General features: G+C 66.3%; 55 protein-coding genes and 2 tRNA genes (2 of these 57 running past the window's edge). 25 read left to right on the top strand and 32 right to left on the bottom strand.

Going from position 1 to position 55951, the window contains the following annotated elements; translation table 11 throughout:
• Positions 1–213: the beginning of an ABC transporter substrate-binding protein gene (locus J2848_RS22940; RefSeq protein WP_149232522.1), read on the bottom strand. Its footprint begins 1050 nt before the window's first position; only the first 213 of its 1263 coding nucleotides appear in the window; it begins with the start codon at positions 211–213; its stop codon lies off the left edge, out of view.
• A gap of 300 nt (positions 214–513) precedes the next feature.
• Between J2848_RS22940 and J2848_RS22935 the strand changes: the two genes are divergently transcribed.
• Together J2848_RS22935 and J2848_RS22930 are read left to right on the top strand one after the other, a co-directional pair.
• Positions 514–1266 carry a metallophosphoesterase family protein gene (locus J2848_RS22935; protein ID WP_376992964.1) on the top strand — a complete coding sequence of 251 codons (753 nt, stop codon included), beginning with the start codon at positions 514–516 and terminating at the stop codon, positions 1264–1266.
• Positions 1267–1676: 410 nt separating this feature from the next.
• Positions 1677–2402: a substrate-binding periplasmic protein gene (locus J2848_RS22930; RefSeq protein WP_149232524.1), complete on the top strand. Its 726-nt coding sequence runs from the start codon at positions 1677–1679 to the stop codon at positions 2400–2402.
• A gap of 63 nt (positions 2403–2465) precedes the next feature.
• On the opposite strand, the gene J2848_RS22925 is transcribed toward J2848_RS22930, so the two are convergent.
• The 3 genes from J2848_RS22925 to J2848_RS22915 all read right to left on the bottom strand — a co-directional run bounded on the left by J2848_RS22925 (position 2466) and on the right by J2848_RS22915 (position 3964).
• A tRNA-Pro gene (locus J2848_RS22925) sits at positions 2466–2542 on the bottom strand.
• A 194-nt stretch (positions 2543–2736) separates the two neighbouring features.
• Positions 2737–2813: transfer RNA gene (locus J2848_RS22920), tRNA-Pro, on the bottom strand.
• A 134-nt stretch (positions 2814–2947) separates the two neighbouring features.
• A complete protein-coding gene (locus J2848_RS22915) occupies positions 2948–3964 on the bottom strand; it encodes a polyprenyl synthetase family protein (RefSeq protein ID WP_149232525.1) in 1017 nt (338 codons plus the stop codon).
• Positions 3965–4064: 100 nt separating this feature from the next.
• Between J2848_RS22915 and J2848_RS22910 the strand changes: the two genes are divergently transcribed.
• From J2848_RS22910 to J2848_RS22900, 3 genes are all read left to right on the top strand, one after another.
• Positions 4065–4271 (top strand): putative signal transducing protein, encoded by a 207-nt coding sequence (locus tag J2848_RS22910; protein ID WP_149232526.1) that lies wholly within the window; start codon positions 4065–4067, stop codon positions 4269–4271.
• Positions 4272–4315: 44 nt separating this feature from the next.
• Positions 4316–5038, top strand: coding sequence for a tRNA1(Val) (adenine(37)-N6)-methyltransferase (locus J2848_RS22905; protein ID WP_246193976.1), 723 nt, complete (start codon positions 4316–4318; stop codon positions 5036–5038).
• 61 nt (positions 5039–5099) lie between these two features.
• Positions 5100–5990, top strand: coding sequence for a S49 family peptidase (locus J2848_RS22900; protein WP_149232528.1), 891 nt, complete (start codon positions 5100–5102; stop codon positions 5988–5990).
• Positions 5991–6002: 12 nt separating this feature from the next.
• Here J2848_RS22900 and oxlT (J2848_RS22895) read toward each other — a convergent pair whose 3' ends face one another.
• Positions 6003–7298 carry an oxalate/formate MFS antiporter gene (gene oxlT / locus J2848_RS22895; protein WP_149232529.1) on the bottom strand — a complete coding sequence of 432 codons (1296 nt, stop codon included), beginning with the start codon at positions 7296–7298 and terminating at the stop codon, positions 6003–6005.
• Positions 7299–7655: 357 nt separating this feature from the next.
• On the opposite strand from oxlT (J2848_RS22895), the gene J2848_RS22890 reads away from it, so the two are divergent.
• A complete protein-coding gene (locus J2848_RS22890) occupies positions 7656–7871 on the top strand; it encodes a hypothetical protein (protein ID WP_149232530.1) in 216 nt (71 codons plus the stop codon).
• A 24-nt stretch (positions 7872–7895) separates the two neighbouring features.
• Here the strand turns inward: J2848_RS22890 and J2848_RS22885 are convergent, their stop codons facing one another.
• The 8 genes from J2848_RS22885 to J2848_RS22850 all read right to left on the bottom strand — a co-directional run bounded on the left by J2848_RS22885 (position 7896) and on the right by J2848_RS22850 (position 15939).
• Positions 7896–8303: a hypothetical protein gene (locus tag J2848_RS22885; protein WP_149232531.1), complete on the bottom strand. Its 408-nt coding sequence runs from the start codon at positions 8301–8303 to the stop codon at positions 7896–7898.
• Between the two features lie 183 nt (positions 8304–8486).
• Positions 8487–8975 carry a YajQ family cyclic di-GMP-binding protein gene (locus J2848_RS22880; RefSeq protein WP_149232532.1) on the bottom strand — a complete coding sequence of 163 codons (489 nt, stop codon included), beginning with the start codon at positions 8973–8975 and terminating at the stop codon, positions 8487–8489.
• 111 nt (positions 8976–9086) lie between these two features.
• A complete protein-coding gene (locus J2848_RS22875) occupies positions 9087–10040 on the bottom strand; it encodes a lysozyme inhibitor LprI family protein (RefSeq protein ID WP_149232533.1) in 954 nt (317 codons plus the stop codon).
• Between the two features lie 103 nt (positions 10041–10143).
• Complete coding sequence (locus J2848_RS22870; RefSeq protein WP_149232534.1) at positions 10144–11169, bottom strand: peptide ABC transporter ATP-binding protein; 1026 nt, start codon at positions 11167–11169, stop codon at positions 10144–10146.
• A complete protein-coding gene (locus J2848_RS22865; protein WP_149232535.1) occupies positions 11169–12158 on the bottom strand; it encodes an ABC transporter ATP-binding protein in 990 nt (329 codons plus the stop codon). The genes J2848_RS22870 and J2848_RS22865 overlap by 1 nt, the downstream gene beginning before the upstream one ends.
• Before the next feature lie 4 nt (positions 12159–12162).
• Entirely contained in the window at positions 12163–13086 is a 924-nt protein-coding gene (locus J2848_RS22860; RefSeq protein ID WP_211103199.1) for an ABC transporter permease subunit, read from the bottom strand.
• A gap of 9 nt (positions 13087–13095) precedes the next feature.
• Entirely contained in the window at positions 13096–14106 is a 1011-nt protein-coding gene (locus J2848_RS22855; RefSeq protein ID WP_149232536.1) for an ABC transporter permease subunit, read from the bottom strand.
• Between the two features lie 234 nt (positions 14107–14340).
• Positions 14341–15939 carry an ABC transporter substrate-binding protein gene (locus J2848_RS22850; protein WP_149232537.1) on the bottom strand — a complete coding sequence of 533 codons (1599 nt, stop codon included), beginning with the start codon at positions 15937–15939 and terminating at the stop codon, positions 14341–14343.
• Between the two features lie 401 nt (positions 15940–16340).
• Here J2848_RS22850 and J2848_RS22845 point away from each other — a divergent pair, with 401 nt between their 5' ends.
• Both J2848_RS22845 and J2848_RS22840 read left to right on the top strand, forming a co-directional pair.
• On the top strand, positions 16341–17288 hold the full coding sequence (locus J2848_RS22845; RefSeq protein ID WP_149232538.1) for a DMT family transporter: 948 nt from the start codon (positions 16341–16343) through the stop codon (positions 17286–17288).
• A gap of 72 nt (positions 17289–17360) precedes the next feature.
• Positions 17361–18224, top strand: coding sequence for a ChbG/HpnK family deacetylase (locus J2848_RS22840; protein ID WP_149232539.1), 864 nt, complete (start codon positions 17361–17363; stop codon positions 18222–18224).
• Positions 18225–18230: 6 nt separating this feature from the next.
• Here the strand turns inward: J2848_RS22840 and J2848_RS22835 are convergent, their stop codons facing one another.
• Both J2848_RS22835 and J2848_RS22830 read right to left on the bottom strand, forming a co-directional pair.
• The gene (locus J2848_RS22835; protein ID WP_149232540.1) at positions 18231–19865 is read right to left on the bottom strand and encodes an AMP-binding protein; all 1635 of its coding nucleotides are present in this window, start codon (positions 19863–19865) and stop codon (positions 18231–18233) included.
• Positions 19866–20220: 355 nt separating this feature from the next.
• Positions 20221–20724, bottom strand: a complete 504-nt coding sequence (locus tag J2848_RS22830; RefSeq protein ID WP_149232761.1) for a hypothetical protein — start codon at positions 20722–20724, stop codon at positions 20221–20223.
• A gap of 963 nt (positions 20725–21687) precedes the next feature.
• Between J2848_RS22830 and J2848_RS22825 the strand changes: the two genes are divergently transcribed.
• Entirely contained in the window at positions 21688–22491 is an 804-nt protein-coding gene (locus J2848_RS22825; protein WP_149232541.1) for a response regulator, read from the top strand.
• Between the two features lie 38 nt (positions 22492–22529).
• Here J2848_RS22825 and purU read toward each other — a convergent pair whose 3' ends face one another.
• A complete protein-coding gene (gene purU, locus J2848_RS22820) occupies positions 22530–23396 on the bottom strand; it encodes a formyltetrahydrofolate deformylase (RefSeq protein ID WP_149232542.1) in 867 nt (288 codons plus the stop codon).
• A 219-nt stretch (positions 23397–23615) separates the two neighbouring features.
• Here purU and J2848_RS22815 point away from each other — a divergent pair, with 219 nt between their 5' ends.
• A complete protein-coding gene (locus tag J2848_RS22815; protein WP_149232543.1) occupies positions 23616–24002 on the top strand; it encodes a hypothetical protein in 387 nt (128 codons plus the stop codon).
• Positions 24003–24169: 167 nt separating this feature from the next.
• Here J2848_RS22815 and J2848_RS22810 read toward each other — a convergent pair whose 3' ends face one another.
• Positions 24170–24337, bottom strand: coding sequence for a hypothetical protein (locus J2848_RS22810; protein WP_170307100.1), 168 nt, complete (start codon positions 24335–24337; stop codon positions 24170–24172).
• 257 nt (positions 24338–24594) lie between these two features.
• Here J2848_RS22810 and J2848_RS22805 point away from each other — a divergent pair, with 257 nt between their 5' ends.
• The 3 genes from J2848_RS22805 to J2848_RS22795 all read left to right on the top strand — a co-directional run bounded on the left by J2848_RS22805 (position 24595) and on the right by J2848_RS22795 (position 27727).
• The gene (locus J2848_RS22805) at positions 24595–25437 is read left to right on the top strand and encodes an N-acetylmuramoyl-L-alanine amidase family protein (protein WP_149232544.1); all 843 of its coding nucleotides are present in this window, start codon (positions 24595–24597) and stop codon (positions 25435–25437) included.
• Positions 25438–25531: 94 nt separating this feature from the next.
• A complete protein-coding gene (locus J2848_RS22800) occupies positions 25532–26251 on the top strand; it encodes a BON domain-containing protein (protein ID WP_246193977.1) in 720 nt (239 codons plus the stop codon).
• Between the two features lie 12 nt (positions 26252–26263).
• The gene (locus J2848_RS22795) at positions 26264–27727 is read left to right on the top strand and encodes a hypothetical protein (protein ID WP_149232545.1); all 1464 of its coding nucleotides are present in this window, start codon (positions 26264–26266) and stop codon (positions 27725–27727) included.
• Between the two features lie 15 nt (positions 27728–27742).
• Here J2848_RS22795 and J2848_RS22790 read toward each other — a convergent pair whose 3' ends face one another.
• From J2848_RS22790 to J2848_RS22760, 7 genes are all read right to left on the bottom strand, one after another.
• Positions 27743–28741 carry an NAD(P)H-quinone oxidoreductase gene (locus J2848_RS22790; RefSeq protein WP_149232546.1) on the bottom strand — a complete coding sequence of 333 codons (999 nt, stop codon included), beginning with the start codon at positions 28739–28741 and terminating at the stop codon, positions 27743–27745.
• Between the two features lie 405 nt (positions 28742–29146).
• Positions 29147–30064: an IclR family transcriptional regulator gene (locus J2848_RS22785; RefSeq protein ID WP_149232547.1), complete on the bottom strand. Its 918-nt coding sequence runs from the start codon at positions 30062–30064 to the stop codon at positions 29147–29149.
• A 122-nt stretch (positions 30065–30186) separates the two neighbouring features.
• Positions 30187–31077, bottom strand: a complete 891-nt coding sequence (gene sucD / locus J2848_RS22780) for a succinate--CoA ligase subunit alpha (RefSeq protein WP_149232548.1) — start codon at positions 31075–31077, stop codon at positions 30187–30189.
• Position 31078: 1 nt separating this feature from the next.
• Positions 31079–32278 carry an ADP-forming succinate--CoA ligase subunit beta gene (sucC, locus tag J2848_RS22775; RefSeq protein ID WP_149232549.1) on the bottom strand — a complete coding sequence of 400 codons (1200 nt, stop codon included), beginning with the start codon at positions 32276–32278 and terminating at the stop codon, positions 31079–31081.
• A 250-nt stretch (positions 32279–32528) separates the two neighbouring features.
• The gene (gene frc / locus J2848_RS22770; protein WP_149232550.1) at positions 32529–33803 is read right to left on the bottom strand and encodes a formyl-CoA transferase; all 1275 of its coding nucleotides are present in this window, start codon (positions 33801–33803) and stop codon (positions 32529–32531) included.
• Positions 33804–33848: 45 nt separating this feature from the next.
• Positions 33849–35612: an oxalyl-CoA decarboxylase gene (oxc, locus tag J2848_RS22765; RefSeq protein WP_211103200.1), complete on the bottom strand. Its 1764-nt coding sequence runs from the start codon at positions 35610–35612 to the stop codon at positions 33849–33851.
• A 43-nt stretch (positions 35613–35655) separates the two neighbouring features.
• Positions 35656–36345, bottom strand: a complete 690-nt coding sequence (locus J2848_RS22760; protein ID WP_149232764.1) for a GntR family transcriptional regulator — start codon at positions 36343–36345, stop codon at positions 35656–35658.
• 295 nt (positions 36346–36640) lie between these two features.
• Between J2848_RS22760 and J2848_RS22755 the strand changes: the two genes are divergently transcribed.
• The gene (locus J2848_RS22755; protein WP_149232551.1) at positions 36641–37474 is read left to right on the top strand and encodes an IclR family transcriptional regulator; all 834 of its coding nucleotides are present in this window, start codon (positions 36641–36643) and stop codon (positions 37472–37474) included.
• Positions 37475–37496: 22 nt separating this feature from the next.
• Here the strand turns inward: J2848_RS22755 and J2848_RS22750 are convergent, their stop codons facing one another.
• Positions 37497–38417: a LysR family transcriptional regulator gene (locus tag J2848_RS22750; RefSeq protein ID WP_149232552.1), complete on the bottom strand. Its 921-nt coding sequence runs from the start codon at positions 38415–38417 to the stop codon at positions 37497–37499.
• Between the two features lie 262 nt (positions 38418–38679).
• Between J2848_RS22750 and J2848_RS22745 the strand changes: the two genes are divergently transcribed.
• The gene (locus tag J2848_RS22745; RefSeq protein WP_149232553.1) at positions 38680–39483 is read left to right on the top strand and encodes a hypothetical protein; all 804 of its coding nucleotides are present in this window, start codon (positions 38680–38682) and stop codon (positions 39481–39483) included.
• 69 nt (positions 39484–39552) lie between these two features.
• Here the strand turns inward: J2848_RS22745 and gcl are convergent, their stop codons facing one another.
• The gene (gene gcl, locus J2848_RS22740; protein WP_149232554.1) at positions 39553–41322 is read right to left on the bottom strand and encodes a glyoxylate carboligase; all 1770 of its coding nucleotides are present in this window, start codon (positions 41320–41322) and stop codon (positions 39553–39555) included.
• Positions 41323–41447: 125 nt separating this feature from the next.
• Entirely contained in the window at positions 41448–41798 is a 351-nt protein-coding gene (gene uraH / locus J2848_RS22735; RefSeq protein ID WP_149232555.1) for a hydroxyisourate hydrolase, read from the bottom strand.
• Between the two features lie 188 nt (positions 41799–41986).
• On the opposite strand from uraH, the gene puuE reads away from it, so the two are divergent.
• Complete coding sequence (gene puuE / locus J2848_RS22730; protein WP_149232556.1) at positions 41987–42904, top strand: allantoinase PuuE; 918 nt, start codon at positions 41987–41989, stop codon at positions 42902–42904.
• A gap of 8 nt (positions 42905–42912) precedes the next feature.
• Positions 42913–43425, top strand: coding sequence for a 2-oxo-4-hydroxy-4-carboxy-5-ureidoimidazoline decarboxylase (uraD, locus tag J2848_RS22725; RefSeq protein ID WP_149232557.1), 513 nt, complete (start codon positions 42913–42915; stop codon positions 43423–43425).
• A gap of 44 nt (positions 43426–43469) precedes the next feature.
• Here uraD and J2848_RS22720 read toward each other — a convergent pair whose 3' ends face one another.
• Both J2848_RS22720 and J2848_RS22715 read right to left on the bottom strand, forming a co-directional pair.
• Positions 43470–44399, bottom strand: coding sequence for a histone deacetylase family protein (locus J2848_RS22720; protein WP_149232558.1), 930 nt, complete (start codon positions 44397–44399; stop codon positions 43470–43472).
• A gap of 71 nt (positions 44400–44470) precedes the next feature.
• Positions 44471–44926, bottom strand: coding sequence for a CBS domain-containing protein (locus tag J2848_RS22715; protein WP_149232559.1), 456 nt, complete (start codon positions 44924–44926; stop codon positions 44471–44473).
• 411 nt (positions 44927–45337) lie between these two features.
• On the opposite strand from J2848_RS22715, the gene J2848_RS22710 reads away from it, so the two are divergent.
• Complete coding sequence (locus J2848_RS22710; RefSeq protein WP_098737466.1) at positions 45338–45559, top strand: hypothetical protein; 222 nt, start codon at positions 45338–45340, stop codon at positions 45557–45559.
• A 66-nt stretch (positions 45560–45625) separates the two neighbouring features.
• Here J2848_RS22710 and J2848_RS22705 read toward each other — a convergent pair whose 3' ends face one another.
• Entirely contained in the window at positions 45626–46069 is a 444-nt protein-coding gene (locus J2848_RS22705; RefSeq protein ID WP_109086298.1) for a GNAT family N-acetyltransferase, read from the bottom strand.
• Between the two features lie 476 nt (positions 46070–46545).
• Between J2848_RS22705 and oxlT (J2848_RS22700) the strand changes: the two genes are divergently transcribed.
• From oxlT (J2848_RS22700) to J2848_RS22670, 7 genes are all read left to right on the top strand, one after another.
• Positions 46546–47850: an oxalate/formate MFS antiporter gene (gene oxlT / locus J2848_RS22700; RefSeq protein ID WP_149232560.1), complete on the top strand. Its 1305-nt coding sequence runs from the start codon at positions 46546–46548 to the stop codon at positions 47848–47850.
• A gap of 291 nt (positions 47851–48141) precedes the next feature.
• Positions 48142–48885, top strand: coding sequence for a sulfite exporter TauE/SafE family protein (locus tag J2848_RS22695; protein ID WP_149232561.1), 744 nt, complete (start codon positions 48142–48144; stop codon positions 48883–48885).
• 226 nt (positions 48886–49111) lie between these two features.
• Complete coding sequence (locus tag J2848_RS22690) at positions 49112–50143, top strand: 2-dehydropantoate 2-reductase (protein ID WP_149232562.1); 1032 nt, start codon at positions 49112–49114, stop codon at positions 50141–50143.
• Positions 50144–50221: 78 nt separating this feature from the next.
• Complete coding sequence (locus J2848_RS22685) at positions 50222–50710, top strand: CBS domain-containing protein (protein WP_149232563.1); 489 nt, start codon at positions 50222–50224, stop codon at positions 50708–50710.
• Positions 50711–50849: 139 nt separating this feature from the next.
• On the top strand, positions 50850–52019 hold the full coding sequence (locus J2848_RS22680; protein ID WP_149232564.1) for a Re/Si-specific NAD(P)(+) transhydrogenase subunit alpha: 1170 nt from the start codon (positions 50850–50852) through the stop codon (positions 52017–52019).
• 13 nt (positions 52020–52032) lie between these two features.
• The gene (locus tag J2848_RS22675; RefSeq protein WP_149232565.1) at positions 52033–52452 is read left to right on the top strand and encodes an NAD(P) transhydrogenase subunit alpha part 2; all 420 of its coding nucleotides are present in this window, start codon (positions 52033–52035) and stop codon (positions 52450–52452) included.
• Positions 52453–52456: 4 nt separating this feature from the next.
• Positions 52457–53851, top strand: a complete 1395-nt coding sequence (locus J2848_RS22670) for an NAD(P)(+) transhydrogenase (Re/Si-specific) subunit beta (RefSeq protein WP_149232566.1) — start codon at positions 52457–52459, stop codon at positions 53849–53851.
• Positions 53852–54092: 241 nt separating this feature from the next.
• On the opposite strand, the gene J2848_RS22665 is transcribed toward J2848_RS22670, so the two are convergent.
• The gene (locus J2848_RS22665) at positions 54093–55796 is read right to left on the bottom strand and encodes a pyruvate, phosphate dikinase (RefSeq protein ID WP_149232567.1); all 1704 of its coding nucleotides are present in this window, start codon (positions 55794–55796) and stop codon (positions 54093–54095) included.
• Positions 55793–55951, bottom strand: partial view of an NAD(P)-binding domain-containing protein gene (locus J2848_RS22660; protein WP_246193978.1) — the 3' portion only. 333 nt of this gene lie beyond the right edge of the window; only the last 159 of its 492 coding nucleotides appear in the window; its start codon lies off the right edge, out of view; the stop codon is at positions 55793–55795. The genes J2848_RS22665 and J2848_RS22660 overlap by 4 nt, the downstream gene beginning before the upstream one ends.

Genomic DNA, 55951 nt, shown 5'->3' with positions numbered 1-55951 from the left:
CGCGATCTCGGCGCCGCGCTGGCAGGCCTGACCCGCCTGGGCCAGCAGCCCGGAGCGCGGCAGAAGCACGCCGACCTTCAGCGTGGTGTCCTGCGCGAAGACCGGCGCGCGGCCGAAGCCGGCCAGCACGCCACCGGCAATGGCGGCCTGACCCAGCGTACGGCGGGAAAGGGCGAATCCTCCGGTGGAGCGGTTCTTATGGTCGTTGGTCATGATCCTGCGGGGGCCTTTTGGCTGGTCGCACTGCGGTTCTTGTCGGCCGAAGATTTCACCCTGCACCCCCTCCCTGTCAAAGTGGAATCGTCGAAGTTTTTCATTCGGCAATGGCATTGCGCAATGGTTTGACCGCCATGCCTGACGGCATCACCGTCCGGTCGAAGACGACGCAAATGCGGTGCAACAGGCGGAGCCCCTTGAAGGCGCGCCGGCCCGGACACAGGTGACAGGGCGGGATGTGACGAAGTCGAGAACGATCGCGTGTTGAGCTTGGCACGGAAACTGTGGACGGAGGCCGTGTCTGGCGCTCCCTCGGCCGGCCGGGCGGGACCGGCATCGGTGCCGCGCGGCATGCGCATCTATGCGGTCGGCGACATCCACGGCCGGCTCGACCTGCTCGACCAGATGCTGGGCCAGATCGTCCGCGATGCCGACCAGGCCCCGAACCTGATGAAATACCTCGTCTTCCTGGGCGACTATGTCGACCGCGGGCCGGACTCGCGGCTGGTGATCGAGCGGCTGGCCTGCGGGCTGCCGCCGGCCTTCGGTGCCGTGTGCCTGCGCGGCAACCACGAGGACACGATGCTGGGCTTCCTGTCGGACCTGCGCGTCGCCCCCGGCTGGCTGACCTATGGCGGCGACGCGACCCTGGAAAGCTACGGCATTCCCGCCCCTGATCCCGACGCGCCGGTGGAGCATCTGCAACAGGCGCAGTTGATGCTGAACAGCCTGCTGCCGGCCCATCACCGCGCCTTCCTGGGGTCTTTGCGCAACCATCTGACCATCGGCGATTATCATTTCGTCCATGCCGGCGTCCGTCCCGGCGTGCCGCTCGACCAGCAGGAGGACCAGGACCGGCTGTGGATCCGCGAGGCCTTCCTGGCGTCGCGTGCCGACCATGGCAAGCTGGTGGTCCACGGCCATACCATCGCGCCGGAGCCGGAACTGCTGCCCAACCGCATCGGCATCGACACCGGCGCCTACGCCACCAACCGCCTGACAGCCCTGGTGCTGGAGGGGACGGAGCAGCGGTTCCTGTGCACGATCTAGCCTGTCCAATATCCCGCGTTTCATACCTTCGAGGTGAAACGCGATCCCGGCCTGTCAGAACCAAGGGGTTCGGCGGTATGCACCGCCACCCCGACCCAGGCGGGAATCACAGGCGCACTTAACGGAAAATATTAAAAAGAACTTAACCGACCAGCAGGTCCAATCACCTATTGATCGGAAAAGAACGACAAATAATCATTGAAGCCGTTTGGGTTGGCGCGGCTTGAAGAATCAACGCAACCACACAATTCGCGCATAATCCATATCCGGCATGCAGTCCCGGCTCTGGATATGTATGCAATATACCAGTACATTAGCATAAAGGCACCTGACTTTTTCTCGATTCCCAGTCCGCCCGGCACCCAGATCCGGTTCAGACCCAGATCCGGTTCAGACAAGGAGGAACCCCAGTGCGAACCGGCATTCTGATCGCAACGGCGGCGGTTGCTTCGGCTGCGGCAACCCCGGCACTGTCCGAGACGCTGAAGATTTACAGCGTCGACGCGCCACCCATGACGATGGATCAGGCGGATCAGCGCGGCTTCGTCGCCGACATCACGCTGGAAGCGCTCAAGCGCGCAGGATATCAGGGCGAAATGATCTTTGATCCGTGGAAGCGCGGGCAACAGGAGGTGGCCGACGGCGAAAATCTGCTGATCATTCCCTTCGCCCGTTCCCCGGCGCGCGAACCGAACTATACCTGGATTGCGAAAATCTTCACGACGGAGCGGACTTTCGCAACGGTCGGCAAGTCGATCGACAGCTTCGAACAGGCGAAGGCCGAACTGACCAGCATCATCGTCGGCCAAGGCACCGCCCAGGAAGAACTGCTGAAGGCCAAGGGCTTCACGCAAACCCAGCTTCGTACCCTCAGGGTCGGACAGAAGGAAACGGAGGTTCTCAGCCCGAACGGCGACGAGGCATGGTTCAACGGAACGCCGGAAACCCTGTGGAAATGGAAGCGGTCCAGCCGCCCGGAAAAGATCGTGATCGGCAAGGCCGTCTCGTCGGATGACGTCTATCTCGCCTGCTCTCTGAAATGCTCTCCGCAAATCGTCGAGACGCTGAAGACAGCCGTCGACTCCGTCATCGCCGACGGCACCGCCCAACGCATCAGCGACCGGTATCTGAAATAGGATAGTCGCGACCGCCTGAAACGACGAAGGGCTCCCGGATTTCTCCGGAAGCCCCTGTCATGATGGTCGGAGAGAGAGGATTCGAACCTCCGGCCCCTGCCTCCCGAAAGCAGTGCTCTACCAGGCTGAGCTACTCTCCGGTCCTGTCACCGGCGGCCTGTCACTTCGCAGTGCGCCGTCCGTCGGTGGAGCGGGTGTATAAACGGTTCCGGCCGGCAGCGCAATGCAAAGTCACAGCCTGTCTGCTGCATTCTTGCCATGTCGTTTTGACGTACCAAAGCGAACCCCGAAACGACGAAGGGCTCCCGGATTTCTCCGGAAGCCCCTGTCATGATGGTCGGAGAGAGAGGATTCGAACCTCCGGCCCCTGCCTCCCGAAAGCAGTGCTCTACCAGGCTGAGCTACTCTCCGGTCCTGTCACCGGCGGGGGCAGTGCCGTCCGCCGGTGGAGGGGGTGTATAAACGCTCCGGTCCTGGTGCGCAACGCCAAAAATGCGTCATCGGCCAAAAAGATCCGGACCGTCGATCCGCCCCCCGCTGGTGCGTCAGAAATCTCGATCGATCACGAAATCAATGACTTCCAGCAGAGCCTGCTTGATCGGTCCGTCGGCGAACAGGCCCAGGCTGTCGCGGGCGATGGAGCCGTAATGGCGCGCCCGCTCCACCGTGTCCTTCAGGGCGTTGTGGCGGGCCATCAGCGCCTGGGCATGTTCCAGATCGCCGTCCTTCTGGTCCAGCTCTTCCATCACCCGGCGCCAGAAGGCGCGTTCCTCGTCGTTGCCGCGGCGGAAGGCCAGCACGACCGGCAGGGTGATCTTGCCTTCGCGGAAATCGTCGCCGACCGTCTTGCCCAGCTTCGCCTGCAAGGCCGAGTAATCCAGAACGTCGTCGACCAGCTGGAAGGCGATGCCGAGATTCATGCCGTAGTCGTACAGCGCCATCTCCTCCGCCTGCGGGCGGTTGGCGACGACGGCGCCGACGCGACAGGCGGCGGCGAACAGCTCGGCCGTCTTGCCCTTGATGACCTCGAGGTAAGCCTGCTCGCTCGTCTCGGTGTCGTTGGTGGTGCGCAGCTGCAGCACCTCGCCCTCGGCGATGATGGCCGAGGCACCGGACAGGATGCGCAGCACGTCGAGCGACTGCACCTCCACCATCATCTCGAAGGCGCGGGAGAACAGGAAATCGCCGACCAGCACGCTGGCCTTGTTGCCGAACACCGCGTTGGCCGAGGCCATGCCGCGCCGCAGGTCGCTTTCGTCGACCACGTCGTCGTGCAGCAGGGTCGCGCTGTGGATGAACTCCACCACCGCGGCCAGCAGCCGGTGATGCTCCCCCTGATAGCCGCACAGGTTGGCGGCGGCCAGCGTCAGCACCGGGCGCAGGCGCTTGCCGCCGGCGGCGATCAGATAGCCGGCCAGCTGCGGAATCATCTCCACCGACGACTGCATGCGGTCGAGGATGATCTGATTGACGGCGCTGAGGTCCTCGGCCACCAAAGCGGTCAGGTCGTCGAGCGGGGTAGACTTGCGCCGTTTCGGCTCGAAGTTGGTCACGACCGCCAAGGTCGACTCCACGGATGATTGACGCCAGAATTTGCGCTAGGGAGCATAACGGCCTAGCCTCTTCGGTCAAGTCCGCAGGGGACCGTTCTTTCGAGACACCATGACCGAACTGCTGCGCACCACCGATCCCGTCCGCCTGTCCTGGCTGGTCGCCCTACTGGCCGATGCCGGAATCGAGGCCATCGTGCTGGACAACCACACCAGCATTCTGGAGGGCTCCATCGGTGCCATTCCCCGGCGGCTGATGGTCGATACGGAGGACGCCGCACAGGCCATCCGCATCCTGCGCGAGGCTGGCGAAGCGTGACCGGGCCAATCGTTCCGGTTCCGCAATCAGACACCGAGCCCCCCGTGGATTTCCTGCTGAACGGCCGGGTGAGGCTGCTTCAGCCGGAAGGGGGGTATCGCGCCGCCATCGATCCGGTCTTCCTCGCCGCCATCACCGCCGCCGCCGCCGGCGAGCGGGTGCTGGATGTCGGGACCGGCACCGGGGCTGCGGCACTGTGCCTCGCCGTCCGGGTGCCGGGGGTGATGGTGGTCGGGCTGGAACAGCGGGCCGACGCCTGCGCCTTCGCCCGCCGCAATGCCGACCTCAGCGGCGTCGCGGACCGGGTCACGGTGGTGGAGGGCGACCTGCTGGCCCCGCCGGATGCGCTCGGCAGCGCCGGATTCGACCGGGTGATGATGAACCCGCCCTATCTGAAGGCGGGGGCCGCCAGCATGCCGCCCGATGACTGGAAGGCCGCGGCGAATGTGGAGGGGGCGGCGGGGCTGGCCGACTGGGTGCGCTTCGCCGGCCGCATGCTGAAGCCGCGCGGCACCCTGACCATGGTCCACCGCGCCGACCGGATCGATGACATCCTGCACGCGCTGCGCGGCCGGTTCGGCAGCCTGATCCTGGTGCCGCTGTGGCCGAAGCCGGGCGTGGAGGCGAAGCGTCTGCTGCTGGCGGCCCGCAAGGGCGGCAGGGCGCCGGCCCGGCTGACCGCCGGCCTGACCGTGCATAAGGCCGAGGGCGGCTACAGCCCGGCGGCGGAGCGGGTGTTGCGCGACGCCGAGGCGCTCGTGATTTAGGGGGCGATTTAGCGGGGGCGCAGCCTTTCAATCGGAAGGCGACACTCCCATCTCTGCCGGCATGAGCCTGCAATCTCTCCTCGCCAAACTTCCCTTCGGCCCCTGGCGCAAGGCCGGGCCGCTGGTGTCCGTCGTCCGCCTGTCCGGTGTCATCGGCCAGGGCGGCCCGTTCCGATCCGGCCTGTCGCTGGCCGGCGTCGCCCCGCTGCTGGAGCGCGCCTTCGCGCCCAAGGACCAGAAGGCGGTGGCGCTGATCGTCAACTCCCCAGGCGGGTCGCCGGTGCAGTCGGCGCTGATCGCCAAGCGGATCCGCGATCTGGCCGAGGAGAAGAAGCTGCCGGTCTTCGCCTTCTGCGAGGATGCGGCGGCCTCGGGCGGCTATTGGCTGGCCTGCGCGGCGGACGAGATCTGGGCCGACGAAAGCTCCATCGTCGGGTCGATCGGCGTGGTGTCGTCCGGCTTCGGGCTGCATGCGCTGATCGAGCGCCATGGCATCGAACGGCGCCTCTACACCGCCGGCGACAAGAAGGTACTGCTCGACCCCTTCTCGCCGGAGCGGGAGGACGGGGTCGCCCATCTGAAGGCGCTTCAGGCCGACGTGCACGAGGCGTTCAAGGCGATGGTGCGGACCCGCCGCGGCAGCCGGCTGACCGGGTCGGAGGAGGAGCTGTTCTCCGGCGCCTTCTGGGCGGGGCGGAAGGCGCTGGCCCTCGGGCTGATCGACGGGCTGGGCGACATCCGCTCGGTCATGCGCGGACGCTTCGGCGAGAAGGTGCGGCTGCGCGTGGTGCAGCAGGAACGCGGCATGCTGCGGCGGCTGGGGCTTCGGACTGGATACGGCAACGCCCCGGCCATGGAAGCCGGGGCGCCGGAGGCCTTCGCCGATGCCCTGGTGGCGGCCGCCCGCACCTCTCTCGACGATTGGGCGGCCTGGGCGAAGCTGGGGCTTTGAGGGGAACCGCCGTCAGCGCTCGGCGGTGACCGGTGCCGCCTGAAGTCCGTAATCGTCAGCCTGGATGAAGGCGGCGCGCAGCGGTTTCAGGACGAACAGCGCCAGCACCGCCGCCACCAGATTGAAGCTGGCGGCGATGTAGAACACGGCGTGCCAGCCGAAATGGCTGGCGATGAGGCTGCTGAGCGGCACCAGCAGCGCCGCCGTGCCCTTGGCGGTATAGAGCATGCCGGCGTTGGTCGCCGCGAACTTCGACCCGAAGGTGTCGCCGGCGGTGGCCGGGAACAGGCTGTAGATCTCGCCGAAGACGCAGAAGAACATCGCGGTGAAGATGACGAACATCACCGGGTTGCGGCCGAGCTGCGTCACCAGGATGATGGCGAGTGCCGCGATGCCGAAGGCGATGAACATGGTGTTCTCGCGGCCGATGCGGTCGGACACCCAGCCGAAGAAGGGCCGGCCGGCGCCGTCGAGGATCCGGTCGATGGAGATCGCCAGCGTCAGCGCCGGCAGGATCAGGCCGAACATGTTGATCGGCGAATCGGCGACGTGGAAGTCGTGGGCGATCGGCGCGATCTGGGCCGCCGCCATCAGGCCGCCGGAGGCCACCATCACGAACATGACGTAGAGCAGCCAGAAGACCGGCGTGCGGATGACACGGGACGGCGGATGGTCCACCTTGGTCTGGGCAAGCCCGCTCCGACGCACCGGACCGGCTGACTTCGGCGCCTTGCGCAGGAAGAAGGACAGCACGAAGATCACCACGCCCTGCCCGATGCCGAAGACCAGGAAGGCCTGCTCGTAGCCTTGGGCGGCGATCATGTTGGCGATCGGAATGACCGTGGCGCCGGCACCGGCACCGAAGCCGGCGGCGGTGACGCCCGCGGCCAGACCGCGCTGCTGCGGGAACCATTTCAGCGCGTTGCCGACGCAGGTGCCATAGACGCAGCCGGCGCCGATGCCGGAGATCACCGCCGCGGTATAGAGCATCGGCAGCGATGAGGCCTGGCTGTCGATCACCCAGGAGCCGCCGACCAGGAGGCTGCCGACCAGCACCACCACCTGCGGGCCGTAGCGGTCGACGAACCAGCCCTCGACCGGGACCAGCCAAGTTTCGGTGAAGACGAAGATGGAAAAGGCGATCTGGATGGCAGCACGTCCCCAGCCATGCTTGGCATCGATGGGATCGACGAACAGCGTCCAGCCATATTGCAGGTTGGCGATCATCGCCATGCACAGCAGGCCGACGCTGAGCTGGAACCATTTGTTGTTCAGAAGACCGCGGTCTTCGGTCGTCTCTGTGGTCATGCCCCAAAGTCCCGTTGAGCGTGGGGGCGCAGGATCGGGCAGCGATCGCACCGCATCATGCGCCGTTCAGGGATGACTGTGCTCCTCGACAATCCGTATTCCAAATACCATATACGGAACACGTTATTCTTTTCCACATCGTGGAATGCGTTGAAAAGGCTTGTTTTTTTACCCTATCAGTCATGCATCGCTTGCTGGCCTAACGAACAAAACTGCCAAGGCGCAGCCATGCAGCGCACACATATTTGAAATACAGTATCTGGTATACAGAATATCTTGCTGCGGTGCGATGAGGAGTGCATGATCCGGCCATGTCCAACGGCGCTGAAGAGCAACGCCGCAGCCAGAGGAAATCACATGATGTCCAGCATCCTGACCCGCCTGTTCGCCGGTTCCGCCGCTCTGGCTCCGGCCGGCCTCGCCCCGGCGGGGATCGCCCTTTCCGAAGGTTTCCCCCACATCGCGCTGCCGGATCTGTTCGCCGGGCTCCGCACCCGTCATGGCGGTGGCAAGCGCAAGCCGGAATCGCCGGACGTCACGCTGTCCTGGGCCGAGTTCGGCCGGGGATTCTGAGGGGGTTCGCGAAAGCGGTCTCGATCAGGCCGCGGAATTCTGTGTCAGCAGGGTGGTCAGCCAGCGGAAATTGGAGCCGTCACCAGTCTGGATGGCGCTGTCCACCACCTGCATCGCCGTCGCGGGATCCTGCGGGTCGGGCACCAGGGACGCGGGGCCCATGCCGGCCTCACCCTGCCCGTCCTCCTGCGCGAACAAGGTGACGGCGCCGACGCCGAGGCGCACCGAGGGCTGGGCGTTCGGCACCACTCCCGAGCCGTCGGCACCAGAGGTGCCACCCTCCCCCACCCCGTTCAGGGTTTCCAGCATCGCCGCGAACTGACCGGCCAGCGCACCCGCCTGCCGGGACGCGGACGTCCCTTTGCGCTCCAGGACGTCTTCCGCCCGGATGCGCATCGCTTGCGTGGCCTCGCTGTTGGCCATCATCGACATGGGACGATCCCCTGCGGTTTGTGGCGAACCGCAGGGGATCACGCAAAAATCACGCCATCAACACAACCGGCGATTCACAAGGGTCGGAGCATCCCCTGCGACGATTTGACCGGCAAAAATTACCCAGCCGCCCGGCAGAAGTTTCCCAACGGCCGGCAAACCTTGCCCAGCGATCGCGGCCAATCAGTCGCGAAAGTTCTGGTATTGCAGCGGCTGCTCGATGCCCATCCGCTTGACCAGGGCGATGGCGTCCTGGAGGTCGTCGCGCTTCTTGCCCGTCACCCGCAGTTCGTCGCCCTGGATCGAGACCTGGACCTTCATCTTGCTGTCCTTGATCCCTTTGACGATGGTCTTCGCCAAATCCTGCGCGATTCCCTGCTTGATCGTCACAGCATGGCGCAGCGCGTCGCCGGCCGCCCGCTCCGGCTTGGCGGAGAAGTCGAGGGCGGCGGCATCCAGCTTGCGGCGGGTCACATAAACGCGCAGCAGTTCCTGCATCTGCTCCAGCTTGGTGGCGTCGTCGGCCAGCAGAACGATCTCGTTCTCGGTCCGCTCGACCGTGCATTTGGAGCCCTTGAAGTCGAACCGGGTCTCGATCTCGCGACGGACGCCGGCAATGGCGTTGTCGACCTCGTGGACGTCCGTCTCGGACACGATGTCAAAGGACGGCATGGCGGCTCTCTCCCTGATTAGGACTTCTCATGAACGAATCGTGGGCACCGTAAAGAAGACGGCCGCCGCACTCAACAGCCGCTTTGCCCGCAAGCTGCCTCAACAGGCGTCTCAGCGGGCGGGCGGATGGAACGGCATGGCGATTTCCCGCAGTTCCTTGCCCGGCAGCAGCAAGGTCGCCACCGCCCGCTCCGGCTCGAAGCGCCAGCTGCGCGGGTCCTTCAGCTCGGGACCGCCGCACTCCGCCGCCATCTCGGGTTCCAGCGCCGTCCGACAGGCGGCGGTGGCGGCCGCCAGCCAGGACCCTGTGCCGAACATCTGTGCCAGGGTGGGCACCCGTCCCCGCCCGAGATCGACCGTCAGCCCCGCCGCATAGCGGAAGCCGTTGCCCTGCACCCCTTCCCCCCGGAACTGAACCGACAGCAGGCCGGGGGCGGTGACGTGAACATCGGCGGTCAGGACCAGTTCCGCCTCCATCCCCTCGGGCAGATCGGTCGAGTTCTTGCGGAACTCCTTGATTTCACCCTCGACGAAGCGGCGCGCCGTCTCGTTGAAGAAGGCGGCGCCATAAATGGCCGGGTCGGCGATCTCCGGCCGCTCGGCCCGGATGGAAAGGCGGGTGCGGGGTTTCCCTTCGGTCAGCAGGACCGTGCGCAGCCGGGCACCCAGCCCCGGATCGGCCCGCAAGGCGGCAAGCTGCGCCGTCCGCCGCTCCGTTTCCACTTGTAGGCAGGCCGCCGGATCGTCGAAGCCGCTGTCGGCTTCCGTGCCGGCGGGAAGACCGAAGCCACAGGCGCGGTTGCGCCGCCCGGCCCAGGCCCGCTGTTCGGCACGGGCGAAGCCGCGCCCCGCTTCGTCGCCCCCCAGCCTGTCGAGCAGAGCCTTGTAGGCCGCCCCCATCGCCGCATCGGCGGCGTTCAGCGCCGGCGTCGAGCAGATCAGCTTTTCCTCCGCCCCCCCGGCTCCGGCGCGCGCCCGGGCACAGTCGAAACTGGCCGCAGCGGCCGGGGCGGCGATGGCCAGCAGGACCGGCAGGCAGAGAGCGGTGGCGAGGCGGAGGGTCATGCTGCGGAGTCCATCGCAAGGAAGCCGCAACAGTGGATCAAAGATAGCCCGGCCGCCGCAAGAGCGGCCGGGGTCATCGTCATGTCAATCGCCCGGACGCCGCTCAGTCCATCTGTTCGGCGTAGTGACAGGCCACCAGCCGTTCGTCCACGGTGCGCAGCGGCGGAACTTCCGCGGCGCAGCGCTCGGTGGCGAAGGGGCAGCGCTTGTGGAAGGCACAGCCCGGCGGCGGGTTCAGCGGCGACGGCAGCTCGCCCTTCGGCACCACGCGGTCGACGCGCAGGTCCGGGTTCACCCGCGGCGTCGCCGCCAGCAGGATGCGGGTGTAGGGATGGCGCGGCCGGGTGAAGACCACGTCCTTGGCGCCATGCTCCACCGGCTTGCCGAGATACATCACCATCAGCGAATCGGCGATGTGGCGCACCACGCTGAGATCGTGGGAGATGAACAGGTAGGCGAGGTTCAGCTCTTCCTGCAAATCCATCATCAGGTTCAGCACCTGCGCCTGGATCGACACGTCGAGCGCCGACACCGGCTCGTCCGCCACGACGACGCGCGGGTTCAGCATCAGGGCGCGGGCGATGGCGATGCGCTGGCGCTGGCCGCCGGAGAACATGTGCGGGTAGCGGTCGACCTGATCGGGGCGCAGGCCCACCTTCCCCATCATCGCCACCGCGCGTTCGCGCCGCTCGTGCTTGTCCATGGCGGTGTTGATGACCAGCGGCTCGGTCAGGATCGATCCCACCGTCTTGCGCGGGTTCAGCGAACCATAGGGATTCTGGAAGACCATCTGCACCGTGCGGCGCAGTTCCTTCATCTCGGCCGCACTGCGTCCGACGACCTCGCGGCCGTCATAGAGCAGTTCGCCCGAACTCGGCGGCTCGATCATGGTGACGGAGCGGGCCAGCGTCGACTTGCCGCAGCCCGACTCGCCGACCACCGCCAGCGTCTTGCCGGCCTGGAGGCGGAAGGACACGCCGTCCAGCGCCTTCACCGTCGCCAGCGGCTTGAAGGCGCCGCGCTTGACCGCATAGTGCTTCCGCAGGTTGCGCGCCTCCAGCACGACCGACGGGTCGGCCGCAGCCTCGAAGACATGGGGGCCGATATTGGACTCGGTCTGGGTGCTCATCACAGCGCCTCCCCGGCGGCGAGATGGCCGTCCGGCAGCGGGTAGAAACAGCGCGCCCGCCCGTCGTCCACGTCGAACAGCGCCGGGCGTTCGGCACGGCAGCGGGCGTCGGCGAAGCGGCAGCGCGGGCTGAACAGGCAGCCGGCCGGCCGGTCGGCGATACCCGGCACCATGCCGGGAATGGTCGGCAGCCGGCGCTTGCCCAGCGCCCGTTCCGGCAGGGCGTCGAGCAGGGCGCCGGTGTAGGGGTGGCGCGGCCGCTCGAACAGCGAATGGACCGGACGCGTCTCCGCCACCTGGCCGGCATACATGACGACGACGCGCTGGGCCGTCTCCGCCACCACGCCCATGTCGTGGGTGATCAGGATCAGGGCCATGCCGCGTTCGCGCTGCAACTGGACCAGCAGGTCGAGGATCTGCTTCTGGATGGTGACGTCCAGCGCCGTCGTCGGCTCGTCCGCCACCAGCAGGCGCGGATTGCAGGCGATGGCGATGGCGATCATCACGCGCTGGTTCATGCCGCCCGACAGCTGGTGCGGGAAGGCGGACAGGCGGGTTTCCGGCGCCGGAATGCCGACCTGCTCCAGGAGCGCGATGGCGCGGTTGCGCAGCGCCTTGCCGGACAGCCCCTCATGCACCCGCAGCGTCTCCATGATCTGGAAACCGACGGTGAAGCAGGGGTTCAGGCTGGTCATCGGCTCCTGGAAGACCATGGCGACGTCCTTGCCGGTGATCTTCCGGCGCTGGGCGGCGGGCATGGTCAGCAGGTCCCGGCCGCCGAACATCATCCGGTCGGCGACCACCCGGCCGTTGGAGCCGAGAAGCCCCATGACGGCGAGCGAGGTGACGGACTTGCCGGAGCCGGATTCGCCGACGATGCCGACGACCTCGCCTTCGTCCACGGTCAGGTCGATGCCGTCCACCGCGCGGAAGGTGCCGGCGCGGGTGGTGAACTCGACCGACAGGTTCTTGATGTCGAGAAGAGGCATGAGGTCAACGTTTCAGCTTGGGGTCGAGCGCGTCGCGAAGACCGTCGCCCAACAGATTGAAGGCCAGCACGGTCACCAGGATGGCGATGCCGGGCCAGGTCACGACCCAGGGGGCGCGCTGGAGGAACTGCAGCGAGGAGGCCAGCATGGTGCCCCATTCCGGCGTCGGCGGCTGCGCGCCGAGACCGAGGAATCCCAGGGCCGCCGCGTCCAGGATGGCGGTGGAGAAGCCCAGCGTCGCCTGCACGATCAGCGGGGCGACGCAGTTCGGCAGCACCACGATCAGCATCAGGCGCATCGGCCCGGCACCGGCAACGCGCGAGGCGACGACATAGTCCTTGTTCACCTCCGCCAGCACGGCGGCGCGGGTCAGGCGGGCATAGTGCGGGATCACCACCACCGACACCGCCAGCATGGCGTTCACCAGCCCCGGCCCGAGGATGGCGGCCACCACCACGGCCAGCAGCAGCGACGGCAACGCCAGCAGGATGTCCATGGCGCGCATGATCAGCACGTCGGCCATGCCGCCGAAGAAGCCGGCGACGAGGCCGAGGCCGAGCCCGACGGCCAGCGACAGGGTGACGACGATCAGGCCGATCATCATCGACAGGCGGGCGCCGTACATCAGGCGGGACATCATGTCGCGGCCGATGTCGTCGGTGCCCAGGATGTAGCTCCAGCTTCCGCCCGCCTGCCAGACCGGCGGGGTCAGGATGGCGTCGCGGTACTGGATGTCGGGATCGTGCGGGGCGATGACCCCGGCGAAGATGGCGATCAGCGCGATCAGCGCGATCACCACCAGACCGCCCAGCGCGCCCTTGTTCTGGCGGAAGTGATACCAGAACTCGGTCAGCGGGTGCGGCGGGCGTGACACGGCGACCGGTTCCGGGGTGGCGGGTTCTGCCTTGGTCGAGAATTCAGCGGACATGGATTGGCCTCACCGCGCGTGACGGATGCGGGGGTTGAGGACGCCGTAGAGCACGTCCACCAGCAGGTTGACCAGGATCACCGAGGTGGCGATCAGCAGGACTCCACCCTGCAGGGCCGGATAGTCGCGGCGGTTGATCGATTCGATCAGCCATTTGCCGACGCCCGGCCAGGAGAAGATGGTCTCGGTCAGGATGGCGCCGCCCAGCAGCGTGCCGACCTGCAGGCCGATGACGGTCACCACCGGGATCAGCGCGTTGCGCAACGCGTGCATGCCGATGACCCGGCCGCTGGCCAGCCCCTTGGCGCGGGCGGTGCGGATGTAATCCTCGCCCAGCACCTCCAGCATGGCCGAGCGCGTCATGCGCGCGACCACGGCCAGCGGCACGGTGCCCAGCACGATGGTCGGCAGCACCAGATGGCCGAGAGCGGAACGGAACGCCTCGTAGTCGCCGGCCTTCAGCGTGTCGATCAGCATGAAGCCGGTGTCCGGCTCCACGTAATAGACCAGATCCAGTCGGCCCGACACCGGGGTCCAGCCCAGCCCAACCGAGAAGAACAGGATCAGCAGCAGGCCCCACCAGAAGATCGGCATCGAATATCCGGTCAGGCTGGCGCCCATCACGCCGTGGTCGAACAGCGACCCCCGCTTCACCGCCGCCAGGATGCCGGCCGGCAGCCCCACCAGCGTCGCGAACAGCATGGCGCACAGCGCCAGTTCGAGCGTCGCCGGGAACAGCGTCAGGAATTCGCTGAGGACCGAATTGTGGGTGATCAGCGACAGGCCGAAATCACCGTGCAGCACGTTGCCGACGTAATCGAGGAACTGCTGCCAGAGCGCCCGGTCCAGGCCCATCTCGTGGCGCAGTTCGGCCAGCCGTTCAGGCGCGATGCCTCTCTCGCCCGTGCGCACCTCGATAGGGTCGCCGGGAACCAGCCGGATCAGGATGAAGGTCAGAAAGGTGATGCCGAGGAAAGTCGGAATCACCAAGCTCACCCGCGTCAGGATGAAGCGAAGCATCGACGGGCACTCGTTTTTTAAAACTGCGGTGAAAACTGGAACGGAGCGCTGGCCCGGCAGAAAAACCGCTTGGCAACGCTCCGTTCCATCAGGGGCACCTGCCCCAACTCCGACCCTCCCCCGCTTGCGCGGAGAAGGGCATGTCACTTACTTCAGGGTGGGAGCATGGCACCCCATACCCCACCTTTTCAACACTCCATCGCGCCCGCACTTTCGGCGAAGGCACGTCTCATATCACTTCAGGTCGACGCCTTCGAAGCGATGGATGCCGAACGGGTCCATCTTGTAGCCGACGACGTTCTTGGCGAGGCCCATGTAAACCACCGAGTGGGCGATGGTGTACCATGGGGCCTCTTCCTTGAAGATGACCTGGGACTGTTCGTACAGCTTGGTGCGCGCGGCGATGTCGGTGGTGCGCTTGGCCTGGACGACGAGGTCGTCGAACTCCTTGTTGCACCACTTCGACAGGTTGTTGCCGCCCGGACGCGCCGCCTCGCAGCCCAGCAGGGTGTAGAGGAAGTTGTCCGGATCGCCGTTGTCGCCGGTCCAACCGAGCATGCCCATCTGGTGCTCGCCCTGCTGCATGCGCTTGCGGTACTCGCCCCACTCGTACTGCACGATCTTCGCCTTGACGCCGACCTTGGCCAGATCAGCCTGCATCATCTCGGCGATGCGCTTGGCGTTGGGGTTGTAGGGGCGCTGCACCGGCATCGCCCACAGGTCGGTCTCGAAGCCGTTCGGGTAGCCGGCATCGGCCAGCAGCTTCTTCGCCCGCTCGACGTCGTAGGGATAATCCTCGATCGAGTCGTTGTACGACCACATGGTCGGCGGGATCGGGTTCTTGGCCGGGACGCCGGCGGCCTGATAGACCGCGGCGACCATCGCCTTCTTGTCCATCGCCATGCTGACGGCGCGGCGGACGCGAACGTCGTCGAACGGCTTCTTGGTCACGTTGAAGGAGACGTAACCGACGTTCAGGCCTTCCTGCTCCTGGACGACGATCGAGCTGTCCTTCTTCATGCCGTCGATGTCGGCCGGGTTCGGATAGGGCATCACCTGGCATTCGTTGGCCTTCAGCTTGGCCAGACGAACCGCCGCATCGGGCGTGATCGCGAAGACGAGGTTGTCGAGCGGCTGCTTGCCGCCCCAATACTGCTCGAACGCCTTGTAACGGATGACGGCGTCCTTCTGGTAGGCGACGAACTGGAAGGGACCGGTGCCGACCGGAACCTGGTCCAGCTTCTCCGGCGTGCCCTTCTTCAGCAGCATGGCGGCGTATTCGGCCGACATGATCGGGGCGAACGGCATGGCGAGGTTGGCCAGGAACGGCGCCTCGACCGCGTTCAGCGTGAACTTGACCGTCAGGTCGTCGACCTTCTCGATCGACTTCAACAGCTTGGGCATCGCCATGTCGTTGAAGTAGTCGTAGGCGCCGCCGGAGATCTTGTGGAAGGGATGGTCCGGCTTCCACTGGCGCTCGAACGAGAAGATCACGTCGTCGGCGTTGGCATCGCGGGTCGGCTTGAAATCGCCGACGCTGTGCCACTTGGCACCGGCCCGCAGCTTGAAGGTATAGACCAGCCCGTCGTCGGAAATGGTCCAGGATTCCGCCAGGCCGGGAACGACCTTGGTGCCGCCATGCTCGAACTGGACGAGATTGTTGTAGACCGGGAGGGCAACGTCGAAGCTGGTGCCGGTCGTGTTCAACATGGGGTTGAAGTTTTCGGGACTACCCTCGGAGCAATAAACAAGGGTTTTCGCCGCCTGGGCCGGCGCCGACAGCGCCAGCGCCGCGGCCATACCAAGCCCGGCACCCAGCAGGATGCGCTTCATTCGTCTTGCCTCCCGATTCCGGTTGGAGCGTATGGAAATTTGCCAGAACGCTTTTGGAAATAGCGTCGCCATTTGGCGCGTGCGAAAGCCGCCTGTCAACGCCTACATGCATACGTGGCTATACCGTGGCGCAGAGCACAATTCGTGGCGCCAATACGTCCGTATGGATACATTTTTGGCCCCGAAAACGAAACAGTTGCAAAGCCAACCATCCGGTTGACCGAATCGACAGGTCCCTGCCCCTGCGACTCAGGTTATCCGGGTGGACAGGTCCCGACTTGCGCGCAGGCGGCGGACGGTGGACGGCTGCCATGCACACCCGCCGTGAAGGCCGGTGCCGGTCCCCATGCTAGGCTGGGTTGCATCTGTGATGGAACCCCTTTTCGGAATCTGGTCCGGCGATGTCCTTTCCGCTCCTGCCGTCCGTCCTGCGGTCTGGCCCGCTGGCCGCCTATGGCCTCTACATCGTTGGATCCGCGCTGCTCGCCTCGAACCCCGTGGTTGGCCGGGCGGCGGCGCATGTGGTGCCGCCGATCGGACTGGCTTTCTGGCGCTGGCTGATCGCCTTTCTGATCGTGCTGCCCTTTGCCCTGCCCGGCCTGCTGACCCACCGCAGCCGGCTGAAGGCGCAATGGCGGCATTACCTTTTGCTGGGCGTGCTGGGGCAGGGAATTTCCGGCGCCATCGTCTATTATGGGCTGGAGCGGACCAGCGCCACCAATGCCAGCCTGATCTATGCGACGAGCCCGGCGATGATCCTGGCGCTTGCCGCCGTCTGGCTGGGCGACGCGATCCGGCCGCGGCAGATTCTCGGCATCCTGCTGGCGATGGCCGGCGTGCTGGTGATCCTGACCCGCGGCGATCCGGAGGCGCTGCTGCACCTGTCCTTCAATGGCGGCGACCTGCTGGTGCTGACCGGGGCGGTGTCCTGGTCGGTCTATACCATCCTGCTGCGGCAATCGGGCACCCCCCTGCCGGTGGTCACCGCCTTCGCCGCCAATGCGCTGTCCGGCGTGCTGGTGCTGGCACCCTTCTATGCGTGGGAGACGGTGGCGGTGCGGCCGGTTCCCTTTTCCGTTTCCACCATCCTGTCGATCGTCGCGGTGGCGCTGTTCGCCTCCGTTCTGGCGCTGCTGGCCTATCAGAAGACGATCGCGATGATGGGGGCGGCGCGCGCCTCCACCGCGCTGTACGTGTCGCCGCTGTGGGCGGCGCTGGCCTCCTGGGTGTTGCTGGGCGAACCGTTGCAGGGCTTTCATCTGATGGGCGTGATGCTGGTGCTGCCCGGCGTGATGCTGGCCACCCTGCAAGCCCGCAAGCCGGCGGCGGCGGCGACCGAAGCGGCCTGACCGGAGTGGCTTGATCGACGACGCCAACCCTCCCATTTTGGCCGGACATTCCCCACCCGCTCCCGTCGGTCCATGCCCCAATCCGCTCCCACCCCGCTGCTCCTCTGTGCCGACGATTACGGACTGGCGCCCGGCGTCAACACCGCCATTCGTGATCTGATCGCCCGGGGACGACTGACCGCGACCTCGGTCATGAGCCTCTGCCCGCATTGGCGCAGCGGAGCCGACGCACTGCGTGAACTGAAGGACAAGGCCGATGTCGGGCTGCATTTCACCCTGACCGACCAGCCGCCGCTGGGTGCCATGCCGATTCTGGCGCCGGACGGGCGGCTGCCGCCGTTGGGGCGGCTGATGGGCTGGGCCTATCGCGGGACACTGAACGGCCCGGTGGCGCGCGCGGAAATCCGGGACGAACTGTCGCGCCAGATCGACGCCTTCACCGACGCCTGGGGCGGACCGCCCGACTATATCGACGGCCACCAGCACATCCACCAGCTGCCCGGCGTGCGTGAGGCGGTGGTGGACGCGCTAACCGCCTTGCCGGGCGCTTATGTCCGCCTGTGCGGCGAACCGGTGACGGCGGTGCTGCGCCGGGGCGTCGCGGTGCCGAAGACCCTGCTGATCGGCGGGCTGGGCGGCGGACTGAGGCGCATGGTGCGGGCGCGCGGCATCCCCGCCAACGACCGCTTCGCCGGAGTCTACGACTTCGCCGGCAACCGTCCTTTCGCCGAACTGATGGCGCGCTTCCTGGACGGTATCGGCGGCCGCACGCTGGTTATGGTCCACCCCGGCCTGCCGGACGAGGACCTGCGCCGCGTCGACACGCTGGTCGAGCCGCGGCGCGCCGAATACGACTATCTCCGCGGGCCGGAGTTCGCCGCCCTGTTGGAGGCGCGCAACATCCGGCTGACCCCCTTCGCCGACTTTCCCCGGTAGGAGCGGTTATTCCGCCTCGTCCGGCTGCCACGCACGGCGGCGCAGCTTGAAACGCTGGACCTTGCCGGTCTCCGTCCGCGGCAGCGCATCGAGGAACTCCACCGCGCGCGGGTACTTGTAGGGCGCGATGTGTTCCTTGACGAAGCTTTGCAGCTCCTCCGCCAGACGCTCGTCGGGACGGACATCGTCGCGCAGCACGACGAAGGCCTTGGGGATGGTGCCGCGCACCGGATCGGGGGCGGCGATCACCGCGCATTCCTGCACCGCCTCGTGGCTCAGCAGGATGTTCTCGACCTCCAGGCCGGAGATCTTGTAGCCGGCCGAGACGATCAGGTCGTCGGTGCGGGCGTGATACCAGAAGAAACCGTCCTCATCAACGTGGAAGGCGTCGCCGGTCAGGTTCCAGCCCTGCTGGACATAGCTTTCCTGGCGCGGATCGTCGAGATAGAGGCAGCCGGTCGCCCCGCGCACCGCCAGCCGGCCGACCTGCCCGGGGGGCAGCTGGCGGAACTGGTCGTCGACCACCATCGCCTCGTACCCCGGCACCGGCTTGCCGGTGGAGCCCGGCCGGACATCGCCCGGCACCGCATGCAGGACGGCGTTCAGCAGTTCGGTCGTGCCCAGGCTGTCGAGGATTTCCAGCCCGGTGGCGTCGCACCAGCCCTCGAAGGTCTGCTGCGGCAGCGGCTCCCCGGCGGAGATGCAGAGCCGGAGCGAGGCAAGCCCCTTGGCCAGCGCCGGGTCGGCGGCCATGCGGCCGATCATGCCGCGATAAACGGTGGGCACGGTGAACATCACCGTCGCCCGGTGGCGGCTGGCGGCCTCCAGCAGCCGGTCGGCGGTGCCGCGCTCCAGCAGGATGACTGACGCGCCGATACGCAGAGGAAACAGCAGCAGCCCGCCCAGCCCATAGGCGAAGGCCAGCGTCGGCGAGCCGCAGAACACGTCGTCGGCCGTCGTGCCCAGCACCGAGCGCGGCGACAGATCGGAAATCGCCAGCAGATGACGATGCAGATGAGCCGCCGCCTTCGGCGTGCCGGTGGTGCCGGAGGTGAAGGCGATCAGCGCGACGTCATCCTGCGCCGTGTCGGCGGCCTGGAACCCGGCCGGCTTGGTGGCGATGCGATGTTCCAGCTCGCCGTCGCGGAAACCAACGATGCGCAGCGACGGCAATGCCGCCTCTTCCAGATCGTCGAGGAAATGGGTGTCGCACAGCGCCATGTCGATGGCGGCGCGATTCAGCACGTCGGCCAGTTCGGGCGCGCGCAGCAGCGGCATGGTCGGCACCAGCACGCCGCCGGCCTTGATCACCGCCAGCCAGCAGGCGGCCAGCATCGGCGTGTTGGGACCACGCAGCAGCACGCGGTTGCCGGTGACCAGCCCGTAATCCTCGGTCAGGACGCGGGCGATGCGGTCGACGGTGTCGCGCATCCGGCCATAGCTCCACACCTCGCCGTCGCCGCCGATCAGGCAGGGGCGCCCGTCCCAGCCACGCTCGCGCCAGCCGTCGATCAGGACGGAGACGGCGTTGAGCCGCTGGGGGTATTGGAGTTCGGGGCGTTCCAGAATCAGATCGGGGCGCTGCGACGGGGCCGGCAGCCGGTCACGGGTGAAGCTGTCCAAATGTCCGGATGGCGTCATGCGCGCTGCTGCCTCCCCCCGTTGCAGGACGGGAAGGACGGGGCCGGCGTGGTCGGTGGGCGGACCCGGCCGCCACACGCGCGGTTCAGACACGGCCATACCGTCGGCCGGCGCGAATGCGCATCCCTTCATGGGCAATGCTCCATCTCCCCCCGCAGAGGACGCATGAACACGCCTCCGTCTTGTCTTTTATGCTCCGACTATAGTGCCAGGGGACGCAAGTGAGCCATGCAACGAACGAATGGTGGGTGCACCATCAATCGCCATTCCTGCCGGGACAAGTGCCTGAAAACGCCGGTTTTTCGTTGGTAAGACGCATGATTTGGAACGAAAGTACGGGTCGGCGTACCGATTTTCAGCCGTTCTGCAGATAAAGATCGATCTCACCCTGCTCCATCACGTGGGCGGTGCCGTGGATGATGCCGTTGGCGACCTGGATGATGCGGTGAATCATCGCGACGGAGGTCTGGCAGTCCATCCGCAGCTTGTCGGGATCGCCGCTGTCGATGTCGGTGCCGATCCGCTCCAGCGTGTGGGCGATCACCTGATGGGCCTGGGCGATGGTGTCCTCGAACGGGCGGAGGAACTTGGACGGCACATGGCCGTAGGCCTCGATCGCCAGATCCTTGTCGGAGAAGCCGCTGTCGCGGAAATGCTCGGCATAGCTCTTGGGCTGCCAGATGCGGCATTCCTCCAGCATGTCCGGCATGTCAGGGATCATCTCGATCAGCATCACGATTTCGTTGAAGTGATTGAGATAGTCGGTCGCCAGCAGCGTCTTCTCGGAAATGTTCGTGCCGCGCACGCGCTCCCGCCACTGGGCGAAGTCAGCCAGTTCATCCGGTGGAATGCCCTCCATCAGGGACCGATCCAACTCTTGGTCTTCCATGCACAAACCCGGACCCGATGCGGCAGCCTACGCGATACCCCGGCCGGCACCGTTCCGCCGGCCTTCAGAACGGATGGCGCGCCCGAAGACGCCGAACTCCAACCGTGTGCCGATGTCCTTAACGTTGGATTAAACGCGTTGCAAGCACGGGCTTGTGAAAGTCCCCAATTGACGGAAAGGAGGCAGCGACAGGGCCATTATCTTGACGGATATCTGTGCGGATGAAAGTTCGCCGCCGGCACCGGCCGCATGATGTGGCGGCGGTGCTTCGGCGGCGATCAGGATTGGCGGTTCAGGGAGGAATCACACCATGCCCGTTCCAACACAGCCCCTGGCGGTTGGTTCCTGTGCTGCACGGTTGGTTTTTCATGCGGCGCATGGCCGGAAAAGAAAAACGCGCCGGCCTGGGGGATGGCCGGCGCGTACGAGGATCGGGAACACTCGCCTCGCCCTCACACGGTACACACCGGAGGGCAAAGACAGAGTAAGCTTATAAGTCTTTCAGAACAGTTAAGCCTACCCCTCCGGCACCCCCTATATCTTGCAGGTCATAGGCTGGCCGCACAGCCCGCTGAACCATATCCGGCCGTGTTTCATATTATGCATACTGAGTAATCCTTTACTGGTATCTCGAATAAATCTTTCGGGCTCACTCCCGTTAGGCCGTGGACTGCGCCATATGAATTCGACCGTTGCAGCCCGGGATGCGTCAGTCTGTCGATCGAAGCAGCGTCGACGGCGCCGCGATCTTCGGCGGGAACGCCCGGCCGGTTCCGCCGCCGGATTTCGCTGCCAAGTTTCGCTGACGGACAGGCGGACCGGGCAGAGGCGGCCCGGAAAGGATCGAGTTGCACCGGCCTGATCCGGGATCCCGGATCAGGCACATCGGGTGGATGCCAGGAACACGCGCCGCAGAAAGGCACGGGGAGAGAGATGGAGCAGTACACCGGTCACTTCATGCAGCATTTGCCCTACCTGCGCCGCTATGCCCGCGCGCTGACCGGGACGAACGGGCGGGGGGACGCCTTGGTGACCCGCACCCTGGAATGGTATCTGGAGGCGGACGAGGCGGAGACCGGCCGCGGCGGCGACCTGTCGCGCGGCACGCTCTATCGCCATCTGAACGAGTTGCAGGACGAGGAGGGCTCGCCGCCGGTGGTGGCGCCCTACCATCCGGTCGAATCGGCGCTGATGACGCTGGAGGAAACCGACCGCCGGCTCTACCTGCTGGTCAATCTGGAGGATCTGCCGGTCGGCGACGCCGCCGTCGTCCTGGGCCTCGCCCCGGAAGATGCGGTGGAGCGACTGACCCACGCCCGCGAGCGCGTCCGCGCCCGGCTGACCGCCACCATCCTGATCGTCGAGGACGATGCCATCATCGCCTATGATCTGGCGGAGACGGTGCGCGGCATGGGCCACATCGTCTGCGGCAACGCGGCGACGATGGACGAGGCGCTGTCGCTGGCGGCGGAACACCGGCCGACGCTGGCGCTGATGGACATCCGGCTGGCCGATGGCGACAACGGGCTGGAGGTGGCGCGCGAACTGCGGGCTCGCCGGTTCCTGCCGGTGATCTTCGTCACCGCCTTCCCCGACGATCTGGCCAAGCATGGGCTGGAGCATCTGGGTCCGGTGATCCCGAAGCCCTTCACCCGCGACCAGATCGAACAGGCGATCACCCGCGCGGTGTTCATGCCGCAGCCGGAGGACGTCCGCGAGACGGCGCAGCCCCACTGAGGGGCTGCGCTGCTTCACCCGGCGTTCACCCGGGGGGGTTAGCGGAAGACCACCGTCTTGTTGCCGTTCAGCAGCACGCGATGCTCCACGTGGTAGCGGACGGCACGGGCGAGAACGATGTTCTCGATGTCACGCCCGATGGCCACCAGGTCGTCGGGCGTCATCGTATGGTCGACGCGCTCGGCCTCCTGCTCGATGATCGGGCCTTCGTCGAGGTTGGAGGTGACATAGTGCGCGGTGGCGCCGATCAGCTTAACGCCGCGGGCATGGGCCTGGTGGTAGGGCTTGGCGCCCTTGAAGCTGGGCAGGAAGCTGTGGTGGATGTTGATGACCCGGCCGGCCATCCGCTCGCACAGCGCACCCGACAGCACCTGCATGTAGCGGGCGAGCACGACGAGGTCGACCTTCTCCTCGTCCACGATCTCCAGCAGGCGGGCTTCCTGCTGCGCCTTGTTGTCGACGCCGACCGGCAGATGGTGGAACGGAATATTGTGCCACGCCGCCAGCTGGTAGAAGTCGCGGTGGTTGGAAACGATGGCCGGGATTTCGATCGGCAGATAGCCGGTGCGGTAGCGGTACAACAGGTCGTTCAGGCAGTGGCCGAACTTCGACACCATGATCAGCACGCGCGGGCGGCGGCGGGCGTCATGGATCTTCCAGGTCATGCCGAAGCGGTCCGCCACCTGCGCGGCGAAATCGGCCTCCAGTTGCGCCTTCGTCGGCCCGGCAGGGTTGCCGTTGAAGCTGACGCGCATGAAGAACAGGCCGGAGACGCGGTCGCCGAACTGGGCGCTGTCGATGATGTTGCAGCTCCGCTCCGCCAGGAAGCCTGACACCGCGAAGACGATGCCGACGGTGTCGGGGCAGGAAACGGTGAGGATATAGTCGGAGCCGGTCTCAGACATCGCGCGTCCACCATGACGTACAGCAAGAAAAGGGGGAGGCTTCCCTAGCACGAACGCCGCCATGTTGCACCCGCTTCATGAGCGGATGCGCACATGGCTGTATCGTCAGGCGGAATTGTCGCCGGCAGCGGGCGGTCCACGCCGCTCTGGCATCGGCGGGCCGGCGGTGCGAAACTGGTGCGCGGCCGAACCGGCCGGCGTATGGAAACGGGATCATCCATGGCATCCGGCGGCAAGATCATCGGCGAATACGCCAAGGGCAAGGTCGACAAGCTGATGACGGCGGATGCCGCCGACAGCAGCCGGAGCCAGCGCATCCGCCATTTCCTGGAAAACATGGATGCCGCGATCCTGGAGGCCAACTGCGAGGTCATCGGACGCGAGCTGCCCAACCTGAACCGCGACTCCTTCCTGCGCATGGCGGTGCGGGTGGCGGAACTGCGGGCCGACTACATCCGCGCCGGCCTGAAGATGTCGGAATCACGGCACCCGGATTCCGCCGCCGTCAGCGACCTCGCCCGCCTGCGCGCGGCCTACGAGGAGATGCTGGCGGTCTATGAGGCGGCCGAACGGGTGATCGAGCGCGGGTACGCCAAGCTGGGGTAAAGCTCCGGGGTGCCGCCCTCCCCGGAAACAAAAATCCCCTTCCCCGCGATCCTGCGGAGAAGGGGGCGCGACCGATCGGTCACGGAATTCAGTGTCAATTCAGTGGCGACCGACCCGAAAGACGCCGGCCCAAAAAAATACCGGCAGGCCAAAGCCGATGGCCGGGGTCAAACGTCGTGGAAATGTTCCAACTCCCGACGCAGGCTGGTGGCCTCCTGTCGCAGGCCGACGATCCGGCGGACGTCGGGACTCTGCTGTTGTTCCTCGCGTTCGAGCTTGTCCTCGATCTCGCGCTGCTCTTGCCGGATGATGTTGAACAAGGCTTTCCTCAACATCGACACCTCCCGAGCTGATCGCTAAAATTTTAGCGCTTTTCCAAGCCGCCATCAAGCAACCAATGACCTCTGTCGAATCCTAATCGTGTCAAGTCTGCCCCGGTAACCGGCCGGCCACAAATATTCAGAAACGGTAATCTGCCCGGCCTTGACAATACTTTTGCGCCGCCGCATTGGTTAATGAATCAGGCTAGATCAACAAAGGGCGTGGCCTGACGCCGCGGCACTTCCTCCTTTGCAGTACGGTATTTTTGGCCATGGATCGACGACAGCTGCTTGGGCTGGGGCTTAGCAAGCTTTGGTTAACCGCCTTCGGCACGGCGGGGCTGGCGCTGGCGCAGCCGCTGGGGGTGACCGGCGCCCTGGCGGCGGACCGGCGGCCGGACCGCAAGCCGGCCAGCGGCACTTCGTCACGGCCGCGGCTGGTGATGCTCGATCCCGGCCATGGCGGCAACGATCCCGGCGCCATCGGTACCCGCGGCACCTTCGAGAAGGAGGTGACGCTCGACATCGCCCGCGACGTCGCACGCATCCTGGCGGAGCGGCACGGCGTGGCCGTGAAGCTGACGCGCCGCGACGACCGTTTCCTGGCGCTGGACGACCGGGTGGCACTGACGCGCGAGGCCGGGGCCGACCTGTTCGTGTCGATCCACGCCGACAGCGCCCCCAACGCCGAGGCCCGCGGCCTGTCGGCCTACATCCTGTCGGAAAAGGCATCGGATTCCTTCGCCTCCCGCCTCGCCCAACAGGAGAATCAGGCCGACCGCTTCGGCAAGCCGGGGTCGGTCGGCGGCGGCCGGATCGTCAAGGACATCCTGATGGACCTGACGGCGCGCCACACCCGCCATGCCTCGCTGGCGGCCCGCCAGATCTTGGTGGAGGGGGCGGGAAAGGAACTGCACCTGTTGGAAAACCCGATGCGAGCGGCCAATTTTGCGGTGCTGAAGGCGCCGGACGTGCCGTCGGTACTGGTCGAGACCGGCTTCCTGTCCAACCCCAGGGACGAGGAAATCCTGCGCGACGCGACCGCCCGGCGGGTGGTTTCCCGCGTCCTGGCGCGTGAAATCGCCGGCGTGCTGTCCAGCCCAGCTTTCGCCTGATTTCGCCCCGAGACTGTGGAAAGCGTCGTGACGACGCTTCCTTCGCAGTCGCAGCGACTGCAACATCCGTGCATCACCTCGGGACAAAGTGACGATGACTGGTGAAAGCCTCGAATTTCCCCATTGCAAAGACCGTTCCGCCGTGACTTTTTCCGGCCGCGCGCCGCATCCGCCCGGTGCGCGCCACGCGGGCGAAGGGAGGCACGCTGTGACGGGTTTGAGCCGCCTTTGGACATTGTTCGCACTCGCCTGCACCGCCGGTGTTTCGCTGGCCGGCTGCGGGCCGCTGGTGCTGGGCGCCGCGGGCGGGACCGCCGTGGTGGCGACGCAGGAGCGCGGCTTCGGCGGCTTCGTCAGCGACACCGAAATCCGCGCCCGCATCAATTCGCTGTGGCTGCAGCATTCGGTGGACATGACCAACCGCATCGGGCTGACCGTCGACCAGGGCCGCGTGCTGCTGACCGGCCGCGCCGCCGACGCGCAGATGCGGCTCGACGCGGTGCGCCTCGTCTGGCAGGCGCAGGGCGTGAAGGAAGTCATCAACGAAATCCAGATCGACAACGGGTCGAGCATCATCGACACCGCGCGCGACACCTGGATCTCGACCCAGATTCGCAGCCGGATCACGTTCGATGCGGATATTCATAGCCAGAACTACAGCATCGATACCGTCGACGGCGTTGTCTATCTGATGGGTGTCGCCAGTTCACAGGAAGAGCTGGACCGTGCACTCCAGCACGCCCGTTCGGTGCCCAACGTCCAGCGCGTCGTCAGCTACGTCCGTCTGCTCCCGAACCCAAACCTCCAGGGTTGAACCCCGACCGCCATGGCCTCCGCCCTATCCCGCGTCCTCGCCGTTTTCCGCACCGCCGCCGTCACCGCAGCCTTGAGCCTGCCGGCGGCGTTCGCGGCCGGTCCCGTTCTGGCGCAGGACGCGGCAGTGGAAATGACGGTTCAGGATAGGGCGGTGCAGGCTGTGGCGCAGGATGTCGCGGCGCAGGATCAGGACGGCGGCGGGGCGGACAACCCGGCCGCCGGCACCCCCGGCCCGGCCAACCGCCTGTTCGTCCAGGCCTTGCAGCTGATCCGGCAGGCCGACAACACCTATGACGTCGCCGAGGAAGGCCGTCTCCTGAAGGAGGCGGATAAGCTGTTCAACGACATCGTGACGAAATATCCCGACAGCCCGCTGGCGGTGCAGCTCGTCACCAACCAGTTCGTCGGCGACTTCGATTTCTACGAATTCCGCTCGCGCATCCGGGCGCTGGTCTGCAACGACGCCCTGAACAGCCTGTGCTTCCTCCACCGCATCGGCGAGATGCTGCCGCCGGTGGAAACGCCGATCAATGCAGCGCGCTGGGACTGGCTGTCGCTGGCCGTCGCCTACCAGCAGCTGGGCGACACCGGCCGCGCCAAGGAGATCATGGCGCCCTTCGTCAGCGCGGTGCGCCGCGGTGGCGTCGCCGACAGCTCCGGCCAGGATCTGTTCGTCGCCCGCGCCCTGTCGCTGATGGGGCAGACGCCGCTGGCGCTGGACATCACCCGGCAGATCAACGACTGCTCGACCCGCATCTACAACCTCGCCGACATCGCCAAGGCGGCGGCGTGGCGCGGCGACAGCGGCCTGACCAACGCGCTGGCCGACGAGGCCAAGAGCTACGCCTCCAGCCACAATTGCGCCTGGGAGCTGGGGCTGGTCGCCCAGACGCTGCTGCGCGCCGGCAAGGAGGCACAGGCCCGCACCCTGTTCCTGAACACGGTCGAGACGCAGTTCTCCAAGTTCAAGGAAACCCGCGGCGACTGCTGCCCGCCGGAACTGGCGGTGGCGGCGGCCGACATCGGCGAGCCGAAGCTGGCGCTGGGACTGCTCAGCACGGTGCAGGACGAGAACCCGTGGACGATCCCGGCGGTGCTGGGGCGGCTGGCCAAGCGCGGCGAGGCGGGCATGGCCGTCGCCTACGCCGATCAGGTGGCGGACATCGATACCCGCGGCGAAGCCTATGCCGAGCTGATCGAGGCGGCGATGAAGCGCGGCGAACCGGCCGTCGCCAACGACCTGATGAACCGCCTGAACAAGCTGACGGACGAAGCCGCCGGCCGCCGGCCCGGCCTGCTGGCACAGCGGGCCAAGGCGGAGAAGGTCTTCTACAACGATGACCGCTGGCGCCGCACCTTCCAGCTGGCGATCAACGCGGCGGAGAAGGCCAGCAACTTCGTCCGCCGCGACATCGGCGCCCCGCTGCTGGCCGCGCTGGTCCGCATCGAGACCGGGTTGCCGATGCTGGACTGAGGGGAGAGCTTCCGCTCATCCCACCGTCAGCACCAGCTTGCCGACATGCTGGTTGCTCTCCATCAGCCGGTGAGCGTCGGCGGCGTTGGCGAACGGAAAGACCTCGTGGACGACCGGCTTGACCGTACCGGCGGCCACCAGCGGCCAGACGCGCGCCTTCAACTGCTCGGCCACCGCCTGCTTGTAGGCGACCGGACGCGCCCGCAGGGTCGAGCCGGTCAGCACCAGCCGCTTGGTCATCACCGGGAAGAAGTTCACGTTGGCCGTCGCGCCGCGGACGAAGCCGATGCAGACATAGCGGCCCTCGACCGCCAGCGCGTCGATGCTGCGGGCGACGTAATCGCCGCCGACGATGTCCAGCACCACATTCACACCCGTGCCGCCGGTTGCCTCCTTGACCACCGCGACGAAATCCTCCTCGGCATAGTCGATGGCACGCTCGGCACCCAGCCGGACGCAGGCAGCGCATTTCTCCGCCCCGCGGGCGGTGGCGAAGACGCGGGCGCCGAACGCGGCCCCCAATTGGATCGCCGTGGTGCCGATGCCGGACGTGCCGCCATGGACCAGCAGTGCCTCGCCGGGCTGGAGCGCGCCGCGCTCGAACACGTTCGACCAGACGGTGAAGAAGGTTTCCGGCAGGGCCGCCGCCTCGGCCATCGACAGGCCGGCGGGAATCGGCAGGCATTGCGCCGCCGGCACCACGCAGAACTCGGCATAGCCGCCGCCGGCCAGCAGGGCGCAGACGGGGTCGCCGACCCGCCAGCCCTCCACCCCTTCGCCCAGCGCGTCGACGGTGCCGGCGACCTCCAGGCCGGGGATGTCGGTGATGCCCGGCGGCGGGTTGTACTTGCCGAGCCGCTGGAGCACGTCGGGCCGGTTGACGCCGGCAGCCTGGACGGCGATGCGGATCTCGCCCGGTGCTGGATCGGGAACCGGACGGTTCGCCGGGACCAGCACCTCCGGCTTGCCGGGCTGGCTCACCTCGATCGCCGTCATGGTTCTGGATTCTGCCATTCGGAACACTCCCCTACCCTGTTCTGGTGAAAGGTCAGGGGCACTGTGTCGTCGCAGCGGACGGCCAGTCCACGCGGCGATGGATCCGATTTCGTCCTGCGGAAAAATCAGAAAAAATGGCCGTGCTGCACACAGCACGGCCAGTCTCCGAGAGAAGCGCGAACATGCAAAACAACACATCCGCCCGATGAGAAAGGAACGCCTTTCCCGAGACAGACAATCGCACGGCCGATAGCGGATTTCCCGAGGAAAACGCCGGTTTTCCATTCCGTGGAAACGGCCGATTTCTCAAGAAAAAAGGCCGCGCTCCGTGAGGAACGCGGCCCTGAGTGCGCCAGGGAGGAATGCCAACGTGCACCACCTGCCGTCAGCTCTTGGCGTCTGCTTGTCCGTGTGATGGACGGGTCAGTTGGGAACCGGCACGCGGCCGCCCAGTTCCTGCGTCACCGCGGCAGCAGCGCGCTTGACCATTTCGCCCAGGGCACGCAACCGCGCGTCCTCGATGCGCCGGCTGGAGCCGGACAGCGACAGGGCACCCATCACACGGGAATTCTCGTCGAAGATCGGAGCGGCGACACAGCGCAGGCCGGACACCCGCTCCTCCTGGTCCAGGGCATAGCCGCGGGTGCGGACCAGCGTCAGGTCACGGTACAGCGCCGGCAGCGACGACAGGGTGCTGCGGGTGAACTGGCGCATGCCGCGCTGGGTCACGATGGTCTGCACCTTGGTCTCCGGCATGCCGGCCAGCAGCGCCTTGCCGACGGCGGAACAGTGCAGCAGCGTGCGGTCGGTCTGCGGAACCGCGACCTGGGCGGCGCGAGGACCGCCGACGCGGGCCAAGTAAAGCGCCTCGCCATTCTCCTCGACCGCAAGGTTCACGATCTCGCTGCTCTCCTCCATCAGGCGGCGCATGCGGGGACGGGCAACATCGACCAGATTGCGGGTCTTCAGGAAATTGGCGCCGGTCATGTAGGCTTGGACGCCGACCACCCAGCCGCGCGCGCTCTGGTCGAAACGGACATAGCGCTCGTACTGCAGGGTCGTCAGCAGGCGGTGGGTAGTGGAGGGCGACAGGTTCGCAGCCTCCGACAGTTCGGTCAGGGTCATCGGACCGTCGTTGGAGCCGAGGATGGTCAGGATATTCAGCGCGCGGCACAGCGACTGCACCACCTGCCCGCGCTCGGCCTTGGCGTCCTTGCCGTTGTCGTTCTTGACCCGCGGCGTCTCGATGATCGCGGTCTTGATGATAGCCGCGGCGCCCTCACTGGGGTCGTCATGGATGATGCGGCGGGCCAGAATGCTGTTTTGGGCTTGCGCTTTCATGTCCCATCTCCCTCGGGGTCCGGCGCGTTGGTTGCGCCTGTCTGTTGCGGCTGATGGCGTGAGTGACAGAAGCTTCGCTGGAACCGCGGGACCGTCGCGGACGGCGGTCCCGCGGGGAAACGTCAACCTTTGAAAATCGCCTGCATGGTGAAGCCCAGGCTGGCGGGGCTGTCGGCGACGGCGATGCCGACCGACTTCATGAAGTCGATCTTGAAGTCGGCGGTGTCGTTGCCGCCGGAGATCACCGCACCGGCATGGCCCATGCGGCGGCCCGGAGGCGCCGTGCGGCCGGCGATGAAGCCGACGACCGGCTTCTTCGTGCCCGACGCCTTGAGGAACTCGGCGCCGCGGACTTCGGCGTCGCCGCCGATCTCGCCGATCATGATGATGCCCTCGGTCTCCGGGTCCTTCACGAACAGCTCCAGGCTGTCGACGAAGTTGGTGCCGTTGACCGGGTCGCCGCCGATGCCGATGCAGGTGGTCTGGCCCAGGCCGGCCGCCGTGGTCTGCGCCACCGCCTCATAGGTCAGCGTGCCCGAGCGCGAGACGATGCCGATCTTGCCACGCTTGTGGATGTGGCCCGGCATGATGCCGATCTTGCACTCGTCCGGCGTGATGATGCCGGGGCAGTTCGGGCCGATCAGGCGGGTCCCAATTCCATTTTTCCGGGAACCGTCGAGGGCGCGCTTGACGCGGACCATGTCCAGCACCGGGATGCCCTCGGTGATGCAGACCACCAGCGGGATCTCGGCGTCGATCGCTTCCAGGATCGCGTCGGCCGCAAACGGCGGCGGCACGTAGATCACGGAGGCGTTGGCGCCGGTCTTCTCGACCGCTTCCGACACGGTGTCGAAGATCGGCAGGTCGAGATGCTTGGCGCCGCCCTTACCCGGGGTCACGCCGCCGACCATCTTGGTGCCGTAGGCGATGGCCTGTTCGGAGTGGAAGGTGCCCTGGGCTCCGGTGAAGCCCTGGCAGATCACCTTCGTGTTCTTGTCGACGAGAACAGCCATTTCACGCGGCCTCCTTCTTCACGGCGGCGACGATCTTCTTGGCTGCGTCGTCCAGATTGTCGGCGGACAGGATCGGCAGGCCGGATTCGGCCAGGATCTTCTTGCCCAGATCGACGTTGGTGCCTTCCAGGCGGACCACCAGCGGAACGTGCAGGTGCACTTCGCGGGCCGCGGCGACCACGCCCTCGGCGATCACGTCGCAGCGCATGATGCCGCCGAAGATGTTGACCAGGATGCCTTCGACCGCGCTGTCGGACAGGATCAGCTTGAAGGCCGCGGTGACGCGCTCCTTCGTGGCGCCGCCGCCGACGTCGAGGAAGTTGGCGGGCTCGGCACCGTACAGCTTGATGATGTCCATCGTCGCCATGGCGAGGCCGGCGCCGTTGACCATGCAGCCGATGTTGCCGTCAAGCTTGACGTAGTTCAGCTCGTGCTTGGCAGCTTCGATCTCCGCCGGGTCCTCTTCCGCCTCGTCGCGCAGGGCGGCGACATCCTTGTGGCGGAACAGGGCGTTGTCGTCGAAGTTCATCTTGGCGTCGAGTGCCAGGATGTCGCCCGAGCCGGTGACGATCAGCGGGTTGATCTCGACGATGGCGCAGTCCAGATCGACGAAGGCCTTGTAGGCGGCCTGGATGAACTTGGCGGCGGCGCCGACCTGCTTGCCTTCCAGGCCCAGAGCGAAGGCGACCTTGCGGGTGTGGTAGCCCTGGATGCCGGTGGCCGGGTCGACGGCGACCTTGACGATCTTCTCGGGTGTGTTGTGGGCGACCTCCTCGATCTCCATGCCGCCTTCGGTCGAGGCGATGATGGTGACGCGGCCGGTGGCGCGGTCGGTCAGCAGGCCGAGATACAGCTCACGCTTGATGTCCGCGCCTTCCTCGACATAGAGGCGCTTGACCTCCTTGCCTGCCGGGCCGGTCTGCTTGGTCACCAGGACGTGATTGAGCATCTCGGCGGCGTTGGAGGCGACCTCCTCGACCGACTTGACGACGCGGACACCGCCCTTGCCGCCCGGATTGTCCTGGAACCGGCCGGCGCCGCGGCCGCCGGCATGGATCTGCGACTTCACCACCCAGACCGGACCGCCGAGTTCGCGGGCGACCGATGCAGCCTCTTCCGGGGTGAAGGCCACGCCACCGCGCGGAACGGCGACGCCGTACCCCCGCAGCAGATCCTTGGCCTGATATTCGTGAATGTTCATGGTTTTCGTCTCTGTCCCAGTCGGGAATTGTCTTTTGGAGACCGCGGGAAGCCGGAAATTCTTCGGCTGACGGGCGGCGGATTTTCAAAAGTCCGGGCTTCGGCTCTTGAGCGACCGGGAAGGGGACGGTCGGGAAGAGGGGAAGCGGGGTTTTATAAAAATCGGCAGACTTTTCAAATATCGGGGGCCGGCCCTTCTCCCCAACTCTCTCCCGCCGAAGCGGGCAGGGTTGGGGAGAAGGCGGAAACTGTTACTCCGCCGCCAGCCTCTCGACGACGCCGATGGCGCCGCTGTCGCGGATGTCGACGATCTCACGCTCGCTGAAACCCAGCACGTCGCGCAGAATTTCATCAGTATGCTCGCCCAGCAGGGGGGAGCGGGTGACCTCCGTCGGGCTGTCGGACAGCTTGATCGGATTGCCGACCGTCAGGTAGCTGCCGCGGGTCGGATGCTCCACCTCGACCAGCGTGCCGGTCTCGTAGAGCGACTTGTCCTCGGCGATCTCCTTCATCGACAGGATCGGGCCGCAGGGAATGTCGTACTTGTTGAGGATGTCCATAACCTCGAACTTGGTCAGGGTCTTGGTCCACTCCTCGACGGTGCCGAAGATCTGCATCAGGCGCGGCAGGCGGGCCACCGGGGTGGCGTAGTCGGGATCGGTGATCCACTCCTCCTTGCCGATGACCTTGCAGATCGACTTCCACACTGGGGCCTGGGCGATGAAGTAGATGTAGGCGTTGGGATCGGTCTCCCAGCCCTTGCACTTCAGGATCCAGCCCGGCTGGCCGCCGCCCGAGGCGTTGCCGGCGCGCGGCACCGTGTCGCCGAACTCGCCGTTCGGGTATTGCGGGTATTCCTTCATCGGACCGTTGGCCAGACGCTGCTGGTCGCGCAGCTTGACGCGGCACAGGTTCAGCACGGCGTCCTGCATGGCGGCCAGCACCTTCTGGCCACGGCCGGTCTCCTTGCGCTGGTAGAGGGCCGTGACGATGCCGAGCGCCAGATGCAGGCCGGTGCCGCTGTCGCCGATCTGGGCGCCGGTGACCATGGGCGGGCCGTCGTCGAAACCGGTGGTCGAGGCCGCACCGCCCGCGCATTGGGCGACATTCTCGTACACCTTGCAGTTCTCGAACGGCCCTGGCCCGAAGCCCTTCACCGACGCGACGATCATCGCGGGGTTCAGTTCCTGGATACGCTCCCAGGTGAACCCCATGCGATCGAGCACGCCGGGGGCGAAGTTTTCGACCATCACGTCGCAGGTCTTGATCAGCGCCTCCAGCACCTCCTTGCCCTTGGGCGTCTTGGTGTCGAGGGTGATGGACCGCTTGTTGTGGTTCAGCATGGTGAAATACAGGCTGTCGGCGTCCGGCAGGTCGCGCAGCTGGCTGCGGGTGATGTCACCCTCGCCCGGCCGTTCGACCTTGATGACGTCGGCGCCGAACCAGGCGAGCAACTGGGTGCAGGTCGGTCCCGACTGCACATGCGTGAAGTCGAGAATCCGCACGCCCTGAAGTGCCTTGCCCATGTATCTCTCCCCCTGCTTTTCAAAGTCGTGTGGTCGGCGTTTGTTTTAGGACGGCATCTTGCGGACCGAGCTGGTCGGGTTCAGGCTGCCGATGTTGCCGCTTTCGGTGCCCGCCGCCGGATCGATGACGGCGTTGATGAGGGTCGGACGGCCGCTGTCCATCGCCTCATTGACCGCGCGGTACAGCTCGTCCGGGTTGGTGACATGGACGCCGACGCCGCCGAAGGCTTCCATCATCTTGTCGTAGCGCGAGCCGGGGACGAAGACCATCGGCGACGGGTCGTTCCCGCCGGTCGGGTTGACGTCGGTCCCGCGATAGATGCCGTTGTTGTTGAAGATGACGATGCAGACCGGCAGGTTGTAGCGGCAGATCGTCTCCACCTCCATGCCGGAGAAACCGAAGGCGCTGTCGCCCTCGACCGCCAGCACCGGCTTGCCGCTCTCCACCGCCGCGGCGACGGCATAGCCCATGCCGACGCCCATGACGCCCCAGGTGCCGACGTCCAGACGCTTGCGCGGCTCGTACATGTCGATGATGCCGCGGGCGAGGTCGAGGGTGTTGGCGCCCTCGTTGACCAGCATGGCGTCGGGGCGCTCCTTGATGACGCGGCGCAGAGCGCCCAGCGCACCGTGGAAGTTCATCGGCGAGGCGTTGCTCATCAGCTTCGGCGCCATCTTGGCGACGTTCTGCTCACGCTTGGCCGCGACGGTGGCCATCCAGTCGGCCGGCGGGGTCAGCCCGCCCTCGATGCCCTTCAGCAGCACTTCCATGACGGACGCGATGTCACCGACCAGCGGAGCATGGATTTCGACGTTGCTGTCCATCTCCCGCGGCTCGATGTCGACCTGGATGAACTTCTTGGAACCGGGCTTGCCCCAGGTCTTGCCCTTGCCGTGCGACAGCAGCCAGTTCAGCCGCGCGCCGACCAGCATGACGACGTCGGCTTCCTGCAGCACCAGCGAGCGGGCGGCACCGGCCGACTGCGGATGGGTGTCGGGCAGCAGGCCCTTGGCCATGCTCATCTGCAGGAAGGGGATGCCGCTCTTCTCGACGAAGGAACGGATGGTCTCGTCAGCCTGGGCGTAGGCGGCCCCCTTGCCGAAGATGACCAGCGGACGCTTGGCGCCCTTCAGCAGGTCGAGCGCGCGGTTGACCGCGTCGGCCGACGGATACTGCGCCGGGGTCGGATCGACCACCTTGACCAGCGACTTGGCGCCTTCCGCGGCATCCATCACCTGCGAGAACAGCTTGGCCGGCAGGTCGAGATAGACGCCGCCCGGACGGCCCGACACGGCGGCGCGAATGGCACGCGCCACGCCGATGCCGATGTCCTGGGCGTGCAGGATACGGAAGGCGGCCTTGCACAGCGGCTTGGCGATCGCCAGCTGGTCCATCTCCTCATAGTCGCCCTGCTGGAGATCGACGATCTCGCGCTCGGACGAGCCGCTGATGAGGATCATCGGGAAGCAGTTGGTGGTGGCGTTCGCCAGCGCGGTCAGGCCGTTCAGGAAGCCCGGCGCCGACACCGTCATGCAGACGCCCGGCTTCTTCGTCATGAAGCCGGCGATGGCGGCGGCGTTGCCGGCATTCTGTTCGTGGCGGAACGAGACGACGCGCATGCCCTCGGCCTGCGCCATGCGCAGCAGGTCGGAAATCGGAATGCCGGGGACGACATACAGGTTGTTGATGTCGTTGAGCTTGAGCGCGTCGATGACGAGCTGGAAGCCGTCGGTCAGCGCCGGCGCGTCTTCGACAACAGATGCTTCCGTGGCCTGGTTCTTAGTGATCGTTGCAGCCGCAGTAGACATATGGGTGACTCCTCCCCGAGGCTCCAAAAAGGTTCAAAGTTGGTTAGTCGAGGAAGGCGCAATGCCGTTCCACGTACTGTGCGAGACCAAGCGTGTGTTCCCGGACGCGGCGTTCCGCGAGATCGGCATCGCGGGCGGCCAGCGCCTCGATGATGTCCCGATGCTCGTGGATGGACTGGTCGGCACGGTCGCCGATACCCATCGTCGCGCGGCGGATCGCACGCATATGGATGAAGAAGCGGTCGGTCAGGTCCGAGATCAGGGTGGAGCCCGAAGCCTGGACGATGCTTTGATGGAAGACGATGTTGGCGTCCGAATACTCGGCGACATGTTCCGCCAACTCGGCTTTCGTATATTTGTCGAACGCAGCGTGCAGGAGTTCCAGCTTGTCCGTGGTGGCGTTTTCGACGAACAGGCGTGCCGCCATGCCTTCCAGGGCGGCACACACCGTGATCATCTCCACCAGTTCGGCCTTCGTCTTGCGCACCACGAAGATCCCGCGCCGTGGCTGGGAGCGGATGAACCCCTCCTGTTCCAGCAGCGCCATCGCCTCCCGCACCGGGGTGCGGCTGACACCCAACGCCTCGCACAGACGGCGCTCGTCCAACCTGATCTCGCTGCTCTGGCCGTAGATGTTCATTTGCGTGATCGCCTGCCGCAGCGCCTGATAGGCCTTCGCCTTGAAACTCATGCCCTGTTCGAGCGGTTCGACACTGAATCTTTCTCGGTTCATCACGTTTCCGACCCTTTGCGCGCCGACGCCATCGGCGCCGCTTGTTGTCGTGAGCGTTACTCGTGCGAGCGTTCGGATGATCGCCCTCCGGTGCGTCGTTGTGAGCGGCGCGTCGTTTTGAATTATCGATACGGTATACCAGATGCCAGACACCCGCAACAGCAATTGCGGGAACCTCGAACTATTTCTGTCGCCGACGGAGTTGCACCTGGTTTTGTTCGTTTTTTCTGGCTATTGCGCGGTAATCGCCCTAATTTGGCCCTTTAGGATCGTTCTTCGGGGAAGGAACCCGCGCATGGCCGACACCCAGACTCAGGCCGGGACCGCAGACAAGACATCGTCCGGCGCGCCGGAGGAGGCATCCGACCCGAACTTCATGACCTCGCTGGCCCGCGGCCTGTCGGTGATTCGCGCCTTCACCGAGCGCGAGCCGAACCTGACCATCGCCGACATCGCCAAGATCACCGGGCTGCCGCGGGCGGCGGCGCGGCGCTGTCTGCTGACGCTGATGCAACTGGGCTATGCCGGGTCGGATGGACGGACCTTCCATCTGAAGCCGAAGATCCTGGCGCTCGGCTATTCCTTCCTCTCGTCGGCCCCGCTGGCGACCATCCTGGATCCGCTGATCGAGCAGGTCAGCAGCGCAGTGCAGGAATCCTGCTCCGCCGCCGTGCTGGACGAGGACGACGTGGTCTATATCGCCCGTGCGGCGACCAAGCGGATCATGTCGGTCGGGCTGAATGTCGGCAGCCGGCTGCCGGCCTATTGCACCTCGATGGGACGCGTCCTGCTGGCGGCTCTGCCCGAGGCGGAACTGGATGCCTATCTGGCGCGGGTGCCGCTGAAGCCCTTCACCGAGCGCACCATCACCGCGGCCGACGCCCTGAAACGTGAACTGGAACGGGTGCGGGAACGCGGCTTCTCGCTGGTGGACCAGGAGTTGGAGCTGGGACTGCGCTCCATCGCCGTGCCGATCCGCACCGCGACGGGCGGCGTGGTCGCCGCGATGAACATCAGCGCCCAGGCCGCCCGCGTCACCTGCCCGGAGATGGAGGTGCAGTTCCTGCCCCATCTGCACCGCGCATCGGAAGAGGCACGGGTGCTGTTGCTGCGGTCGCGGGGGGTGTGAGGGCGCACAACGGCGCCCCGTCCTACAGGATCGTATCGGGCGAGATCGCCGTCAGCGCCGCCTTGATCTTCGGCACCATATGATCGGCGAAGGCCCGCACCTTGGCCGGTACCAGCGCACGGTGGGGGTAGAGCACCGCCAGCGTCACCGGCTCCGGCGGGAAATCCGGCAGCACCGGCACCAGGCCGCCGCTGGCGAGGTGTTCCGCCACCTCCCACAGCGGTTTCATGGCAATGCCGCGGCCGTCCAGCGCCCAGCCGGTCAGCACGTCGCCGTCGTCGGCATCGAAGCGGCCCGACACCGGCAGCTTCACCGGCTCGCCACCATCCAGTACGCTCCATTGATATTGCTGGGTGCCGGGGAAGCGCAGAAGCAGGCAGTTGTGGCCCGACAGGTCCGCCGGTATCGATGGCTGGCCGCGCTCCGACAGATAGGAAGGGGCGGCCACCAGCACGCGGCGCACGTCGGCGATCTTGCGCACGACGAAGCTGGAGTCCTTCAGCGCCGCCATCCGCACCGCCACGTCCACCGCCTCGCGCAGCAGGTCGAGCAGATGGTCGGACAGGCGCAGCCGGACCTCGACCAGCGGGTGGGCCGCGCAGAAGTCGGGCACCAGCGGCGACAGGATACGGCGGCCGAACCCCAGCGGCGCCGTCACCCTCACGCTGCCCGACGGCACGCCGGACCCGGCGGCGATGCTGCTTTGGGCACGCTCCACCGCCTCCAACACCTCAAGGCAGCTCTGATAGAAATCCATGCCGGTCTCTGTCGCCTGCAGCTGCCGCGTCGTGCGGTTCAGCAGCCGGACGCCGAGATGGGTTTCCAGCTGCTGGATGCGGTGGCTTACCATGGCCGGCGACATGCGCAGGTTCCGTCCGGCGGCCGATAGGCTGCCCAGTTCGACGACGCGGACGAAGATGCGCATGTTCTCAAGCAACGCCATGCTCGCGCGGACTCCCTTCCAGACGATTGGGCCAGACCGGTGGGTTACGGGTCGGGGCGGACGCTAGCACGCCTCACCCACCCCTGGGAATTTGCCACTCCCGTTCGTGGCGTTGCAGCGCAAAAACTCACCCGTCCGGCGATTCAGGCGGAGATATGTACGGATGCCCGGCCGCCCGGCCGTCGCGCGGCGGCTTATCGTCAACGGAAGGTCGCGCAGCATGCGGCCTTCGACAATGCAGGCGATTAATCGGGAGGGCAGCATGTTCGAAGGCGATCGGTCCGGCAATCACGGTGGCGGTCACGGTCATGGTCGACATCACGGCAATGGCTGGGGCCACTGGAAGGGGCATGGCAGGGGGCACGACCATCATGACGACGGCAATGGCGAGGGTGCCTATGAGGGACTCTATATCGTCGACGTCCAGGGCACGATCGACCTGCCTGTCCCCTTCCTGGACGAAGAGGTGCAGACAGGCGATCCGTTCCGCATGACGGTGGCGATGCTGTTCGACGATCCCGTCGTCACCACCGACGACACCAGCTTCCGGCGCTATTTCGACGACCAGCCCAACAAATTGCTTCTGTCGGTGCAGGTCGGCGACAGCGAAGTCGAGCATGTGGTGGATGCCTTCGTCCAGCCCGACGACGGCACCACGCTGGTGATCGGCGACGACACGCTCTATCGCGAATTCCTGGTGATCCCGGAGCCGCCGCGGACGCCGGAGGATCTGCTCTCCGTCATCGCCGCCGGCACCTCGACCGACCCGGCCAACGGGCAGGAGGTCTGGCTGCGGGCGCAGATCAACGTGACCGATCCCACGGGGGCCATGATCGACGACCTGAGCCTGGAGGACAGCGCGACCTTCGTCCCGCCGCCCGACAGCGAGTCGGGGGCGAACTTCTCGCGCTTCCGCGAGGGACCGATCAATTTCGACGCCGACCTCTACGGCATCGTCACCTCGGTGTCGCTGAACAGCATCGACCCGGCCGATGTGTTCTCCGCCGAGAGCCTCGCCGCCATCGGCTACCCCCTCCAGACCGGCGGCGGCTGTTTCGCCGCCTGACAGGCGACCGCCCCGAAAACGCGAAAGGCGCGCCGCCGGGCGCGCCTTTCGCTTGAGAAGACCGGCCGCTCAGACCAGAACGGTCTCGCTCTCCTCCACCGGCAGGTCCAGCGTCTCCTCGAACTCGGTGACGTTGTCGATGTCGGTGCCCATGGAGATGTTGGTCACCCGCTCCAGCACCAGTTCGACGACGACCGGCACCTGATACTCGTCCATCCAGGCCTGGGCCTGGGTGAAGGCATCCTGGATGCGGTCGGGTTCGGTGACGCGGATCGCCTTGCAGCCCAGCCCCTCGGCCACCGCGACATGGTCGACACCGTAGACGCCGATCTCCGGCGCGTTGATATTCTCGAAGGACAGCTGGACCTGGAAGTCCATCTGGAAGGCGCGCTGCGCCTGCCGGATCAGGCCGAGATAGGCGTTGTTCACCAGCACATGGATGTAGGGCAGCTTGTGCTGGGCGCCGACCGCCAGTTCCTCGATCATGAACTGGAAGTCGTAATCGCCGGACAGCGCGACGATGCGACGCTTCGGATCGGCCACGCGGACGCCCAGCGCCGCCGGCAGGGTCCAGCCCAGCGGGCCGGCCTGGCCGCAGTTGATCCAGTGGCGCGGCTTGTAGACGTGCAGGAACTGCGCACCGGCGATCTGCGACAGGCCGATGGTGGTAACGTAGGTGGTGTCCTGGCCGAAGGCGCTGTTCATCTCCTGATAGACGCGCTGCGGCTTCATCGGCACCTGATCGAAGTCGCTGCGGCGGTGCATCGACCGCTTGCGGCCCTGGCAGTCCTTGACCCAGCCGCCGAGATCCTTGAAGCGGCCCTCCGCCTTCCACTCCCTGGCGACTTCAATGAACAGGTCCAGCGCCGCTCCGGCGTCGGAGACGATGCCGAGGTCGGGCATGAAGACGCGGCCGATCTGGGTCGGTTCGATGTCGACATGCACGAACTTGCGGCCCTTGGTGTAGACCTCGACCGAGCCGGTGTGGCGGTTGGCCCAGCGGTTGCCGATGCCCAGCACGAAGTCGGACTTCAGCATCGTCGCGTTGCCGTAGCGGTGGGCGGTCTGCAAGCCCACCATGCCGGCCATCAACGGATGGTCGTCGGGGATGGTGCCCCAGCCCATCAGGGTCGGGATCACCGGCACGCCGAGCAGCTCGGCGAACTCCACCAGCTTGTCAGAGGCATCGGCGTTGATGATGCCGCCGCCGGCCACGACCAGCGGACGTTCCGCCGCCGCGAACATCGCCAGCGCCTTCTCGACCTGGGCACGGGTTGCCGAAGGCTTGTAGACCGGCAGCGGTTCATAGGTCTCGTCGTCGAATTCGATCTCCGCCATCTGGACGTCGATCGGCAGGTCGATCAGCACCGGGCCGGGACGGCCCGAGCGCATCAGGTGGAAGGCCTGCTGGAAGACGTAGGGCACCTGCGCCGGCTCCAGCACGGTCAGCGCCCACTTGGTCACCGGCTTGGCGATGTCCGGCACGTTGATGGCCTGGAAATCCTCCTTGTGCAGGCGGGCGCGCGGCGCCTGACCGGTGATGCACAGGATCGGGATCGAATCCGCGATCGCCGAATAGAGGCCGGTGATCATATCGGTGCCGGCCGGGCCGGAGGTGCCGATGCACACGCCGATGTTCCCGGCCTTGGCCCGCGTGTAACCCTCGGCCATGTGCGAGGCGCCCTCGACATGGCGGGCCAGCACATGGCGCATCGTGCCGCGCCGCTGCATCGCCGCGTAGAAGGGGTTGATCGCGGCGCCGGGGACGCCGAAGCAGACGTCGATGCCCTCCCGCTCCAGCACCCGCACCGCCGCTTCCGCCGCCGTCATTCTCGCCATCGCTCGACTCCTCACCAAACGCGATTGTTCGTGAGGACAGCTAAGCGCGCGGATGGTGGGAACGGCAAATCAACGGCTTGCCTTTTCCACAGACTGGAAAGCGGTGCCGAAAGAGGGAGAGGGCGTCAGCTGCCGCGATAGGTCGAATAAGCCCAGGGGGAAACCAGCAGCGGCACATGGTAATGCTGGCTGGCGTCCTTGATGCCGAAACGCAGGGGCACCTCGTCGATGAAGTCCGGGCCGTCACCATCGATGGCGCCGATGCGGCGAAAATACTCGCCGGCCATGAACAGCAGTTCGTAGCGGCCCGGCTTGAAATCCTCGCCCTGGAGCGCCGGAGCGTCGAGCCGGCCGTCGGCATTCGTTGTGAACTCGCCGAGAACGGCGCCGGTGTCGAGCGACGTCAGGCGGATGCGCAGGCCCGGCGCCGGACGGCCGGCGGCGATGTCGAGGACGTGGGTGGTCAGTCGGCCCATGGCTGTGCGGTCTCCACGACGGTGCGAGTTCGGAGCCATAGCTTAAGCGCATCCGCCCTGCCCTGCCCACCCGCCCAGATCCGGAAACTGTCTTCGGCCGCCGGATGCCAATCCTCCGATTGAACCCCCTGCCGCCAATGGCTTAGCGTAGTCTCCGCTTCGACCGCAGCGTTAAGAGCGAGACGACGATGACCGACACCGCTTATCCCCGGGACATGATCGGCTATGGCGCCACCCCGCCGCAGGCCAACTGGCCGGGCGGCGCCCGCGTGGCGGTGCAGTTCGTCATCAATTACGAGGAGGGCGGCGAGAATTGCGTCCTCCATGGCGACGCCGCGTCGGAGGCCTTCCTGTCGGAGATCGTCGGCGCTCAGCCGATCCCCGGTGCCCGCCACATGAACATGGAGTCGATCTACGAATACGGCTCCCGCGCCGGCTTCTGGCGGCTGCACCGCCTGTTCACCGAGCGCAACCTGCCGGTTACCGTCTATGGCGTCGCCATGGCGCTGGAGCGCAATCCGGAGGTGGTCGCCGCGATGAAGACCGCCGGCTGGGAGATCGCCACCCATGGCTGGCGCTGGATCGATTACCAGCATCTGCCGGCGGAGGTGGAGCGCGAGCACATGCTGCGCGCCATCGAGGTCCACACCCGCGTGACCGGCACACGGCCGCTCGGCTGGTATCTCGGGCGGTGCAGCCCCAACACCTGGCGGCTGGTCGCCGAGGAAGGCGGCTTCGTCTACAACGCCGATTCCTACGCCGACGACCTGCCCTATTGGGACGACAGCCATGGCCGGCCGCAGTTGATCGTGCCCTATACGCTCGACGCCAACGACATGCGGTTCGCCACCAACCAGGGCTTCAACAGCGGCGACCAGTTCTTCGCCTATCTGAAGGACAGCTTCGACACGCTCTATGCGGAGGGGGAGACGGCGCCCAAGATGATGTCCATCGGCCTCCATTGCCGGCTGGTCGGCCGGCCCGGCCGTGCGGCATCGCTGGCGCGCTTCCTGGACTATGTGCGCAGCCATGACAAGGCGTGGGTGGCGACCCGGCTCGACATCGCCCGCCGCTGGATCGCCGAACACCCCTACACCGCGAAGTGAGAGCCCAGATGCCCTATAGCTTGGACGATCTGAACCGGATGGACCGCGCCGCCTTCGTCGCGGCGCTGGGCGCGGTGTTCGAGGAAAGCCCCTGGGTTGCCGAGGCCGCCTGGGACAAGCGGCCGTTCGCCGATGCCGCGGACTTGCGCGCGGCGATGACCGACATCGTCCGATCTGCCGGACCAGAGCGGCAGCGGGCGCTGATCCTGTCGCACCCCGACCTTGCCGACCGCGCCAGCCGTCCGGCCAACCTGACCGCCTTTTCGCAGACCGAACAGGCGAAGGCCGGGCTGAACGAGTTGACCGAAGCGGAGGCGCAGGAGCAGCGCGACCTGAACCGCACCTATCGCGACCGTTTCGGCTTCCCCTTCATCATGGCGGTGCGCTTCAGCAGCAGGCAGGAGATCCTGGCGGCGATGCGCGAACGCGTCGCAAACGAACCGGAACTGGAGTTCGGCCGGGCGCTGGAGGAGATTTACAAGATCGCGGGGTTCCGGCTGGACGATCTGGTGGTGGAGTAGCGTCGTCGGCGACGACCCAGGGCGGGGGTAGCCGACGCTCCCCCTCACGCCCGCATCAGCGCGGTCAGATGCGCAGCACACCCCTCCGCCAGCCCGGTCGCGTCATAGCCGCCTTCCAGCGCCGACACCACCCGGCCGCCGCAGACGCGGTCGGCAAGCTCGACCAGCTTGCGCGTCACCCATTCGAAATCCTCCGCCGTCAGGCCGAGCTGGGCCAGCGGATCGCGCTTGTGCGCATCGAAGCCGGCGGAGATCAGCAGCAGCTCCGGCTGGAATGCTTCCAACGCCGGCAGGATGGCGCGCTCCACCGCCTGGCGGAACTCGACGGAGCCGCTGTAGGGCTCCAGCGGCAGGTTCAGGATGTTGCCGTCCACCCCACGCTCCCACGAATTGCCGGTGCCGGGATAGAGCGGCGACTGGTGGGTGGAGGCGAAGAACAGATCGGGGTCGTCGGCGAACATCGCCTGGGTGCCGTTGCCGTGATGGACGTCGAAATCGACCACGGCGACACGGGTCAGCCCATGCACCTTGCGGGCATGCAGGGCCCCGACGGCGATGTTGTTGAAGACGCAGAATCCCATGGCGCGGGCGGGTTCGGCATGGTGGCCGCAGGGGCGCACGGCGCAGAAGGCGTTGGTCGCCTCGCCGGCCAGCACGGCGTCGACCGCTGCGCAGACCGACCCGGCCGCGCGCAGGATCGCGCCGCGGGATCCCGGCGACAGCAGCGTGTCGCCGTCCAGCCGTTGATAGCCATCGGACGGCACCGCCTCCAGCACGGCCTCGACGTAAGAGCGCTCATGGACGCGCGACAGCTGCTCCACATCGGCTTCCGGGGCGGACCGGCGCTCCAGATCGCGGAACTCCGGCCGGTCGAGCACCTGCCAGACCACCGCCAACCGTTCCGGCGCCTCCGGATGGCCGGGGCCGGTGTCGTGCGCGAAGCAGTCGTGATGGGTGAAGATCAGGGTGGTCACGGGGCGGGCTCTCCCATGGCAAAGGCGCCGCCGGACAGGATGTGCCGGCGGCGCCGCTGGGGTGGGATGGATCAGTGGGCGTAGCTGGCGGCGGCCGGCGGCTCCGCGACCGCGGAGACGGTGCCGTCAAGCTCCTGCAATTGCAGGCGGGTGAAGTCGCGCGCGCTGACGACGCCGACCAGATGGCCGTCCTCCAGGACCGGAAGGTGGCGGATGTGGTGCTGGTCCATCAGCTGCAACGCCTTCTGCACGCTGTCGGACGGGGCGCAGGTCACCGGCTGGCGGGTCATCAGCTGCGACACCGGCATCGACAGCAGCGAGCCGCCGCGCTCCAGCAGCGCATGGACGATGTCGCGTTCCGACAGGACGCCGGCCAGCGTGTTGCCTTCGGTGCGGCAGACGTCCTTGACGACCAGGGCACTGATGTTCTCCGCCTTCATCAGGCGGATGGCATCGGCGACCGTTGCACTGGTCCGCACGGCGACGACGCGGGCTTGCTTGGTGCGCAGGATATGTTCGACCTTCATGGCGTGGCTCCTGATCGGCTGCGGCTGGCGGGAAAACCTTGGGGCGGCCCGTCTGTGGGGCGGCAGGGCGCCCGGCCGGGCGTCGTGCTATGAATATGGTATGCCAAATACAGTACGCCAATCAAACAATTTCGTAAACGGGCCTATTTCCAGGTCGATTCATATGATGGTGCAGCGCATCGAAGCCGGCGCTGTTGGATCCATAATACCAAGGCAGCAGAGCAAGAATGTTGGCAATGCGATATGTTTGCTACGCATGCAAATCAAGGAAGGCATGCGGCATACGCATGTCCGGCATCGTGTACCTTGTATACCAAAAAACTTGATCCATTTGCTGCGCTGCGTCATAACGGAATTGTCACGCCGAAGCCGACCAAACAAAAAAAAGCACCCCACCGAGACACTGGAGCGATGAACATGTTGGAAATGCTGGTTCTGGCGCTTGTGCTGTCCGTCTTCGGCGGCACCGTCCACTACATCCTGTCGATGCAGATCGCCAATGCGGGCAAGTCGCAGCGCGATTTCTCTTCCGCGCCGCTTCGCCTCGCCAACCCGACCGAAGCCGATCTGAAGGAGCCGGAAGACGAACTGCCGCCGGGTCCGGCCTGGGCGAGCTTTCCGCGCGCCTTCTGATCTTGGCTCTTCCGGTTCTTCATCGTAAGAAAGACGGCCTCTCCAGGCCGTCTTTTTCGTTTCCGGTCAGGCGAGCGGCAGGACCAACTGGAAGCTTTTGATGGTCATCCGCTTGCGGTGATAGAAGCGGTGGGCCTCGCCGCGCTGGATGCCGGAGATGATCTCCATCTGGGCGCAGCCGCGCTCCCGCGCCTCGCCAGCCAGCCAGTCGAAAAGCTTGTCGCCCAGCCCGTAGGACCGCTTGGCGGCGCTGGTCACCAGATCCTCGACATACATATAGCGGCCGCGCGACAGCGTCTCGTGAACGCGGAAGCCGCCGCAGCCGGCGATCTCGCCGTCCAGCCGCAGCAGGGCGAGGTTGTAGCCATCGTCCATCTGGCGGCGAATCTGCGCGCGGTAGGCCTCAGGGTCGGTCATGTGGGTCCGCAGCTCCTTCATGATCGGGTAGCTGGCGGCGATATCGGCATCGTCACGCGCCACGACGATCTCGATGTTCTGCTGCTGGTCCATGGCGGTCGACTCCTTATCAATATGGGTTCTGCCGGGAAGGCATCGATGCCAGCGACATGTCCCTGGCTCTGGCATACCATATGCCAATAGATTGTCCGGCCAAAAGCTGGCCTGCCGAGCTTTCCGCGTGCCGGAAAACCAAAAGCCGGATGTCACGCCAAACAGCAGCGCGAATGCAGCCTGCGGAAACAGTTCGCCCCTTCCACTAATCACTTGCGCCGCATTCGGCATCTGGTATACCATATTGATAATTCCAGATCGGACCAGGACCGCACCGGTCTGGCGGGGGACGAAAACCCGACCCCCAAAACAGTGGAGCGCCCCGAGGCCGCATCCTCGCCGCGCCACCACCCACAGCAAATGACCGCATCAAAATCCAAAGCATCTCGGAAGACACCCAAAGAAAACGCCTAAAGCATCAAAACAGAAGCGACGCCCGAACCGGCAGAGAACCGCTTCCTAGGAGGAGATAGAAGATGCAGCATACGAATTCGGAGGCGCAGGGAGCACCGCTCGGCGGCCGCTGGATGCAGTTGGTCATCGGCGTAATCTGTATGTCGATGATTGCGAACCTGCAATATGGCTGGACGCTGTTCGTCAACCCCATCGATGAGAAGTATCATTGGGGTCGTGCCGCCATCCAGGTCGCCTTCACCATTTTCGTCGTGACCGAAACCTGGCTGGTGCCGGTCGAAGGCTGGTTCGTCGACAAGTTCGGTCCCCGCATCGTCGTTCTGATCGGCGGCGTGCTGTGCGCGCTGGCCTGGGTCATCAACTCGTTCGCCGACTCGCTGGCGCTGCTGTATCTCGGTGCGGCCATCGGCGGCATCGGCGCCGGCGGCGTCTATGGCACCTGCGTCGGCAACGCGCTGAAGTGGTTCCCCGACCGCCGTGGTCTGGCCGCCGGCCTGACGGCCGCCGGCTTCGGCGCCGGCTCCGCGCTCACCGTCGTTCCGATCGCCAACATGATCCAGGCGTCGGGCTTCGAGCAGACCTTCCTGGTGTTCGGTCTCGGCCAGGGACTGATCGTCTTCGCGCTGGCCTGGTTCCTGAAGGAAGCCGACCCGGCCCTGCTGCCGAAGAACAAGACCAACATCTCGCAGAGCCGCCGCAACTACACCCCGCAGGAGACGCTGAAGTCGCCGGTCTTCTGGGTAATGTACCTGATGTTCGTCATGGTCGCCGCCGGCGGTCTGATGGCCACCGCCCAGCTCGGCCCGATCGCCAAGGACTTCCACCTCGACGGCATGCCCGTCAGCATCCTGGGCCTGACCCTGCCGGCGCTGACCTTCGCGCTGACCATCGACCGCGTGCTGAACGGCGTGACCCGTCCCTTCTTCGGCTGGGTGTCCGACCATATCGGCCGTGAAAACACGATGTTCGTCGCCTTCGCCATCGAAGCGGTCGGCATCCTGGCGCTGAACCAGTGGGGCCACAACCCGGTCGCCTTCGTCGTCCTGACCGGTCTGGTGTTCTTCGCCTGGGGCGAGATCTACAGCCTGTTCCCGTCCTGCTGCGCCGACAGCTTCGGATCGAAGTTCGCCACCACCAACGCCGGCCTGCTCTACACCGCCAAGGGCACCGCGTCGCTGGTCGTTCCCTTCGCCAACGTGATCGTGAGCTCCACCGGAAGCTGGCAGGCGGTGTTCTTCTTCGCCGCCGCGGTCAACGCCATCGCCGCCTTCATGGCCCTGTTCGTCCTGAAGCCGATGCGTGCCCGCCAGATCGCCGAGGACACCACCCAGCCGGTCGGCAAGCTGGTGACCGAAGGCGCCGATTGAAAGGAATACGGAGTTCCGGTTGACCGGGGGGCCGACCGGAACTCTGGATAAGGGCGGCCCAGGTAAAGGCAGAATTACCACCGCCAAACGACACGACAAACCGGCATCGGGACCACCGCATTGGTCCCGGTGTCGGTTTGTCGCGTTTTGGGAGATCGATCGTGAACCGCATTCACGACCTGCAATCTCCCGGCAATCAGATCCCCGGCAGAGAACACCGTCGGAGACTGATATTCTGTATACAGAATACGAATTGCCTCGTCAACACGGATCGAAAGGGGTGGGTCGATCATGTTGGGTATTCTCGTCCTGATGCTGGCCGCCTTTTCGTCGGGGGCGTTGAACGCCGTCGCCGGGGGCGGCGCCTTCATCACCTTTCCGGCCCTGCTGTTCGCCGGGGTACCGCCGGTCGCCGCCAATGCCTCCAGCACGGTGGCGCTGTTTCCGGGACAGGCAGCCAGCAGCTGGGCCTACCGGCGGGAGATCGCGGCCGGTGGTCAGGTGAATGTCCCCGTCTTCGCCGCCCTCAGCCTCGTCGGCGGGCTGGCCGGCGCGCTGCTTCTGCTGCTGACGCCGAATGCGGTCTTCGCACGCTTCGTGCCGTGGCTGTTGCTGTTCGCGACATCCGTCTTCGCCGTCGGCGCCTATGCGCCGGGGATCGTCTCCAGGCTGCGGCTGGGCGGGCGTAGCGTGCTGGTGGTGCAGTTCCTGATCTCAATCTATGGCGGCTATTTCGGCGGCGGCATCGGCTTCCTGATGCTGGCGGCGCTGACCCTGTTCGGGTTGCGCGATATCCACGCCATGAACGGACTGCGGCTTCTGCTGGCGATGCTGATGAACGCGGCGGCGGTCGGCACCTTCATCGTCGCCGGAGCGGTGTCCTGGCCAGAGACCGCAGCGATGGCGGTGGCGGCGATTGCCGGCGGCTATGCCGGTGCCATGGGGGCGAAGCGGGTCGATCCGAAACTGCTGAAGACGCTGGTGGTGATCATCGGAACGGTGCTGACCCTGTACTTCTTTGCGAAGGGAGCCTGATCCGAACGGAGTGTAGCCGGCGCCCGCAATCTCAACCGTGCCCCCACATTCCGCATTGACATACGGTATGTGGTATACCAAACTCCAGACACAGTTTGCGCGACAGACTGTTGGATGCCGCTGCAAAGCAACCGGTCAGCCGATGGATGCGGCCGGTGTGGGCAGGCTGGCGTCGTCCAGCCCCACAGCATTCAAAAAGTGAAATCGGGGGAGAGGGGAATCCGGCATGAAGATTTGCATCTACGGATCCGGGGCCATCGGCGGCTATCTCGGCGTTCGCCTGCACCAGGCGGGCGCCGAAGTCAGTCTGGTGGCGCGTGGTGCGCATCTGGCGGCGATGCGCGAGAACGGCGTCACCTTGCTGATGGGGGAGGAGAAGACCGTCGTCCATCCCCGCTGCACCGACAACCCGGCCGAACTCGGCCCGCAGGATTACGTCATCATCGCGCTGAAGGCCCACTCCGTCCCCGGTGTCGTGCCCGCGATGCAACCGCTGCTGGGTGACGACACCGCCGTCGTCACCGCCGTCAACGGCATTCCCTATTGGTATTTCTACGGCACCGGCGGCGAGTTCGACGGCCGTACGCTGGAGACCGTCGATCCCGGTTCGGTCCAGTGGAAGGGCCTGGGGCCGCAACGCGCCATCGGCTGCGTCGTCTATCCGGCGACCGAGGTGGTGGAGCCCGGCGTCATCCAGCATGTCTATGGCGACAAATTCTCCCTCGGCGAGCCGGACGGGTCCAAGTCGGACCGCGTCGTCGCCCTGTCCCAGGCGATGGAGGCCGGCGGCCTGCGCGCGCCCGTGCTCGACCGCATCCGCGACGAGATCTGGCTGAAGCTGTGGGGCAATCTCTGCTTCAACCCGATCAGCGCGCTGACCCACGGCACGCTGGAGGTCATCTGCGGCGATGCCGAGACCCGTGCCGTCGCCAAGGCCATGATGCTGGAGGCCAAGGACATCGGCGACAAGCTGGGCGTCCATTTCCGCGTCGATGTGGAGCGCCGCATCAACGGCGCCGCCGCCGTGGGCGCGCACAAGACCTCCATGCTCCAGGACCTGGAGCGCGGCCGGCCGATGGAGATCGATCCGCTGCTGTCGGTGGTGCAGGAGATGGGCCGCATGGTGGGCGTGCCGACGCCGACCATCGACGTGGTGCTGGCGCTGGTGAAGCAGCGGGGCGAGACCGCCGGCTGCTACAGCCGGCCACAGCCTGCGGCCGCTCCCGCACGCACGCCGGAAGCGGTGGCGGCCCAGTAAGCAGATAAGTCAGCTGACGCGGCCGGCGCAGACCCGGACAAGGGTCATGCCGGCCGTCTCAAAGGGGGGTGGAGCGTCATGAAGGTCGAAGACATTCTCCGCAAGAAGGGCACGCGCATCGGCATGGTGCGCATCAATGAAACGGTGACCACGGCGCTGCGCCTGATGAAGGCGGAGAACACCGGCGCGCTGGTGGTCAAGGACGTCTGCCGCACCGAAGGCAACACGGTGGTCGGCGTCATTTCCGAACGCGACGTGGTCCGCGCGCTGGTCGACCGCGGGCCAGCCATCCTGGAGCAGGCGGTATCGACGCTGATGACGCGCGATCCCTATTGCTGCAGCCCGTCCGACCCGGTGCGCCATGTGCTGAGCCTGATGGACGAACACGGCATCCGCCATGTCCCGGTGCTGGAGGGCACGACCCTGGTCGGCGTCGTCAGCGTCCGCGACCTGATCCGCCGCCAGTTGGAAGAGCTGTCGGGCGAGGGGCTGCCGGTTGCGGCAGCAGCAGCCACGGTCGCTGCCACAGCCGAAGGCTGGGACTTTCCGGTCGTCGCCAACCAGTGAGTGCTGCGGGTGGGGCCGGCGCATGTCCGCCGCCCCACCCGATTTGCCGCTTCGGCGCTTGCCCGCCCTGACCCGGCCTTGATCCGGAAGCGGGCCGATTATTGCCCGCCGCCATGGCCGGCCTTCGAAAGCAAACCATATGAAGATCGCGATACCCAGGGAGCGCCGCCCGGGCGAGCGCCGCGTTGCCGCGTCTCCCGAAACCGTCAAGAAATTCAAAACCCTCGGACTGGACGTGGTGGTGGAGAGCGGGGCGGGTCTCGGCTCCAGCCTTCCTGACGCGGCCTATGAGGCGGCGGGGGCCGCCATCGCCGCCGACGCCGCGTCCGCGCTGGCCGATGCCGACATCGTGCTGAAGGTGCAGCGGCCGCTGATCGCCGCGGAAGGCGGCGAGGACGAGCTGGCGCTGCTCCGCAAGGGCGCGCTGCTGTTCGCCATCCTCAACCCCTACAACAGCCGCGACCATGTGAAGGCCTACGCCGATGCCGGCGTGAATGCCTTCGCCATGGAGTTCATGCCGCGCATCACCCGCGCCCAGGTCATGGACGTGCTGTCCTCCCAGGCCAACCTCGCCGGCTACAAGGCCGTCGTCGATGCCGCATCGGAATATGGCCGCGCCTTTCCGATGATGATGACCGCCGCCGGCACCGTGCCGCCGGCCCGTGCCTTCATCATGGGCGTCGGCGTCGCCGGTCTCCAGGCCATCGCCACCGCCAAGCGTCTCGGCGCCATCGTCTCGGCCACCGACGTGCGTCCGGCGGTGAAGGAGCAGGTCCAGTCCTTGGGCGGCAGCTTCGTCGCGGTCGAGAACGACGAGTTCAAGCAGGCCGAGACCGCCGGCGGCTACGCCAAGGAGATGTCGGACGACTACAAGCGCCAGCAGGCAGCCCTGGTCGCCGAGCACATCAAGAAGCAGGACATCGTCATCACCACGGCACTGATCCCCGGCCGCAAGGCGCCGATCCTGGTGACGGCGGAGCATGTCGCGTCGATGAAGCCGGGCTCGGTGATCGTCGATCTGGCGGTTGAGCAGGGCGGTAACGTCGAGGGCGCCAGGCTGGGCGAGGTGGTGACCACAGCCAACGGCGTGAAGATCGTCGGCCATGCCAACTACGCCAGCCGCATCGCCGAGAGCGCCTCGCTGCTCTACGCCAAGAACCTGCTGGCGCTGCTGACGTCGCTGCACGGGAAAGACACCGGCGTGGCCGTCAACTGGGACGACGAGATCGTCAAGGCCATCGCGCTGACCCGCGACGGCGCCATCGTGCATCCTGCCTTCGCGGACGCCCGCGAAGCGCAACCCGCGTGAGGAGGCGGATCCCATGGAACACCCGGATCCCGCAAGCAACATTGCCGCGTTCCGCCAGACTTTGGCGGCCCTGACCAACCAGGTCGACGCGCTGGCCGTTCAGGTGGCGCAGCTGTCGCCGGTCCCGGTCACCGAGACCGCCGGCCACGGCAGCTTCTTCGTCACCGGCCTGACCGTGCTCGTGCTCGCCTGCTTCGTCGGCTACTACGTCGTCTGGCGCGTCACCCCGGCTCTGCATTCGCCGCTGATGGCCGTCACCAACGCCGTGTCCTCGGTCATCATCGTCGGCGCCCTGGTCGCCGCCGGACCCGCCGGCCTCGATTTCTCCAAGGTCCTCGGCTTCCTCGCCGTCATCCTGGCGTCCGTCAACATCTTCGGCGGCTTCCTGGTGACCCAGCGCATGCTCTCCATGTTCAAGAAGAAGGGCAAGTAAGACCATGGAAACCTTGTCGGCCCTTCTCTATCTCGTCGCCTCCATCTGCTTCATCATGGCGTTGCGCGGGCTGTCCAGCCCGGAAACCTCGCGCCAGGGCAACATCTACGGCATGGTCGGCATGACCATCGCCATCCTGACCACGCTGGCCTCGCCCATCGTCCAGTCCTACTGGATGATCGTGCTCGGCATCGCCATCGGCGGCGCCATCGGCTACGTTGTCGCCAAGAAGATCGAGATGACGGCGCTGCCGCAGCTGGTTGCCGCCTTCCACTCGCTGGTCGGCCTCGCTGCCGTCTTCGTGGCGCTCGCCGCCTTCTACTCGCCGGAGGCCTACGGCATCGGCCTGCCCGGCGCCATCGCCAAGGGCTCGCTGGTCGAAATGGCGCTGGGCACCGCGGTCGGTGCGATCACCTTCACCGGCTCCATCGTCGCCTTCGCCAAGCTCCAGGGGCTGGTCACCGGCAAGCCGCTGGTCTTCCCGATGCAGCATCCGCTGAACGCGGCGCTGGGTGTGCTGACCGTCATCCTGATCGGCTGGCTGGTGCAGTCGAATGCCGACGCGGCGCTCTGGCTGATCGTGGCCGTCTCCCTGGCCTTGGGCTTCCTGCTGATCCTGCCGATCGGCGGTGCCGACATGCCGGTGGTCATCTCGATGCTGAACAGCTACTCGGGTTGGGCGGCCTGCGGCATCGGCTTCACGTTGCAGAACAACCTGCTGATCATCACCGGTGCGCTGGTCGGCTCATCGGGTGCGATCCTGTCCTACATCATGTGCAAGGGCATGAACCGCTCGATCTTCAACGTCATCCTCGGCGGCTTCGGCGGCGAGGCGGCGGGTGCCGCAGCCGGTGCCAAGGGTCCGCAAGGCTCGGTCAAGGCCGGCTCGGCGGAGGACGCCGCCTATATCATGAAGAACGCTCAGTCGGTGATCGTGGTGCCCGGCTACGGCATGGCGGTCGCCCAGGCCCAGCATGCGCTGCGCGAGATGGCGGACAGCCTGAAGCATGAAGGCGTGGACGTGAAGTACGCCATCCACCCGGTGGCGGGCCGCATGCCCGGTCACATGAACGTACTGCTGGCCGAAGCCAATGTGCCCTACGACGAGGTGTTCGAGTTGGAGGACATCAACCGCGACTTCGGCACGGCGGATGTGGCTTTCGTCATCGGCGCCAACGACGTGACCAACCCGGCGGCCAAGACCGATCCGTCGAGCGCAATCTACGGCATGCCGATCCTGGATGTGGAAAAGGCCAAGACGGTGTTCTTCATCAAGCGCGGCATGGCCGCCGGCTACGCCGGTGTCGAGAACGAGCTGTTCTTCCGCCCCAACACCATGATGCTGTTCGGCGACGCCAAGAAGGTCACCGAAGAAGTCGTCAAGGCGATGGAAGCGTAAAGGATGTGAAAGGGAAAGCGCGCCGTTCCGAATGGGGCGGCGCGCTTTCTTTTTGGAAAGACCGTGTGGACACCACGTCGTAAAGAGGGCCGGTTCCCACCCGCAGGACGACGGCGCAGCAAAAGGACCGGTGTCCATAGACCCGGCCCATGCGTCGCTCGCGGTATGTTCGGAAAAGCAGCGGCAGTCTGCCCCAGGCGGAGTACAGGTCCGCTGAGAACGGGGGAGCTTAGGTGGGGGTCTAACTCCCCACCACCTCCAGCCCGCAAGCCCGCACCCATTCCAGCAGGCGGGCGGTCGCACCATCCGGCGTTGGCCGCTGCAAAGCCGCAGTCCCCAGCACCACGGCGCCGTTGCTGCCGTCGATGGTCAGCAGGTCGCCGGTGCGGACCGTCACCTCGCCGACGCGCATCACGCCCTCCTCCGCATCGATGCGGAGTCCGCGGGCGCCGCAGACGCAAGGGCGGCCCATGCCGCGGGCCACCGTGGCGGCGTGGCTGGTGAAGCCGCCGCGGGCGGTGACGATGCCGACGGCGGCCTGCATGCCGTGGATGTCCTCGGGCGAGGTTTCCGGCCGGCACAGGATCACCGGCGCCCCGCCGCGGGCCAGCCGCGTCGCATCCTCGGCGGTGAAGGCGGCCCGGCCGGTCGCCGCACCCGGCGAGGCCGGAAGGCCGGTCGCGATGGCGGTGGCCAAGGCGTCCGGCGTCAGGGTCGGGCGCAGCAGCTCGTCGAGCGCCTGCGGGTCGACTCGGCGCACTGCTTCCTCGCGGCTGATCAGCCCCTCCTCCGCCATGTCGACGGCGATACGGACCGCCGCCTCGGAGGAACGCTTGCCGCTGCGCGATTGCAGGATGAACAGGCACCCGCTCTCCACCGTGAACTCAATGTCCTGCATGTCGCCGAAGGCGCGCTCCAGCCGCTCGGCCAAAGCGCACAGCTCGGCGTAGACCGCCGGCAGGCGGCGCTCCATCGAGCGCTCGGGATTGGGTTGGTCGGCACTCAGCGGATCGGGGTCGCAGGTGCCGGACACCACGTCCTCGCCCTGGGCATCGGCCAGGAACTCGCCGCACAGGCCGGGGGCGCCGGTCGAGGGGTCGCGGGTGAACAGCACGCCGGTGCCGGACTCCGGACCGCGGTTGCCGAACACCATCGCCTGCACCGTCACCGCAGTCCCCAGATCCTCCGGAACGTCGTGCAGGGCACGGAAGGCCACCGCCCGCGGGTTCATCCAGGAGCGGAAGACCGCCGCCACCGCCAGACGCAGCTGCTCGGTGGGGTCCTGGGGGAAAGGCCGGCCGCAGCGCGTCTCGACCAGATGCAGGAAACGCGGCAACAGAGCGCGCCAGTCCTCCGCCGTCAGGTCGCTGTCGCGCTGGAGCCCCCGTTCCTCCTTGTGTTCGTCGAGCAGCGCCTCGAACCGGTGGCCGGGCACGCCCATCACCACGCAGCCGAAACACTGGACCAGCCGGCGATAGCAGTCGTAGGCAAAGCGCGCATCGCCGGAACTCGCCGCCAGCCCCTGAACGCTGCGATCGTTGAGGCCGAGGTTGAGGATGCTGTCCATCATGCCGGGCATCGACACCGCCGCACCCGAGCGGACGGACAACAGAAGCGGATGGTCGCCATCGCCGAACCGCGCTCCGGCCCGCCGTTCCAGCGCCAGGATGGCGTCGTCGATCAGCTCCGGCAGGTCGGCCGGCAGCGCATCCACAGCGCCCAGCCCGCGCCCGGCCTCCGCAGCGATGACGAAGCCCGGCGGCACTGGAACGCCGAGGGCAGCCATCTCCACCAGCCGCGCACCCTTGTTGCCCAGACGCTCCACATCGGCCCTGCCGTGCGAAACCCCGGCCCCGAACGGGACGATCACGTCCGCTACGGTCGCCAGGATGGGAGCGGCCGGGAGGCGGATCGGGGCGATGTCGGGAGCCGTGACGGTGTTCATGATGCGCTCAACATGGGTTCGGCCGGCCCGTTGAAGGCCATCAGACGCAGCAGCCGGTGCAGTCCATCCGGATCGTCGCTTTTCCTGTCCGCGGCGCGGACAACGCCATCGGTAAACAGCCGCAGCAGCGGTTCGGCCCGCGCGCAGGCCGCATC

This window comes from Azospirillum lipoferum (genome assembly GCF_024170005.1).
Lineage (GTDB): Bacteria > Pseudomonadota > Alphaproteobacteria > Azospirillales > Azospirillaceae > Azospirillum > Azospirillum lipoferum.
This window is presented reverse-complemented; position numbering and strand designations above follow the sequence as displayed.

What these genes read in the sequence shown, in the direction of transcription:
- J2848_RS22910 (WP_149232526.1), top strand. Translation starts at nt 4,065, where the DNA reads ATGACCGAACTGCTGCGCACCACCGATCCCGTCCGCCTGTCCTGGCTG.
- oxc (WP_211103200.1), bottom strand. Translation starts at nt 35,612, where the DNA reads ATGTCTACTGCGGCTGCAACGATCACTAAGAACCAGGCCACGGAAGCA.
- J2848_RS22880 (WP_149232532.1), bottom strand. Translation starts at nt 8,975, where the DNA reads ATGCCGTCCTTTGACATCGTGTCCGAGACGGACGTCCACGAGGTCGAC.
- J2848_RS22795 (WP_149232545.1), top strand. Translation starts at nt 26,264, where the DNA reads ATGGCCTCCGCCCTATCCCGCGTCCTCGCCGTTTTCCGCACCGCCGCC.
- J2848_RS22810 (WP_170307100.1), bottom strand. Translation starts at nt 24,337, where the DNA reads ATGTTGAGGAAAGCCTTGTTCAACATCATCCGGCAAGAGCAGCGCGAG.
- J2848_RS22695 (WP_149232561.1), top strand. Translation starts at nt 48,142, where the DNA reads ATGTTGGGTATTCTCGTCCTGATGCTGGCCGCCTTTTCGTCGGGGGCG.
- J2848_RS22750 (WP_149232552.1), bottom strand. Translation starts at nt 38,417, where the DNA reads ATGGCGTTGCTTGAGAACATGCGCATCTTCGTCCGCGTCGTCGAACTG.
- J2848_RS22800 (WP_246193977.1), top strand. Translation starts at nt 25,532, where the DNA reads ATGACTGGTGAAAGCCTCGAATTTCCCCATTGCAAAGACCGTTCCGCC.
- J2848_RS22860 (WP_211103199.1), bottom strand. Translation starts at nt 13,086, where the DNA reads ATGTCCGCTGAATTCTCGACCAAGGCAGAACCCGCCACCCCGGAACCG.
- oxlT (WP_149232529.1), bottom strand. Translation starts at nt 7,298, where the DNA reads ATGACCACAGAGACGACCGAAGACCGCGGTCTTCTGAACAACAAATGG.
- J2848_RS22825 (WP_149232541.1), top strand. Translation starts at nt 21,688, where the DNA reads ATGGAGCAGTACACCGGTCACTTCATGCAGCATTTGCCCTACCTGCGC.
- J2848_RS22745 (WP_149232553.1), top strand. Translation starts at nt 38,680, where the DNA reads ATGTTCGAAGGCGATCGGTCCGGCAATCACGGTGGCGGTCACGGTCAT.
- J2848_RS22835 (WP_149232540.1), bottom strand. Translation starts at nt 19,865, where the DNA reads ATGACGCCATCCGGACATTTGGACAGCTTCACCCGTGACCGGCTGCCG.
- puuE (WP_149232556.1), top strand. Translation starts at nt 41,987, where the DNA reads ATGACCGACACCGCTTATCCCCGGGACATGATCGGCTATGGCGCCACC.
- oxlT (WP_149232560.1), top strand. Translation starts at nt 46,546, where the DNA reads ATGCAGCATACGAATTCGGAGGCGCAGGGAGCACCGCTCGGCGGCCGC.
- frc (WP_149232550.1), bottom strand. Translation starts at nt 33,803, where the DNA reads ATGGGCAAGGCACTTCAGGGCGTGCGGATTCTCGACTTCACGCATGTG.
- J2848_RS22865 (WP_149232535.1), bottom strand. Translation starts at nt 12,158, where the DNA reads ATGCCTCTTCTCGACATCAAGAACCTGTCGGTCGAGTTCACCACCCGC.
- J2848_RS22855 (WP_149232536.1), bottom strand. Translation starts at nt 14,106, where the DNA reads ATGCTTCGCTTCATCCTGACGCGGGTGAGCTTGGTGATTCCGACTTTC.
- uraD (WP_149232557.1), top strand. Translation starts at nt 42,913, where the DNA reads ATGCCCTATAGCTTGGACGATCTGAACCGGATGGACCGCGCCGCCTTC.
- J2848_RS22705 (WP_109086298.1), bottom strand. Translation starts at nt 46,069, where the DNA reads ATGGACCAGCAGCAGAACATCGAGATCGTCGTGGCGCGTGACGATGCC.
- J2848_RS22875 (WP_149232533.1), bottom strand. Translation starts at nt 10,040, where the DNA reads ATGACCCTCCGCCTCGCCACCGCTCTCTGCCTGCCGGTCCTGCTGGCC.
- gcl (WP_149232554.1), bottom strand. Translation starts at nt 41,322, where the DNA reads ATGGCGAGAATGACGGCGGCGGAAGCGGCGGTGCGGGTGCTGGAGCGG.
- J2848_RS22680 (WP_149232564.1), top strand. Translation starts at nt 50,850, where the DNA reads ATGAAGATCGCGATACCCAGGGAGCGCCGCCCGGGCGAGCGCCGCGTT.
- J2848_RS22790 (WP_149232546.1), bottom strand. Translation starts at nt 28,741, where the DNA reads ATGGCAGAATCCAGAACCATGACGGCGATCGAGGTGAGCCAGCCCGGC.
- J2848_RS22715 (WP_149232559.1), bottom strand. Translation starts at nt 44,926, where the DNA reads ATGAAGGTCGAACATATCCTGCGCACCAAGCAAGCCCGCGTCGTCGCC.
- sucD (WP_149232548.1), bottom strand. Translation starts at nt 31,077, where the DNA reads ATGGCTGTTCTCGTCGACAAGAACACGAAGGTGATCTGCCAGGGCTTC.
- J2848_RS22785 (WP_149232547.1), bottom strand. Translation starts at nt 30,064, where the DNA reads ATGAAAGCGCAAGCCCAAAACAGCATTCTGGCCCGCCGCATCATCCAT.
- J2848_RS22755 (WP_149232551.1), top strand. Translation starts at nt 36,641, where the DNA reads ATGGCCGACACCCAGACTCAGGCCGGGACCGCAGACAAGACATCGTCC.
- J2848_RS22830 (WP_149232761.1), bottom strand. Translation starts at nt 20,724, where the DNA reads ATGGAGGGCATTCCACCGGATGAACTGGCTGACTTCGCCCAGTGGCGG.
- J2848_RS22900 (WP_149232528.1), top strand. Translation starts at nt 5,100, where the DNA reads ATGAGCCTGCAATCTCTCCTCGCCAAACTTCCCTTCGGCCCCTGGCGC.
- J2848_RS22670 (WP_149232566.1), top strand. Translation starts at nt 52,457, where the DNA reads ATGGAAACCTTGTCGGCCCTTCTCTATCTCGTCGCCTCCATCTGCTTC.
- J2848_RS22690 (WP_149232562.1), top strand. Translation starts at nt 49,112, where the DNA reads ATGAAGATTTGCATCTACGGATCCGGGGCCATCGGCGGCTATCTCGGC.
- J2848_RS22760 (WP_149232764.1), bottom strand. Translation starts at nt 36,345, where the DNA reads ATGAACCGAGAAAGATTCAGTGTCGAACCGCTCGAACAGGGCATGAGT.
- J2848_RS22710 (WP_098737466.1), top strand. Translation starts at nt 45,338, where the DNA reads ATGAACATGTTGGAAATGCTGGTTCTGGCGCTTGTGCTGTCCGTCTTC.
- J2848_RS22850 (WP_149232537.1), bottom strand. Translation starts at nt 15,939, where the DNA reads ATGAAGCGCATCCTGCTGGGTGCCGGGCTTGGTATGGCCGCGGCGCTG.
- J2848_RS22685 (WP_149232563.1), top strand. Translation starts at nt 50,222, where the DNA reads ATGAAGGTCGAAGACATTCTCCGCAAGAAGGGCACGCGCATCGGCATG.
- J2848_RS22665 (WP_149232567.1), bottom strand. Translation starts at nt 55,796, where the DNA reads ATGAACACCGTCACGGCTCCCGACATCGCCCCGATCCGCCTCCCGGCC.
- J2848_RS22840 (WP_149232539.1), top strand. Translation starts at nt 17,361, where the DNA reads ATGCCCCAATCCGCTCCCACCCCGCTGCTCCTCTGTGCCGACGATTAC.
- sucC (WP_149232549.1), bottom strand. Translation starts at nt 32,278, where the DNA reads ATGAACATTCACGAATATCAGGCCAAGGATCTGCTGCGGGGGTACGGC.
- J2848_RS22845 (WP_149232538.1), top strand. Translation starts at nt 16,341, where the DNA reads ATGTCCTTTCCGCTCCTGCCGTCCGTCCTGCGGTCTGGCCCGCTGGCC.
- J2848_RS22890 (WP_149232530.1), top strand. Translation starts at nt 7,656, where the DNA reads ATGATGTCCAGCATCCTGACCCGCCTGTTCGCCGGTTCCGCCGCTCTG.
- uraH (WP_149232555.1), bottom strand. Translation starts at nt 41,798, where the DNA reads ATGGGCCGACTGACCACCCACGTCCTCGACATCGCCGCCGGCCGTCCG.
- J2848_RS22870 (WP_149232534.1), bottom strand. Translation starts at nt 11,169, where the DNA reads ATGAGCACCCAGACCGAGTCCAATATCGGCCCCCATGTCTTCGAGGCT.
- J2848_RS22815 (WP_149232543.1), top strand. Translation starts at nt 23,616, where the DNA reads ATGGCATCCGGCGGCAAGATCATCGGCGAATACGCCAAGGGCAAGGTC.
- J2848_RS22675 (WP_149232565.1), top strand. Translation starts at nt 52,033, where the DNA reads ATGGAACACCCGGATCCCGCAAGCAACATTGCCGCGTTCCGCCAGACT.
- purU (WP_149232542.1), bottom strand. Translation starts at nt 23,396, where the DNA reads ATGTCTGAGACCGGCTCCGACTATATCCTCACCGTTTCCTGCCCCGAC.
- J2848_RS22805 (WP_149232544.1), top strand. Translation starts at nt 24,595, where the DNA reads ATGGATCGACGACAGCTGCTTGGGCTGGGGCTTAGCAAGCTTTGGTTA.
- J2848_RS22885 (WP_149232531.1), bottom strand. Translation starts at nt 8,303, where the DNA reads ATGTCGATGATGGCCAACAGCGAGGCCACGCAAGCGATGCGCATCCGG.